The 41,131-nt window shown below is 38.1% G+C and carries 34 protein-coding genes, 1 rRNA gene and 2 pseudogenes (2 of these 37 running past the window's edge); 14 read left to right on the top strand and 23 right to left on the bottom strand.

The genetic code is table 11. The annotated features are described in order from the left end of the window. From FTX43_RS06875 to FTX43_RS06860, 4 genes and pseudogenes are all read right to left on the bottom strand, one after another. Positions 1–1,137, bottom strand: a 16S ribosomal RNA gene (locus FTX43_RS06875); it reaches 424 nt to the left of the window's first position. Positions 1,138–1,809: 672 nt separating this feature from the next. Beyond that, positions 1,810–2,167: pseudogene (locus FTX43_RS06870) on the bottom strand (Spx/MgsR family RNA polymerase-binding regulatory protein). Positions 2,168–2,180: 13 nt separating this feature from the next. After that, positions 2,181–2,591 carry a Spx/MgsR family RNA polymerase-binding regulatory protein gene (locus FTX43_RS06865; RefSeq protein ID WP_002286258.1) on the bottom strand — a complete coding sequence of 137 codons (411 nt, stop codon included), beginning with the start codon at positions 2,589–2,591 and terminating at the stop codon, positions 2,181–2,183. Between the two features lie 349 nt (positions 2,592–2,940). After that, positions 2,941–5,127, bottom strand: coding sequence for an ATP-dependent helicase (locus FTX43_RS06860; protein ID WP_047937776.1), 2,187 nt, complete (start codon positions 5,125–5,127; stop codon positions 2,941–2,943). A 219-nt stretch (positions 5,128–5,346) separates the two neighbouring features. Here FTX43_RS06860 and FTX43_RS06855 point away from each other — a divergent pair, with 219 nt between their 5' ends. After that, positions 5,347–6,030 (top strand): YoaK family protein, encoded by a 684-nt coding sequence (locus FTX43_RS06855; protein ID WP_002293268.1) that lies wholly within the window; start codon positions 5,347–5,349, stop codon positions 6,028–6,030. A gap of 79 nt (positions 6,031–6,109) precedes the next feature. Here the strand turns inward: FTX43_RS06855 and FTX43_RS06845 are convergent. After that, a pseudogene (locus FTX43_RS06845) lies at positions 6,110–6,828 on the bottom strand (deoxynucleoside kinase). Between the two features lie 198 nt (positions 6,829–7,026). Further along, the gene (locus FTX43_RS06840; protein WP_002293266.1) at positions 7,027–7,233 is read right to left on the bottom strand and encodes a hypothetical protein; all 207 of its coding nucleotides are present in this window, start codon (positions 7,231–7,233) and stop codon (positions 7,027–7,029) included. 244 nt (positions 7,234–7,477) lie between these two features. Here FTX43_RS06840 and FTX43_RS06835 point away from each other — a divergent pair, with 244 nt between their 5' ends. From FTX43_RS06835 to FTX43_RS06825, 3 genes are all read left to right on the top strand, one after another. Further along, positions 7,478–8,080, top strand: coding sequence for an accessory gene regulator B family protein (locus tag FTX43_RS06835; protein ID WP_002293263.1), 603 nt, complete (start codon positions 7,478–7,480; stop codon positions 8,078–8,080). A gap of 140 nt (positions 8,081–8,220) precedes the next feature. Next, entirely contained in the window at positions 8,221–9,501 is a 1,281-nt protein-coding gene (locus FTX43_RS06830; protein WP_002336063.1) for an ATP-binding protein, read from the top strand. Positions 9,502–9,513: 12 nt separating this feature from the next. After that, positions 9,514–10,242 (top strand): LytTR family DNA-binding domain-containing protein, encoded by a 729-nt coding sequence (locus FTX43_RS06825; RefSeq protein WP_002293258.1) that lies wholly within the window; start codon positions 9,514–9,516, stop codon positions 10,240–10,242. 67 nt (positions 10,243–10,309) lie between these two features. On the opposite strand, the gene FTX43_RS06820 is transcribed toward FTX43_RS06825, so the two are convergent. Further along, on the bottom strand, positions 10,310–11,833 hold the full coding sequence (locus tag FTX43_RS06820; RefSeq protein ID WP_002293257.1) for a zinc ABC transporter substrate-binding protein AdcA: 1,524 nt from the start codon (positions 11,831–11,833) through the stop codon (positions 10,310–10,312). Between the two features lie 246 nt (positions 11,834–12,079). On the opposite strand from FTX43_RS06820, the gene FTX43_RS06815 reads away from it, so the two are divergent. Continuing rightward, the gene (locus FTX43_RS06815) at positions 12,080–13,261 is read left to right on the top strand and encodes an AI-2E family transporter (RefSeq protein ID WP_002293256.1); all 1,182 of its coding nucleotides are present in this window, start codon (positions 12,080–12,082) and stop codon (positions 13,259–13,261) included. 61 nt (positions 13,262–13,322) lie between these two features. On the opposite strand, the gene treC is transcribed toward FTX43_RS06815, so the two are convergent. The 3 genes from treC to FTX43_RS06795 form a co-directional block, all read right to left on the bottom strand. Next, complete coding sequence (gene treC, locus FTX43_RS06805; protein ID WP_002293254.1) at positions 13,323–14,951, bottom strand: alpha,alpha-phosphotrehalase; 1,629 nt, start codon at positions 14,949–14,951, stop codon at positions 13,323–13,325. Between the two features lie 441 nt (positions 14,952–15,392). Then, on the bottom strand, positions 15,393–18,104 hold the full coding sequence (locus tag FTX43_RS06800; RefSeq protein ID WP_002341007.1) for an ABC transporter permease: 2,712 nt from the start codon (positions 18,102–18,104) through the stop codon (positions 15,393–15,395). 9 nt (positions 18,105–18,113) lie between these two features. Then, positions 18,114–18,815, bottom strand: a complete 702-nt coding sequence (locus FTX43_RS06795; RefSeq protein ID WP_002293249.1) for an ABC transporter ATP-binding protein — start codon at positions 18,813–18,815, stop codon at positions 18,114–18,116. 184 nt (positions 18,816–18,999) lie between these two features. Between FTX43_RS06795 and FTX43_RS06790 the strand changes: the two genes are divergently transcribed. The 6 genes from FTX43_RS06790 to FTX43_RS06765 all read left to right on the top strand — a co-directional run bounded on the left by FTX43_RS06790 (position 19,000) and on the right by FTX43_RS06765 (position 26,036). Beyond that, positions 19,000–19,602, top strand: a complete 603-nt coding sequence (locus FTX43_RS06790) for an isochorismatase family protein (protein ID WP_002293246.1) — start codon at positions 19,000–19,002, stop codon at positions 19,600–19,602. 81 nt (positions 19,603–19,683) lie between these two features. After that, entirely contained in the window at positions 19,684–20,697 is a 1,014-nt protein-coding gene (rbsR, locus tag FTX43_RS06785) for a ribose utilization transcriptional repressor RbsR (RefSeq protein WP_002293245.1), read from the top strand. 109 nt (positions 20,698–20,806) lie between these two features. After that, entirely contained in the window at positions 20,807–21,730 is a 924-nt protein-coding gene (gene rbsK / locus FTX43_RS06780; protein ID WP_002293244.1) for a ribokinase, read from the top strand. Positions 21,731–21,751: 21 nt separating this feature from the next. Then, positions 21,752–22,147 (top strand): D-ribose pyranase, encoded by a 396-nt coding sequence (gene rbsD, locus FTX43_RS06775; RefSeq protein ID WP_002293242.1) that lies wholly within the window; start codon positions 21,752–21,754, stop codon positions 22,145–22,147. Next, positions 22,147–23,520 (top strand): PTS transporter subunit EIIC, encoded by a 1,374-nt coding sequence (locus tag FTX43_RS06770; protein ID WP_002316674.1) that lies wholly within the window; start codon positions 22,147–22,149, stop codon positions 23,518–23,520. Before rbsD ends, FTX43_RS06770 begins: the two co-directional genes overlap by 1 nt. A 359-nt stretch (positions 23,521–23,879) precedes the next feature. After that, positions 23,880–26,036: a glucosaminidase domain-containing protein gene (locus FTX43_RS06765; protein WP_147606922.1), complete on the top strand. Its 2,157-nt coding sequence runs from the start codon at positions 23,880–23,882 to the stop codon at positions 26,034–26,036. A 47-nt stretch (positions 26,037–26,083) separates the two neighbouring features. On the opposite strand, the gene FTX43_RS06760 is transcribed toward FTX43_RS06765, so the two are convergent. The 10 genes from FTX43_RS06760 to FTX43_RS06715 form a co-directional block, all read right to left on the bottom strand. Further along, positions 26,084–27,133, bottom strand: a complete 1,050-nt coding sequence (locus FTX43_RS06760) for an aldose epimerase family protein (protein ID WP_002329595.1) — start codon at positions 27,131–27,133, stop codon at positions 26,084–26,086. A 233-nt stretch (positions 27,134–27,366) separates the two neighbouring features. Further along, the gene (locus tag FTX43_RS06755; protein WP_147606920.1) at positions 27,367–29,169 is read right to left on the bottom strand and encodes an FtsX-like permease family protein; all 1,803 of its coding nucleotides are present in this window, start codon (positions 29,167–29,169) and stop codon (positions 27,367–27,369) included. A gap of 13 nt (positions 29,170–29,182) precedes the next feature. Beyond that, positions 29,183–29,935: an ABC transporter ATP-binding protein gene (locus tag FTX43_RS06750; RefSeq protein ID WP_002312797.1), complete on the bottom strand. Its 753-nt coding sequence runs from the start codon at positions 29,933–29,935 to the stop codon at positions 29,183–29,185. Between the two features lie 8 nt (positions 29,936–29,943). Next, positions 29,944–30,306 (bottom strand): YxeA family protein, encoded by a 363-nt coding sequence (locus tag FTX43_RS06745; RefSeq protein ID WP_002310770.1) that lies wholly within the window; start codon positions 30,304–30,306, stop codon positions 29,944–29,946. A gap of 169 nt (positions 30,307–30,475) precedes the next feature. Continuing rightward, positions 30,476–31,348, bottom strand: coding sequence for an SPFH domain-containing protein (locus tag FTX43_RS06740; protein WP_002293231.1), 873 nt, complete (start codon positions 31,346–31,348; stop codon positions 30,476–30,478). A gap of 25 nt (positions 31,349–31,373) precedes the next feature. After that, positions 31,374–31,883 carry a DUF5348 domain-containing protein gene (locus FTX43_RS06735; RefSeq protein ID WP_147606918.1) on the bottom strand — a complete coding sequence of 170 codons (510 nt, stop codon included), beginning with the start codon at positions 31,881–31,883 and terminating at the stop codon, positions 31,374–31,376. Between the two features lie 137 nt (positions 31,884–32,020). Next, on the bottom strand, positions 32,021–32,851 hold the full coding sequence (locus FTX43_RS06730; RefSeq protein WP_147606916.1) for a DUF4097 family beta strand repeat-containing protein: 831 nt from the start codon (positions 32,849–32,851) through the stop codon (positions 32,021–32,023). A 14-nt stretch (positions 32,852–32,865) separates the two neighbouring features. Next, positions 32,866–33,474, bottom strand: coding sequence for a DUF1700 domain-containing protein (locus FTX43_RS06725; protein ID WP_002293226.1), 609 nt, complete (start codon positions 33,472–33,474; stop codon positions 32,866–32,868). Continuing rightward, entirely contained in the window at positions 33,467–33,784 is a 318-nt protein-coding gene (locus FTX43_RS06720) for a PadR family transcriptional regulator (protein WP_002293224.1), read from the bottom strand. The genes FTX43_RS06725 and FTX43_RS06720 overlap by 8 nt, the downstream gene beginning before the upstream one ends. Positions 33,785–33,939: 155 nt before the next feature. Further along, complete coding sequence (locus tag FTX43_RS06715; protein WP_002293223.1) at positions 33,940–34,668, bottom strand: DUF554 domain-containing protein; 729 nt, start codon at positions 34,666–34,668, stop codon at positions 33,940–33,942. A 161-nt stretch (positions 34,669–34,829) separates the two neighbouring features. On the opposite strand from FTX43_RS06715, the gene FTX43_RS06710 reads away from it, so the two are divergent. Then, a complete protein-coding gene (locus FTX43_RS06710; protein ID WP_002293221.1) occupies positions 34,830–35,711 on the top strand; it encodes a LysR family transcriptional regulator in 882 nt (293 codons plus the stop codon). A gap of 233 nt (positions 35,712–35,944) precedes the next feature. On the opposite strand, the gene FTX43_RS06705 is transcribed toward FTX43_RS06710, so the two are convergent. Then, positions 35,945–36,988 (bottom strand): HAMP domain-containing sensor histidine kinase, encoded by a 1,044-nt coding sequence (locus tag FTX43_RS06705; RefSeq protein WP_147606915.1) that lies wholly within the window; start codon positions 36,986–36,988, stop codon positions 35,945–35,947. Between the two features lie 2 nt (positions 36,989–36,990). Beyond that, on the bottom strand, positions 36,991–37,659 hold the full coding sequence (locus FTX43_RS06700) for a response regulator transcription factor (RefSeq protein WP_002293217.1): 669 nt from the start codon (positions 37,657–37,659) through the stop codon (positions 36,991–36,993). Positions 37,660–37,800: 141 nt separating this feature from the next. Here FTX43_RS06700 and FTX43_RS06695 point away from each other — a divergent pair, with 141 nt between their 5' ends. Beyond that, positions 37,801–40,137 carry an ATP-binding cassette domain-containing protein gene (locus FTX43_RS06695; RefSeq protein ID WP_024635433.1) on the top strand — a complete coding sequence of 779 codons (2,337 nt, stop codon included), beginning with the start codon at positions 37,801–37,803 and terminating at the stop codon, positions 40,135–40,137. Between the two features lie 262 nt (positions 40,138–40,399). On the opposite strand, the gene FTX43_RS06690 is transcribed toward FTX43_RS06695, so the two are convergent. Next, entirely contained in the window at positions 40,400–40,711 is a 312-nt protein-coding gene (locus FTX43_RS06690) for a hypothetical protein (protein ID WP_024635432.1), read from the bottom strand. 180 nt (positions 40,712–40,891) lie between these two features. Here FTX43_RS06690 and FTX43_RS06685 point away from each other — a divergent pair, with 180 nt between their 5' ends. Continuing rightward, positions 40,892–41,131, top strand: the beginning of a protein-coding gene (locus FTX43_RS06685) for a UbiD family decarboxylase (RefSeq protein WP_002329604.1). The gene runs 1,236 nt beyond the window's last position; 240 of the gene's 1,476 nt are visible here — the first part of the coding sequence; it begins with the start codon at positions 40,892–40,894; its stop codon lies beyond the right edge, outside the window.

Here is a 41,131-nt window from a genome sequence, read left to right as displayed (position 1 = left end):
ATAAGGGTTGCGCTCGTTGCGGGACTTAACCCAACATCTCACGACACGAGCTGACGACAACCATGCACCACCTGTCACTTTGCCCCCGAAGGGGAAGCTCTATCTCTAGAGTGGTCAAAGGATGTCAAGACCTGGTAAGGTTCTTCGCGTTGCTTCGAATTAAACCACATGCTCCACCGCTTGTGCGGGCCCCCGTCAATTCCTTTGAGTTTCAACCTTGCGGTCGTACTCCCCAGGCGGAGTGCTTAATGCGTTAGCTGCAGCACTGAAGGGCGGAAACCCTCCAACACTTAGCACTCATCGTTTACGGCGTGGACTACCAGGGTATCTAATCCTGTTTGCTCCCCACGCTTTCGAGCCTCAGCGTCAGTTACAGACCAGAGAGCCGCCTTCGCCACTGGTGTTCCTCCATATATCTACGCATTTCACCGCTACACATGGAATTCCACTCTCCTCTTCTGCACTCAAGTCTCCCAGTTTCCAATGACCCTCCCCGGTTGAGCCGGGGGCTTTCACATCAGACTTAAGAAACCGCCTGCGCTCGCTTTACGCCCAATAAATCCGGACAACGCTTGCCACCTACGTATTACCGCGGCTGCTGGCACGTAGTTAGCCGTGGCTTTCTGGTTAGATACCGTCAAGGGATGAACAGTTACTCTCATCCTTGTTCTTCTCTAACAACAGAGTTTTACGATCCGAAAACCTTCTTCACTCACGCGGCGTTGCTCGGTCAGACTTTCGTCCATTGCCGAAGATTCCCTACTGCTGCCTCCCGTAGGAGTTTGGGCCGTGTCTCAGTCCCAATGTGGCCGATCACCCTCTCAGGTCGGCTATGCATCGTGGCCTTGGTGAGCCGTTACCTCACCAACTAGCTAATGCACCGCGGGTCCATCCATCAGCGACACCCGAAAGCGCCTTTCAAATCAAAACCATGCGGTTTCGATTGTTATACGGTATTAGCACCTGTTTCCAAGTGTTATCCCCTTCTGATGGGCAGGTTACCCACGTGTTACTCACCCGTTCGCCACTCCTCTTTTTCCGGTGGAGCAAGCTCCGGTGGAAAAAGAAGCGTACGACTTGCATGTATTAGGCACGCCGCCAGCGTTCGTCCTGAGCCAGGATCAAACTCTCATAAAAAGTTCGAACAATCTTGCGATTGTTAAGCTCAATTTGTTTGCTAGCATATTGCTTGCTTGTTAAAAATGTTTGTTGTCTTGAATTGAATCAAGACGCCCTACACATTTGGTTTGTCTTACTTTGTTCAGTTTTCAAAGGTCTACTTCATCGGAAGTGTCTCTCCGATTTGTTTCGGCTGCCGCAGCAACTTTTATATCATATCAAAGCGACAAGTGATTGTCAACTCTTTTTAAAAGTTTTTTTCGATTTCGTTTTTCGAAATCTTTCAGCAGCTCATTTATCGTAACTTATCGTTTGTTATTTGTCAAGAACTTTTTTTGAAGTTTTTTTCGATAGAATCAAGCTTCGTAAGCTGTTCTTTTTTAACGACTCAGTTATCTTATCATGTCATCATCAACATGTCAATAACTATTTTTCAAGTTTTTTTAATGCTGCTTTATTTGCGTATTACTTAAAACAACAAAAATGAATATATCATGTAAATTTACACATGTCAATATATTTCTCAGCCTATTTTCCCTCGTACATTTGAATTTTGACCAAATAAATCGAGCATATCTTTTATAGTAGAAAAATAAAGACAAAAAAAAGAACACATAACACACTTGATGTTAAGTGTTCGACTGTTCCAACTGTACGAAGCGCTCAGAAATTGATTAAAATAGGTAAAGACTATTTATTTAGGATAAGTTGCTCCATCAACTGCTCATTGTATCCAATAAATAGAACTTCATCGATAATGATCAACGGACGTCTAAGGAGTTTTGTATGTTGTGTACATAAAGAAATCAGTTGTTTTTTTACCTACAGAGGAAAGGTCTATCGCAATGTTATGGAAAGCCTCAGACCAAGTCGCAAATAGCTGTTCTGCTTGCACTTCTTCAAAACTGCATAATTCTTCTGCTTCTTCTGTACTTAGATCGCGTTCTTCTAAGTCAACAAATTGATAAGGCAATTGATGGTATTCTAACCATTGTTTCGCCTTCAGACTGGTTACACAGTGCGCCGATCCATAGACTTTCACTTCCACGAAGACTCCCTCCCTATGAATTTAAGATGTTATTGTTTTGTAAATAGATTAGGTTTCTAGCAACACACCGAATTTCACGAGGGACAAATGACCGGATTTCATCTTCATTGAATCCGATTAGTATTCTTTTTTCATCAATCAAAATAGGTCGTCTCAATAATGAAGGATATTCTTTGAATAGGACGATCATTTGCTTTAAAGTTAATTCGTTAAAATCTATTCCCAACTTCTCGTAAATTTTCGACCGAGTGGAAATAATATCTTGAACTCCTCCTTCAGTCGCTGCTAAGATCTTTTTGATCTCACTTTCTGTTAACGGTTCGGCAAAAATATTCTTCTCTTCAAATTCAAGTTGATTCGCTTGCAACCATGCTCTTGCTTTTCTACAGGAAGTACAGCTAGGCGAAGTATATACTTTTATCATTTTCTCACTCCTTTTTAATTATAATCCAATTCTACAGCAATTTCTTTTAAAATACCAATTATTAGCTAATAAAAAATAAAAAAAGTCGAAAAAAAATCGATTATTTGCGTTTAAATAATGAGAATTATTCTATTTATTCCCTATTTTAATAATAGTATTCTCATTTTTCAAAAATAAATAAGGGAGGTGTGACAAAAATCTTGTCACACCTCCCTTTTCCGAATAAACGGTGTTCCAGAAGTAGCTTCTTCGAAAATAAGCCGAAATTTTACAAAAATTTGAGAAGCAATTTCCGTAAATTCCTTCTTATTTCTTGAAGCTGACCACTCCTGTCACAACCTCTTTTCCATCACTTTCCTTTTTTCATACGACTACCGGTTTCTTTGACAAATCTCGATACTTTCAATTTTCTTGTATTTTTCATTTGAGGTACACATAGATACAGACGATTTCTTGCTCTAGTCATCGCAACATAAAATAGTCTTCGTTCTTCTTCTATCGTCGTCGCTGGTTCTGCTTTTATTTCATTAGAGTCAATGACTTTCTTTTCTGTTGCTCCGTTATAAGGCAAACTTCCTTCGTTACAGCCAATTAAAAAGACATTTCTGTAACTAAGACCTTTACTTTTATGAATGCTCTGGATACATAGCGCATCAAGTTTTCCTTGTCTGTAAGCAATCAAGCGGGTTTTTAATTCTTTAGCTGTTGCTTGGGTTTCTTGCGATAAGGTTTGGATACTTCTAAAAGTAGCATGTTGCTTTACTTCTTCTCGTATCCATTCTTGATCACTCTGATCGATTTCCTTAGCTATACGTGGCAGATGAAGATAGCTTTGTACAAGCGAATAGATTTCTTGATGCTGGTCTGTTTTACGCAACGCTTCCTCAAACTGGCGGATTTCTGCAGATTTGGATTTTAAATTAGGTCTTACCGACAAAATATAATCCGTAATGGCTGTATTTTGATATTTAGGAGAAAAGTATTGATCACATTCATTTTTTTTCAGATAGCAGTCTACCATCAGCTGCCGCAACAACTGCTGATAGGCCTGATTTTTCTTTTGCGGATTCTGTGCTGTTTGCCAATGAACGATTTTTTGATAGAACTGTTGGAAAAACTTGATGCCAAAGATACCTTCATATGGACTATCTGCTTCCAGTACAAAAGGAATATTCGTTTTCAGCAGAGATTGGACAAGTTGCTGTGTTTGCGAAGCCGATCGGTATAATATGATCGATTCCTTATATTTCCCATTTTTTTGAATAAATGACTGAATTTGACTTATCAGCCACTGGCTTTCTGCTTTTGTATCTGAGAACAAATAAGCCTCCATAATGCCCGCTTCTTTTTGTGCTGGAATCATCGCCTTTGGTATCCGATCATTTTTGTTATAGCTGATCAATCTATTCGCTCCTTGGACAATAGCTGCCCGAGAGCGGTAATTAGTTAATAAGAAAAGAGTTTTAGTAGGATATTCTTTTTCAAAGTTCTTGATATATGCTGGCTCTGATCCTCTGAATCCATAGATACTTTGGTCATCATCTCCAACAACGATTAACTTGATCCCGTTTTCCTTTGTCATCCGCTTCACGATTTCCCATTGAAGTGGATTAGTATCCTGAAATTCATCAATAAATAGATAATCATATTTCTGTCCAATATAGCGCTGAATCTCGTCATTCTCCAAAGCGCTTTTCAAATTTTGGAGTACATCATTGAACTCTAACAATTGCTGCCTTCTTTTTTGTTCTTGGAGTTCTGTGAGCAATCCATACAGTCGTTCTGATATCGGTTGTCTTGTATTCTTATCAATGGAATCATATTTTTCTTTAACTAACTGGATCATTTCTTCTATTGATAGGTTCATATTCTGCCAATAGTCTAAGCGAGAAGCAATCGTTTTTTCTCCATATTGATCAAAAAGATAAAGATTATATTTACGTATCAGCTGTTGCAAAACAGCATTTACTTTTTGCGCAGTATCTTTTGAAAAGTCTCCTTGTATCCCTTGCATTGCCACATCAGGGAATTTTCGACAAATCTCATTGTATATCCTGAAAAAGATACTGTGGAATGTTCCGATATGGACAGCAGTTTTCCTTTGGCTGAAATTATCTACTCGTTTTTTTAGTTCATTTGCAGCATTCCGTGTAAAAGTAATCATCAGTATGCGTTCTTCGTCTACTTGTTTTTGTGTCATCAGGTACACAGCTTTTGCACAGATTGTTTGCGTCTTGCCGCTCCCAGCTCCCGCTATGATTCGAAGATGTTTCTGCATATCGTATGTGATAGCTGCTTTTTGTTCTTGATTGAAGCGATTATAAGAACGTTTCTCCATCATTTTAAAGAAAGAGTTGTTTTCTTTGCTTTCTTTTTCCTGCATTTCTTCCTCAATAAGTCCAGGGGCTTCTCCATAAGCCGCTTCATAGGTAGCAATGATTTCTTCTTGTAGCCGAAAGACTTGTTGAAGCTTTTTATATTTGTTCTCCCAACGATTCAGTTCTTTTTGTAATCGGAGAATTTCTTTTTCATCCAACTGATTGATTTCCTTCCCATCTTTCTTCTTTGAAGTTGCTTCTTCCAATTTGATTATTTAAAATCTCGTTGTCTATTTTTTCTTTATACTAACAGACCTTTCTAAAAATGAAAATGGGGAGCGAGATGATTTTAGTTTTCTGAAAATTTTTCCTTTTTTTCAATCGTTTATGCTAAGATAAGGAAGACAAAATTATATTCATAAAAGGTGATGAAAAAAATGCAGACTTCCTTTCACGAAGGGCGTACAATAGGTCTTTTGCTGACATTTATCGGAGGAGCAATGGACAGTTATACTTATATCCAGTATGGTGCTTTTGCCTCTGCTCAAACTGGCAATATCATCCTATCGATCATCCAAGCTTTTGACGGAGAGTGGCTAAGCGTTGGCAAAAAAGTATTGTCTACCCTTTTCTTTTTCTTAGGGATTCTTCTAACAAAGTATTTGATTGATTATTTTAGAAAAAAAGAAAAACATTTCTGGCGCTTATTTGTTCTATATTATGAAGCGGTGATTTTTTTCTTTGTCAGTTTGACACCTGTCCATGAACATCCCGCATTAGTAACGATTTTAATTGCTTTTACGGCCTCGATCCAGTGGGTGGCTTTTGATAAAATCAACGGGCGTGCCTACACCAATTTATTCACAACAGGAAATTTAAAAGGGGTAGCAACAAATTTATATGATTATTGTATTTCTAAAGAAAAAGCAGATTTTGATCGATTTTTCCACTATTTAACTGTCGTTCTTGCCTTTATCGCAGGGGCTATTGTCCTTGTATTCTGTCATCATTTGTTTGGCGCCTATTCGATTTTGGTCGTTTCTATTTTATTCTTGATCATGGCCCTCACTCAGACATTTCAGTTATGGCAGTTTTATCATACGAACCGTTTCACCTTTTGATTCCCCTGAATCAAAAAAACTAAGCAGGATGCTGTTCACAAAGAAATTTTGTGAGTGAGCAATTTGCTTAGTTTTTTTATTATTTAGTTGTAAAGATACCCTTTGCTTTCGGGTTATTTGTAGTGTAGCGGATCGACTGGCCATCTGCCTCTTCTGTCATTTTCTTTGCCCGCATCTTGATTTCTTGTACGATTTGTTCTCCACATGCTGGATCGGCTACGAAATCGTATTTGTCCCCATCGATTACTATTTTGGGACATATATCAAACTGTTCATACCATTCTTCATAACGTCGATTGAGTTCTTTATAGTAGGAATAGAGTTCAGGATCTTGCTCTAGCTGTTCATATTCCCGACCTCTTTTTTTGATTCTTGCTAACATAGTTTCAAAGGATACACGAATATAAACCAGTAGATCCGGTTTCTTTTGCGGCGAAATTTCTTCTAATTCCTTCAGCATCGTCTCTAAAAGACCCTCATACTGCTTTACTTCTACTTCAGAAACACGCCCTAAATCGGCATTCAGATGAAACAACATACTATCTTCGTAGATGGAGCGGTCTAGTACATTGTCATCATGGCTGAAAGCATCTTTAATCGCCAAAAAACGTTTGTTCAAAAAAATATCTGCAATAAAAAAGTATACTTTTCCGGATTAGAATAAAACAGTGGCAATACTTCATTATCCTCCACGTTCTCATAAAAAGGTTTTGTTTCTAAATCTTGGGCAAGCATTTCAGTCAGTGTGCTTTTCCCTGCACCGATCGTTCCTGCAACAATAATCACAATTATCGGCATCCTTCCTGTAATAAAATCTGTTCTTCATTTTACTACTTCATTTATAGAAATAAAAGCCTTGACTTTATCTGCTCCTTAAAGGCTGCTTCGCCAATAGTAGCTAGAAGTCACGCCTATTCATGAAAATAAAAGAGTAGAAATAAAAGAGTAGAATGGATGAATTTCTACTCTTTTATGCTCTCAACATTTTATCTGTTTTTATTCTTCTATTGTACTTGATTTGCGTACGACTAACTGCCAGTGCAGATTATGAGCGGTATCATTGTCTTCTGCTGCGCAATTCATGACACGTATCATCACGCTATTTTCATAGATTTTTTCTATTTTTCCTTTTATTGGTGATTCAAATAAATCAGATTTAAATGCATATGTTTCGCCGACTTCAAACAATTGTTCATTTTCCATAAGAATCCCTCCATCACCTTTTCTAAGGTCAGTAAATTTTTAACATAAAATACTCGAAAAAACACAAACTTGTCATAAAATGTACTTTTCGTATCAAAACTGTCACCTTTTTTGGAAAGGATTTAAAAAAATGAAGATTTTTTTAAGGAAATCATGACGGTTTTGATGTCAAAACCACTTTTTATGAAACAAAACACGTTTTTTATTTTTTTAGCATAGAATTTGTGGTGGAGGTACGTATGAGATGAAAGATAAAGTTGTGAACAAATTATTAGAAACCTTATTCAGCGGAGACAAATCGGAAGAAGATATGGTGTATGTCCAAGTAAAATTTGCCTTAGAAGTTTTATTGAACAACCTTGGAAAACTAGCGGTCGTTCTAGTGTTTTCTCTGGTGACGGGCTCATGGGCGGAAACAGGAATCACCTTTCTTTCCTATATCTGCATCCGCAGATATGCTTATGGATTGCATTCCGACTCTGAATTCGTTTGTCTGCTGTGGACACTGCTTTATTTATGGGGCGTTCCTTTGGTGATGAAACATCTGCAATTGACTATCTCCTTCCCAATGATGGTCTTTTTGTTAATCAGCTGCTTTTTGTTACTGCTTCGCTATGGATCAAGAGGTACAGCCATCAATCCCATTGAACCCGAGAAACGTCCACCATTATTAAAGAAGGCGATCAGCATGTTTCTAATTTTTTCTCTCATCACTTTATTTTTCTCAGCTTCTTACTTTTCTACCTATTTGCTACTTGGGATTGTTTTAGAAATAGCTACGTTGCTTCCTATTACAAACTACTTGATGAATTTTGGAGGAATCTTTCATGAAAAAAACAATCATTAAACAATTAACTAACTTATCTGACTTTTTTGTATCTGGCTGCTGCTTTGGTATGAGTTCTGAATTCAAAATCCCTGAAAAATTAAAAAAATAATACGCTAATTGTGCTATAATTTGGTAAAAATCAATGGGAGCTGTACTTTATGTTTTTATGGTCCATAGCGTTGCAATATTTGATTTACACAATTTGTATCTTATTGATTGACCATCATATCCGATACAATTATCTGTTTGCAGGAGTCACTCTGATTTCTTGCATTTTGATTGGATGGGTCTACTCAGTTTTAGGGATTTTTACTGCTCTAATTGCTATAGGAATGCTGATGCTTACTTTTTTCTTCTTTTCGACTTCGCGTCAACAATTAGTTTACGCGCTTCCTTTTGGATTATTGACGTCGCTTTTAGGAGATCATTTAACAAGCATCGGCGATTTTTTTGTTTTGAAATCTGCGGTTGTTGAACCAGGAGATTCCTTGCAGTATTTTCACATTGCCTTATCCGCTCTTTTATCTGCTTTATTAGCTTTTTGTTTTAAAAAATCGTTAGAGACTTGGTTTCACACAGTGGACCGCCGTATGATCGGTACGATTGGGACGTTGATATTATTTACATACTATATCATTATTTTTTATACCCGTTTTTCTGGTGAAACACCTGATGTCTTAGCTTTGAATACTAGTTTTTTTATTCTCTATCTGTGTGTCGGCTTGATCATCTTGGTTTATTATTGGAAAATCTCTAATAAGAAGTTAGCTGATCAGTTGTTAGAGCAACAAGTCAGGATGCAGCAGGATTATATCAAAGATCTGGAAAAAAACTATCAAGACTTGAGAGAATTCAAACATGATTACCAAAATCTGCTCTTTTCTCTTCACAGCTATATTGCAGAAGGCGACTTGGAAGGATTACGGTCGTACTACGATCAAACGATATTGCCTACACGCCAGATGATGAACCTTTTCCCGGCCAATCTAAGTATGTTGGATAATATGAAAGTTCCTGAAATACGCAGTTTGCTGTCATTAAAACTTATGATGGCACAGGAAAAAGGATTGATCGTCCAGCTTCATTTTCCTAAGCCAATCGAGTTGGATACGAAACATACGGTAAACCTTGTACGTATGCTTGGTATTATCTTGGACAATGCGATTGAAGGAGCTAGTGCTGCAAAGAAGAAAAAGATCGAATTGACAATCATCAAGAAAAATCATTCCGTGATGATTCGTGTAATCAATACAACAACCAATACATTACCGTTAAACCAGTTGAAACAAAAAGGTTTCTCAACAAAAACAAATCCAAAAAACGAAGGACTTGGCTTGTTTATCTTGGATGAATTGACAAAGACAAACCCTTATCTTTTCCTTGAAACATCAATTGAAAACCAACGTTTTTCTCAAACGATTTATATACAAATAAAATAAAGGAGTAATGATATGATTCCCATTTATATTTGTGAAGACGATCCAAAACAATTGGAAGTTTTATCAACGGTGATCAAAAACAGGATCATGATTGAAAACTTAGACAGTTATGTTCATATTTCTACCTCTGATCCGGAAGAACTTCTCAATGCGGCCAAGATCAGAACTTCTTCTTTTGGTATTTACTTTTTAGATATTGAATTAGAAGACAGTGAAATGGATGGCGTAGCGATTGGTAAATTGATCCGTGAATTAGATCCTTTAGGAAAAATCATCTACGTGACTTCTCATACGGAAATGTCGATGAAAATCTTAAAAAGCAACATTGAGCCGACTGACTATATTGTGAAAGAAGACCTTTATGATTTAAAAGAAAATGTCGAGCAGATCCTGAGCAAAATTTTTGAAGATTTTCAAATGTCCCAGATCCAAAAAGATATCTTCAAAATAGAGTTCAATGATGAGATCAAATTTTTACCGATCAAAGAAATCCAATATTTTTCTACTTCGTTAGGCGCACCACATAAATTGGAAGTTCATTTGACTCATGCTCAATTGCAATTCTACGAGAAGATCAAAGAAATCGAGAAAATGCATCGGAATTTTATTCGTTGCCATAAATCTTATGTTATCAACACACAAAACGTGCGGTCGATTAATAAAAAAACCAGAGAAGTCACGTTGGCAAACGGTGAGACTATCCCTGTCTCTATCCGTGGATTAAAAAAGTTAATTTCATAAAAAGAACCGAATAGTTTGGACCGACTAAATAATCAGCCGATCCAAACCCTTCGGTTCTTTTTGTCTCTCAGTGCAAAAGCATTTCCTGTGCAATTTCACGGCCATCCATTGTGTCTGGATAAAATGTTGGCCAATTTTCCATTTCTTTTAGCAATGCTTCTTGACTTTCATTTCCTGCATATAAATGAAAATGTTCGGAGTCAGCCGGTGCAATCGTGTGATCACTGAATTGAATATATCTAAACGCGCCACTTTCCTTATCTTCTGCTTCGAATAGATACCTTACACCACGGTTTCCTGCCTCGTAGGTCAAGATTTCTTTCCCTACATAACGATAATTTGAACGTTTCGTTGTTCCATCCTTAAACGTAAATGCCATCTCTTTCTCACCGATCTTGATTGAAGCAATATCTGTTTGATAGCCCTTCGTATAGTATTCTTTATATTCTTGTGCTGTTTTATCCTGATTCAATTTTTCTTTATATTCAAAAACAGGATCAAATGTCCCATCTTCTACATACGTATCTACTGTCTGCCAAGTTCCTGACCAATCTGAAAGAGAGCGATCTTGTACATCCTCGTCTTCGAAATAACCGTTATAGACGCTCTTTTCTTTTTTGGGGGTCAAAGTATCTTCTAACGGGTTTTCTGTCTCTGTCGTTTTTTTCAACGCTTCGAGGTTTGCTTCCATGATAGAAAGATAGTTTTCTCCATTTTCTATTTGTTCATTCGTCAACCCCTCCAAAGGATTCAATACTTCTAAAGATACACCTGCTTCGTTTGCTAACGTTCTAGCAATACTATCTTTGGCGTTTTCTTCAAAATAAATATAGTTGATCCCATGTTCTTTAACAAAGTGTTTCAGTTCAGCGATTCTCGCCGCAGAGGGTTCTTCACTAGAATAAAGACCAGCAATAGATACTTGATTCAATCCATATTCTAATGCCAGATAGTTGAATGCAGCATGTTGCGTGACAAAAGATCTTTGTTTTGCTTGCTTAAATGTTTCTTGATAAAGCTGATGGAGTGCTTGAAGTTTCTCGGTATAGGCTGCTGCATTTTTTGTCCATACTTCCTGTTTTTCTGGGTAGGCTTCAATCAGCTGATCACGTATGCTTGCTACCTGCTTGATTGCTAAACTTGGTGCTAACCATACATGCGGGTCTAACTCATGTGTATGACCTTCTTCCCCGTGTTCATGGTCATGATCATGTCCTTCTTCACTTCCCGGAAGTAAAAGCATACCTTCTGTCGCCTTTATCGTATGGACGTTGCCTTCTTGTAATGTTTTTTGGATTGCGGGGACCCATGTTTCCATGTTTTCATCATTATAAACAAAGATATCTGTATCTTGGATCTTTGCCATGTCTTTAGCAGAAGGTTCATAATCGTGGGAATCAGTCCCTGCTGGAATCAATAATTCTACTTCTCCTTCATCCCCGACGATTGCTTTTGTAAAATCATACATAGGATAAAAGGTCGTCATCACGCTCAATTTTTCTTTACTGTCCCCTGCTTCTCCACTTGCCCCGCAACCAGCTAACATACCTGTTAAAACCAGTGTAGCCAATATACCTATCAGTCGTTTCATTTATAACACTCCTTCTCATCTTCTTTCATAATGTTCCGATTCGCCTCTAGCAAATCGTAATAGTTACGTTTTAGCAACAGAATTTAATTTATCATAGGGTTAAAAGAGCTGTCAAGCGTTTTCTTATTTTAATTGAGGAGAACTTTTGTATGGATGATTCACGATATTTTTTCAATCAACCTCTATCATTTTCCTTTTATCCCTTCTTTTGTCTATAATAAAGTTATAGACAAAGGAGGAAAATGAGTGAAAAAAGAAACAGATACAACGAATCGTTTGATCCGCTTTTTGGGAGGCAAAACCTCTTACTATGTTTTAGGTATGGTGATCCTGCTGGCACTGATCATTTATTTTTTCCATCAGATTTCATTTATATTCAAGCCTGTTGGGATTATTATCGCTACTATCTTGCCCCCATTATTGTTTGCGCTGATCTTATATTATCTTTTGGAACCAGTCATCAAGCGTTTAAGCAAGCACCTTTCGAGGAACCTGTCAGTCATTATTGTTTATGTGATTATTTTATTTTTATTGGGGCTTGGAAGCGTATGGCTTGTTCCTTTTCTTGAAGAACAGACAAAAACATTGATTAGCAGTTTGCCAGATTTATTTCAAGATTTCCAAGAGAGTCTCCGTCAATTTTTGGAGAAAACACCTTTTGCCGATTCATTTAATCAATTTTTTACTTCTATTGATGACGTGACGTCTGATATAGCTGGCTTTATTGGAAATTATTGGGAAAGCGGCGCACAACGGATCAGCAATATTTTTTCAACTGTTACAGCTATTTTCATTACTTTATTTACTGGGCCCATTGTCACTTTTTTCCTTTTGAGAAATCCTCAAAAATTTTATCAGTCAGTTTTAGCCATTGTCCCACCAGCCTTTCGTACAGACTTTAAAAATTTGACAAAGATTGCTAATCAACAATTGGGTTCATTTTTAAAGGGGCAGATCATTGCTTCATTTATCCTTGGAGCAGTCTACTGGGTTTGTTTCTTACTGATCGGATTAGAATTTGCCAGTGTTTTAGCTATTTCTGCTGGGTTATTATGTATTATTCCATATATTGGACCGTTTATCGCTTTTTTCCCGGGTTTGATCATTGCATTCCAAGACTCTACTTTTATGGCTGTCAAATTTGTCATTGTCTGGTTTGCCGTACAACTTCTCCATGGTGACTTGGTAATTCCTCGAGTAATGGGTGATCGTTTGCAGATCCATCCGATTACGATCTTGATCGTTTTGCTTGTCATGGGTGATCTAATGGGAATTGTGGGCGTTATTTTCGGTATTCCTATCTATACGCTAGTCAAATTACTCGTTACTTTTATTTTCCGTAAATTCAAACAACGCTACAATAAATTTTATGGCGACAAAGGAGAGTATGAACACTCTTCATTTTCTGAAGAAGATTATTTTAAATAAAACACAAAACGTCGATCTCACGAGAATAGCTCGTAGGATCGGCGTTTTATACTTTTTTATTTTAGTTTTTCAGTAAAGCAATTGCCTGATATGGTTTTAGCTCCAGGTTTTGATGGAGAACAGTATCGGAATAATTATCGATAAGAATATCGGCTTCTGTGAATCCTTCTGGAATGGTGATCCTTGTATCTTTATCATAGAAATTTGTTAATACAAGTAGCTGCTGCCCTTCAAATTGGCGAAGATAGCCATAAACTTGCGGATGATCTGCTCCATAAGCATGATAATCGCCTTGTGCAACGATTGGATATGTTTTTCTCAACCGAATCAATTTCTTATAATAGGACAAAATAGAATCCTCAGAAGATCGTTCTTTCTCTACATTGATCTCTTCTAACTTACCTGCAACTTTTAACCAAGGTTTTCCTGTAGTAAAACCTGCTTGTTCTGCATCGGACCATTGCATGGGTGTTCGAGAGTTATCACGAGATTTTGCTTTGATTCGACGGAACGCCTCTTTTTCTGTACATCCTTGTGCAAGGAGCAACTTGTAAGCATTCAAACTTTCTACGTCAATATAGTCGGAAATCGAGGAATAGTCTGGATCGACCATGCCGATTTCCTCTCCCATATAAATGTATGGTGTTCCACGATTTAAATGGATCATGGTTGCTAGCATCTCTGCTCCTTGTTTTCGATACTGATCGATAGCTACAAACCGATTGAGCGCACGTGGCTGATCATGGTTATTAAAAAATAAAGCATTCCAGCCATTACCATCACTCATCTTTTCTCCCCAAGTATGGAACAGTCGCTTTAATTCTGCAAAATCAAATGGAGGAGTTGACCATTTATTGCCATTTTCATAGTCGACTTTCAAGTGATGAAAATTAAAGACCATTGATAATTCTTCTCTACTAGGTTCTGTATACAAGATACAATTTTCGATCGTCGTAGAGCTCATTTCACCGACTGTGATGATAGTGGAATCCGTCCCAAACGTTGCTTGGTTCAATTCTTTTAGATACGTATGGGTGATTGGTTTGTCTGTATATTCAGGTTTACCATCATTTTCTTTATTATTTTTCAATTGCTCGTCTTTACCGATAACATTGATAACATCGAAACGGAATCCTTTTACCCCTTTTTCCATCCAAAAACGAACTACTTTGAATAATTCCTCTCTTACTGCTTGGTTCCGCCAGTTCAAGTCAGCTTGTGTCTGATCATATAAGTGCAGATAATATTTCCCTGTATCTCCAAAGGGCGACCAAGCACTCCCACCAAATTTTGATACCCAGTCCGTTGGTTCTTCTCTTAAAATGAAGAAGTCCTGATAATACTGATCCCCTGCTAGTGCTTTTTTGAACCACTCATGTTCTGTCGAAACATGATTCAATACCATATCAAGCATGACTTCTATTTGGTATTCTTTTGCTTTAGCTATTAGTTGCTCGAATTCTTCCATCGTACCAAAGATAGGATCGATGGCTGTGTAATCAGAGATATCATAACCGTTGTCTTTTTGAGGACTTGGATAAATAGGATTTAGCCAGATCATATCGATCCCTAGATCATTCAAATATGGCAGTTTTTCTTTAATTCCTTTTAAATCTCCAATTCCATCACCATTACTGTCTTTGTAAGATTTGGGATAGATTTGATAAATGACTTTGTCTTTAAATGTCATGGATATTTGCCTCCATTCAACTGATTTCTTACTTATCACAACTTATATATACAAGTTATCATTTATTATTATAACTGAACCGAAAGCGTTTGTAAAATTTATCTTTATACTTCCTAAGAGGGTGTTGTCCAATAAAAAACAAGAGAACAGACATGTATTTGTCTAGTCTCTTGTTTAAAGTTCTTGTTTCTTCTATAAATGTTGTTCAGAAGCTTACATCTACGACAATAAGTCCTTTCAAATGAAAAATATGAGGAGCTGTTTTCGTAAATTCCTTCTTATTTCTTGAAGCTGACCACTTCTGTCACAACCTCTTTCTTAAACGGTGTTCAATCAGCTGGCCTTCGGTATTAGCTCAAAAAACGGCAAAATATGAGGAACTATTTTGCCGTTTGTTTCTCTAATACTCAGGTCAAACCGCTGATTTCACAACCTCTATTTTTATTCATTCGATTTCAACGCATCAATCATATCGATATGCTTTAATTTGAAATGGGTAACAATCATCACAATAACCGTGAATACGATGGTTAATCCTGCTGATAAAACATAAGCCCACCATGTAATCACTAATGGAAAGATGACATTCTCCATAGATGCTTGTTGTAAGATAAAGTCAGTCAATACATATCCTACACCAAATCCTCCAATGATCCCTAAGAGAGTAAAGATGATATTTTCTCGAACAATATACATCGTGACTTCTTTATCAAAAAATCCAAGGACTTTTATCGTAGATAATTCGCGTACACGTTCAGAAATATTGATATTAGTTAGATTATACAAGACGATAAAAGCCAGCAATCCTGACAATACGACAAAGATTAATACAACTGAGTCTAAGTTCGCCATTGATTCTTCTTGCGTTTCGATTTGTTTGGACATGAAAGACGTATTTGTCACAGCGTCTGTAGCCAGGAGTTTCTCGGAAAGCATTTCTTCTTCTTTCGTTGTCATCTTATCTGTACGCAGCAAAAATGCATTATCCGACATCGATTGATCAGTCACTGAAGCATAATATTCAGGGGACAGATAAATAAAGCTGCCTAGATAGTTTTTCACGATTTCTTTTACTTCGACTTTCCATTCTTTTTGATTTTCATCATAAAGCGATATATGATCTCCTGTAGATAAGTCAAATAGTTCTGCTGCTTTTTGCGTAATAGCGATTCCTGCTTTAGGTAAGGAACGTGGGTTCTCTTCAAGATCTGTTAAATGGATAAAACGATCAAAATCAGCTGTTTTACTCGGTACAATCACTGTCAGACTTTGTGAAGCATGCCCTTTTTTTCTCAATTCTACGGTTTGAGTATGAATAGCTAGGATCTCATTTACTTTTTCTTGCTGCTGCAACATATCCGCTGCTTTTTGATGATTCTCTTCCGTGGATGAATCTAATGTAACAATTGCTTGATAGTCAATGATCGGTCCAAATTGTTTGGCTGAGACAGAACTTAGAGAATCTTTCAATCCCACGCCCGCAACCATCAGACCGGCACATCCAGCAATTCCGATAATCGCCATAAGCATTCTTGACTTGTATCGGAAGAGATTTCGATAACTGATTTTTTGATTAAAGCTAAGGCGTGACCACAGCGGAGTGATGTATTCAAGAAAAATACGTTTCCCTGGCTTCGGTGCTTTCGGCTGAAGCAGTGCAGCAGGCCGTTCTCTTAAATCTTTGAACAAAACAATCATTGCAGCGCCAAATGCGGCAATGAAGAATGCGGCAGCTGCTTGTAAAATAGGTGGCCAGTCATAAAAAACAAGGGCACTCCCAATGTCATATCGCTCGTTAGATAGTTCAAAAATGATCCTTGGTAAAAGATTCGTTCCTAATATCGTTCCTAAAACAATGCCTATTCCTGAGGCTAGACTTGCATAGATTGCATATTTTTTTGCGATTTCAACTTTCGTATAACCTAACGCCTTCAATGTTCCGATTTCCCTGCGGTTTTCTTCTACCATACGCGTCATTGTCGTAAAGGTGATCAATGCAGCAATAAAGAAAAAGAAAACAGGAAAAACATTGGCGATTGCTGCGATACGTTCAGCCAGATCACCAAATTCTTGAAACCCGACATTTTCTGAACGTTCATTGTATAGGTATGATGGTTTAGTTAAATTTTCAATTTTTTCTGCATTTTTGTTCCATTCTTCCTCTGCAGAAGCTAGTTCTCGTTCTTTCTCAACTAACTGCCTTTCTTGTTCAGCGAGTTGAGTTTCTTGTTGAGACAAAGTTTGTACAGCGATTGTCCGTTGCGCTTCAGGAAGCTGCTGGATAGCTGCTGACTGCTGCGCTAACTGTTTTTTAGCATCTTCTAACTGTGTTCTTCCCTGTGCTATTTGTGCTTTGCCTTCTGTTATTTTTTGCTGTGCTGGTTCTAATTCTTCGTTTGCCGATTTTTTCAGCTCTTCTAAGCGTTCTTCGGGTCGATCTTGTAAATACTTTTCTGCCTTTTCTTGATTTTGCTCCATTTTATCTTTGTAAGCTTTGCTGTACGTATTCAAATTCTTTACGTTCGTAAAATCCAGATATAAGACAGAATAAATATCCGTCTTGAAATTGGATTCAGGCAAATAGACAAAATAATCCACGCTACCATTTCCGACATTCGCGTATCCTCTCTCCAAATTGTTGATGAACAATGGAGAACGGACAAAGCCAGTGATGGTATACTCTTTTTCTTTCAATTCATCTGAATCAATCTGATAGACATCACCGATTTTATACCCTTCATTCTCCGCTTTTTCATCTAATAAAAGTTGGTTGGATTTTTCCGGGCATTTTCCATCAATTAATTGTAGCTTGTTCTGCCTGCTATTTTTGTTATAAGAAAAGATTTGAATCACTTCATTTTTGCCAGTATTGGAATAATAGAACTGTTTTCCTGTTTCTACTTTTGCATCTGGAATCTTTTCTGCTTGAGCGATATCTTTTTGTGTCAAACCACCAGTAGAAACGATTTGCAAATCAGAAAGTCCTGCTGTATCAACATAGTGATCCATCGTTTTTTGCATGACAGGTCCAGCAGTTTTGACACCTACGAATAAAAGTGTTCCTAGCATGACAATAAGGATGATTGCAATGAACCGCCCTTTAGATTGCCGGATTTCGCGAAAACCTGCTTTAAGATATGTTTTTGTTTTCATAAAATCCTCCTACCATACAATCTCATCAATGGATGAAGGATGCTCATTCAATTCAACTGTCCTTACTTTCGCATCATTGATGTGGATAACTCTGTCAGCGATGGGCGCTAAAGCAGAATTATGTGTAATGATCAAAACAGTATTACCGTGTTGTCTGCTAGCATTTTGCAATAATTTCAATACTTGCTTTCCTGTTTCAAAATCCAGTGCACCTGTCGGCTCATCACATAAAAGCAGTTTAGGGTTTTTGGCTAATGCTCGAGCAATGGAAACCCTCTGCTGTTCGCCTCCTGATAATTGGGACGGAAAGTTATTCAATCGATGAGCTAGGCCCACTTGCGTCAATACTTCGACAGGATCAAGCGCATCAGGGGAAACTTCCGTTGCCAATTCCACATTTTCTTTTGCTGTTAGATTAGGAACGAGATTGTAGAATTGGAAGACGAACCCTACATCTGTTCGTCGGTAAGCAGTAAGCTGCTTGTCTGAAAATTGTGCAATATCTGTGTTATCAATAATGATCTGCCCTTCATCAGGTGTGTCCATCCCACCTAAAATATTAAGAATCGTTGACTTTCCCGCTCCACTAGGGCCAAGTATAATCACTAATTCGCCTTTTTCAATTGAAAAAGAAATATCGTCATTTGCTGTAATGGTCGTTTCTCCCATCTTGTATCGTTTGTATTCATTTTTTACTTCGACATACTTCACTCTGATTCCTCCATTTTCACGATATTTCTCGCTATATCTATGCATCGAATGCGTTTTCTCACACTTATTCATTTTACCATTGAATTTCTCTAGACTAAAGAAAGGAATTCTTTATTTAGTTGACAAATAAACGATTTATGATTTACTTACATAAAAAACATTGTTATTTGAAAGAAGGAACATCATGAATGATTTAAAGAAAAATATGATTTTTGATTTATCAAAAACTGCTTTTGTCGCGATCGACATGCAAAAAGGGATCGTAAATAACGGTACACTCTCTCCACACACTGCAGCATCTATTCTGACAAACAATGATTCGTTAGCAAAAACATTGAAACGTACCGCTGCCTTGAAAGTTTTAGTGAATGTAGACATCTCCACTTTCCCTTATTTGAGTCAACAAACTGATATGGGTGGAATGACTGCTGCTTCTGTACCTCCAGAATTCACTGATTTACTTTTGAAGGATTCTTTGAAAGATACAGACAATATGTTGACTATCACAAAATACAATCCAAGTGCTTTTTTTGGTACTTCTCTTGATCTTCAACTTCGCCGTCGTGGAATCGAAACCATCATTTTAAGCGGTGTAGCGACAACAAACGGTGTATATGCTACTGCATTAGATGCCTTTCAACACGGGTACCATGTCGTGCTTGCTGAAGATGCTTGTAGTGATCGCGACAAAGAATCGCATCAATTGTTCATAAAAAAGATATTTCCGAAAACTGCACGAGTACGTTCAACGAAACAAATAATCGAAGCAATCCAACAAAGTAAATAGGGTACTAGCGTATGTGATTTTCATTTACTTCTTTTTGATTTCATGGGAAAATAACCACAGGATTTAGATAGGAGTATGAACATGGTGAAAAAAAAGATCACAATCAAAGAAGTCGCTAAACTTTCCGGTGTTTCAATCACAACTGTCTCCTTGATATTAAATGGAAATACGGAGAAATTCAGTCCGAAAACCGTTCAGAAAGTTTTAGCTGCTAAAGAAGAATTAGGCTATCAACCTGATTATTTTGCTAGACAAATGATTACCAAGGAAACGAAAACGATTGGCGTACTCGTTCCTGATATCACGAATCCATTCTTCAGTACATTGATGCGAGGAATTGAAGATATCTTGTACAATCAGAACTTCGTCACGATATTATGTAATGCTGATTCTGATCATCAAAAAGAAATCGAGTACCTAGCCGAGCTCACACGTCGAGGTGTGGATGGATTCATTATTGCGACTTCTGCTGTCTCTACGAATGCAATCAACGAAAATTTGAAAAAACAAGGCCGGCCCTTCATTGTTTTGGATCAAAAAAAATCTGAAGGATTTAGTGATGCCGTACGAACAGACGATTTTCGCGGTGGTTATCTGGCAGGTATGCACCTACTTAGTCTAGGACATCAAACGATCGCCCTTGTCTATCCTGAAAATCTGCCAGAAAATGTCCACGCTCGGATTGATGGGTTTAAATCTGCTCTTGATGTTTACCAAATCCCTCATGACCGACTGATCCTCTTGCCTACACAGTTCTCAAAACAAGGCGGCTACCAAATCACAGCCAAACTTCTTGATTCTGCTGCAACTGGTGTGTTTGCTTTAAATGATGAATTAGCTTTTGGATTATATCGCGGATTAGAGGAAGCTGGAAAAAGCATCCCAGAAGACTATAGCATTATTGGCTATGATAATATAGATATGTGCGAATATATCAAGCCAAAACTGACGACAATCGCACAACCAATCTTCGAATTGGGGCAAACATCTGCCCAATTATTGTTAGATCGAATCCAATTCCCAGAAAAAGAGTGGGAAGAAAAACGGCTACCTGTACGACTAGAAAAAAGATTTTCGACTGCACCCTTGAAATAGCTTTCAAGGTGTGCTATATTTTTATCGAACTATTAAAACGTTTTACTAAAACGTTTTAAAAAAATAATTCTTCCCATCAAAATAAATGAGATAGTTGGAGGTTTGTGAAATGAACACGGTTACAGTAATTGGAAGTATTAATATGGACACTACCCTTCGTTTAACCAAAATGCCAAAACCAGGAGAAACGATGCATGCACATGAGATTTTTCACGCTGGCGGAGGCAAAGGCGCCAACCAAGCAGTGGCAGCCAAACGTTCAGGCGCACGAACATCTTTTATTGGAGGTGTTGGAACTGACAGTGAAGGACAGCAATTGTTGGATCTACTGACGAAAGAAAACATCGATACATCTGGAATTGCTGAAATTGAGGGCGCCGCAACCGGACAAGCAATGATTATGGTGGATGCCGCAGGAGAAAACAGTATCTTGATTCATGCAGGCGCAAATAATGCTTTCCATGAACAAGAAGTTCGAAAGAACAAAGAATTGATTACAAACAGTGACTTTATTATTGCTCAATTCGAAAGTAGTTTAGATGCGACGATCCTAGCTTTTTCTATTGCAAAAGACGCAGGAAAAACAACGATCCTGAATCCTGCACCAGCTAGAGAAACCATTCCTACTGAACTACTCGAAAAGACAGATATCATTATACCAAATGAGACAGAAACAGAAATTATTACAGGAATCAGAGTTACAGACCATGACAGTTTGGTCGCAGCAGCTGAAAAAATGCATGAATTAGGCATTGGAACAGTAATCATTACATTGGGCAGTGCCGGTGCTTTCTACCACACAGAAAAAGAACACGGTATCGTCCCTGCTTTTAAAGTAGATGCTGTCGATACGACAGCCGCAGGTGATACATTTATTGGGGCATTGAGCAGCACACTTCTGCCAGACCTTGGTAACTTGAAAGAAGCGATCCTTTATGGAAATCTAGCCTCTTCTATTGCCGTACAGTCTTATGGTGCGCAACCTTCTATCCCTTACCGTGAAGCTTTAGAACAATCAGCAGTCATAAATTAACAACGAGAGGAAGAAACAAACATGAAAAAAGGAAAAGTCATCAATTCAGATATTTCGCGAGTAATCGCACAAATGGGACACTTTGACAAATTAAGTATCGGGGACGCAGGCATGCCTGTTCCCTTTGGTACTGAAAAAATAGATTTAGCTGTTTCAAACGGACTTCCAAGTTTTTTATCTGTTTTAGAAAACGTTTTAGAAGAACTTGAAGTACAATCCATTGAATTGGCGGAAGAAATAAAGACAATGAATCCGGAAATATTGGAAAAAATCAAATTACTGTTACCAGATACACCGATTAGCTTTATCCCACATGAAGAAATGAAAAAAGATTTGAATAACTGCCATGCATTTATTCGTACAGGCGAGATGACACCTTATGCCAATATTATCTTAGTGAGTGGAGTGGTCTTCTAATGGAAACGACAATGAATCCTGAACAGATGGTACTGTCCGAACAGATTCATCTGCTGATTGATCAGTTAGGGGGAAAAGACAATATTGATTCTGTCCTCCCATGTGCGACTCGGCTTCGTATCAAATTACAAAAACAGCCAGCAGCAAATGTAGAAAAATTAAAGCAGCAAATCCCTTCCATCAAATATTTCATTTTACTCGATAGATATGCAGAAGTAATTATGGATCAGGGATTGGCCCCTGCTTATAAGGAATTGACACGTCAAATCGATCATTCAGCTCCGAAAGAAAAGCTAAATCCGATCGAAAAACTATTTGGTTTGATATCGGAAATCTTTACGCCAATCATTCCCCTATTTGCCGGTTCTGGTATATTAAAAGGTCTGGTTGTTTTAGCGACTACGATTGGCTGGCTTAGTGAAACGAGCGGGACTTATCATATTTTGTCTGCTGCGTCGAATGCTGTCTTTTATTTTCTGCCAATCTTTCTCGCTTTTTCTGCCGCCAAAACGTTTAAAGTGAATGGATATATCGCGGCTGTCATTGCTGCAGCGCTGATTGAGCCAAATTTGACCTCTTTACTTTCAGATAGTGGTAAAGCAGCTACTGATTTTCTGGGGATTCCTGTAGTGCTGATGCAGTACACGTCTACTGTCATGCCGGCGATTTTAGGTATTTTCTTTTATTCTTTTGTCGAAAGATTCCTTAAAAAATATATTCGTGAAAACATGCAATTAGTATTTGTACCTTTACTTTCATTAGTCATCACGGTTCCTTTGACATTAATGGTCTTCGGACCTGCCGGTGTTTATCTTGGTGAAGGTTTAGCTGCAGCAATTACTTGGATGATGGATATTAACGGACCGATCAGTGGAGCAATCATCGCTGGAGGCTGGAACATTTTGGTGATATTTGGTATCCAATGGGCTGTAAATCCTGTCATGATCAGCAATATCTCAGCTTATGGGTTCGACCGTATCGTTCCGTTGACAGGAGCAGCTAATTTTGGAATGGCTGGTGCAGCTTTAGGGGTATTCCTCCGAAGTAAACGTTCAAAAACACGTTCGATTTCTGGTTCTGCTTTCGCTTCGATTTTACTTGCGGGAGTGACCGAGCCTACTGTTTACGGAATCGCGATTCCATTGAAAAAACCATTTGTTGCTGCTTGCATCGGTGCAGCTGCTGGTGGAGCTGTCATGGGATTTGCTCAAGTGAAAGCGATCGCTTTTGTATTTGGTAGTCTGACCACATTGCCAGCCTTTATTTCCGGTACTTTTTTCTGGTACTTAGCAGGATTGGCTGTTAGTCTAGTCGTAGCAATGATCACCACCCTTGTTAGCGGGTTTGATGAAGACCTAATGTCTTACGAATAATGAACGAAAAAAGACTGAAGTATGAGATGCTTATCACATATTTCAGTTTTTTTCTTTTTTAGGATCGTTATTTTTATAAATTTTTTGTGATACTCTCCAATCTTTGGTATAATTTACATATGCATGACCATTTTTATCCCCACTTGTTTATCCCCAAACAAAGATGGTTTATGCAATAAAATGAACGACAAACCACAACGAATGACTGCTCGTTGCTTTTTTACAACTTGTTTTATTTAGAATACACAAGCAGATTCATGGAAAGAAAAAGCTTTTCGACACGATTATCTGTTCAATCGAATAACTTATGAATGCTGAATAAAACAGAAAATCAATGAAAGGAAAAGGACTAGTTTATTATGAAAAACAAAAAAACGATGCGTTTGCTAGCTGCTACTTGGCTGATTGCTCCTACTGTTTTGTCGACTAATGCCGTATTTGCTGTAGATAATCAAACAACCGATCAAACAGTCTCAACAGGTACGTCTACTTCCAGCTCATCTACTAGCGAAACTACGGATTCTTCTACAGAAGGCACAACCGGAACAACTGACTCATCAACAGAATCGTCCGAACCAACTGATCCGGCTGATCCATCAGAAAATGAAAAACCAGCCGAGACATATACCCTTACGATTGCTCCTTCTTTGATAGGGAAGATCCAACTAACTGCTTCGTCAGAGGATACCGCTGAACAGCAACCTTTGAATATCACAGAAAGCGGAACGGTAGAAGGTTTATCAGCAGGAACAAAGGTGACTTACACTATTACGCCAGCTGAAGGTGAACAAATTGCTTCCGTCGCTGTGAATGGTGCTAAAGAAGTGAACTATGAGGCAAAGACTTTTACAGTAGGTACGAACAATTTATCTATTACTGCAGAATTTGAACCTGTACCGGATACTTCAACAGAGGAACCAACTGATCCTAGTGAAGAAGTCCCTAGTACACCAGATCCGGAAACGCCAAATAAACCAGATGAGGGTAATAACAACAATAGCAACAATAGCAACAATAATAATGGTTCAAATAATTCAAATAATAATAACAATAATTCGAACAGCGGGAATTCTTCGAATCAAACAAACCCATCTGGATCGAATAACAATGGAAATACTCAGAGAGAACCAAATCATCCAAACAATGGTTCATCGAATGGCGGAACGAACAATGCTTCGTCTCGTCCAAATACAGCAAATCAAAGCGGTATAGAGAATCCATCTTCTGCTTCTTCTGATTTTGTTGTAAAATCACCAATTGATGCTGTATTGCCTACAAATGCAACAAATGTCCAACAAGCAATCGTTCGAGAAGCATTCAAGCATCTTGGAAAACCATACGTATGGGGAGCAAAAGGTCCAAATACTTTTGACTGTTCTGGTTTGACTTATTACGTATATATGAAAGCAACCGGTCATTATATCGGTGGCTGGACAGGCGAACAGCAATATGCAGGTACGCAGATTCCAGTAAGTCAGGCCCAACCTGGCGATCTCGTCTTCTGGGGACCTTCTTCCGGTGTTACTCACCATGTAGGTATCTATATTGGGAACGGACAATTTATCCATGCGCCCCAACCAGGAGATAAAGTTCGAGTAACTTCTATTTCAGATTTCACGCCTGATTTTGCTGTCCGAGTAAACTTAGCAGGTTTACCTGCTGCTTCAGGTTCGCTGACAGGCGGCTCATCTATTTTAGATGGATTAGATGGCTCGTTCCATTTCAGTCAAAACCAAACAACTGATCAGTTCCTGAAAAAGATTGCAGATGATGCACAGGAAATCGGCCAAAAAGAAGGAATCTACGCATCAGTCATGATGGCTCAAGCCATCCTGGAAAGTGGATCTGGAAACAGCTTATTATCAAGCGAACCAAATCATAACCTTTTTGGTATCAAAGGATCGTATAAAGGAAGCAGCGTGACCTTCAATACACTTGAACAAGATAGTTCGGGACAAAGCTACCAAATCCGCGCCCAATTCCGTAAGTATCCTTCTTACAAGGAAAGTTTGGGAGACTATGCCGACTTGATCAAAAATGGACTGACTGGCAATCCTGACTTCTACAAACCAACTTGGAAGTCGGAAACAAAAGACTACAAAGAAGCAACCAAATATTTGGAAGGACGTTATGCTACAGATCGCCAATATTCACAAAAATTGAACGCGATCATCGAAGCGTACGACCTGACAAAATATGATGAACCGAAAAAAGAAGCAACAACAACTGAAGAAGCAAATACTGAAATTCTCCATATGTCTAAGCGATTCGATGTGCCAATCAAATGGACAACAGATGGCGTGCCAATCACAGGATTAGAATTTTCAACGATAAAACGCGTCAACAATGCTTCTTCCATCTTCCGTGTCGCTTCAATCTGGGATTTGTGGAACACGTTCACGGCAAGACAGATACCAGAAACAACTACTCGTACAGTTAAAGCTGCAACTGTTCCTGTACTAACTTTGTTAAGTTTAGACAAATCATTCTGGCTTGATCTGCCTTTAAAGAAATAGAATAAATAAAAAAGGGCGTGTGACAGTGTCACATTCCCTTTTTTAATTTATTCTATTTCTTTATATTTATTTATTTTGTATTCCGTTACAAATTCGCGTACTTGGTTAGGTTCCAGAGTGACATCTCCAAAACTTTCAAGTCGCTCTGCTCCTGGTAGTTCTTGAGTCTCAAATGTGATACCGCCATGATCTACTAATTTTTTTCCACGCATTTCTGGCCCATCTTCTCCAAAATTTGCGGTAAAAATCACAATTCCTGAAGCATCCGTTTTTACTTGGATTGATACTTTTTCATCAGGGCTCGTCAATTCCGCTGCATTTAGCAGATCAGCCTGTTTTTTTAATAAAAATGGATGATCGATACCGCCTACCATCGTTGATTGGCGAAAATCACTGGCGAATACCTCACCTAATTTTTTAGGATGTTGAAAGTCAAATGCTGTACCGCTTACTGAAACCACTTCTCCTGTAGGCGTCGTATCTTTATTGAGCGTAGCAAATAATCGGCTGTTCAACCAAAGCGTATGTTCGTCGATTGGCTGTGTTGGATCACCAGTTAAATTGAAATAAACATGATTCGTCGGATTGAATACTGTTTTCTGGTCACTGATCCCTTGGACTGTCACTCGCCATGTATCATCATTCGTCAGTGTATACCGTACTTCTACGTCTAAAGTGCCAGGAAATCCATTTTCCATGTCTGGACTAGTCTGATAGAAAATGACTGAGGCTTCGTTCTCACCATTAATAACTGTATAATGCCACTGCTTGGCTTCAAAGCTAGGTGCACCGCCATGTAAACAATGGCCAGTATCTGGATCTGTTTTTACTTTGAATGTTTCATCATCTAATTTGAATGTGCCATCCGTGATCCGTCCAGCCATACGTCCGATTGAAGCTCCGATATAAGGATCTTTTTCCAGATATTCTTTTGCTTCATCAAAGCCTAGAACCAACTCTCGTTTTTCATTATCGATCATTGTTTGAAAATGGACGACTCGTGCACCTAGATCACTGACAGACAAAGATGTCCCATTTTGATTCGTGATCGTGATCAAGTGATAGTTTCCGCCAAAATTTTGTTCATTGATTTCCATGTTCCTTGCACCCTCTTTTCTTTCATTTGTACTGATTCCAGTATACATGGAAACCGTTTTCTTAACAGCTTATTCCGTGAGTAACGAGAAAAAATTTACTATATTCTAATAAAAGATCACGAAAGAGGGACTGTGACAAAAATCTTGTCACAGTCCCTCTTTCTGAACAAACGGTGTTCCAGAAGTAGCTTCTTCGGAGATAAGCCGAAATTTCTTGAAGCTGATCACTTCTGTCACAACCTCTTTTTCAATACGATTCCAGTATACAACCATGTCGTCAGTACATAGTAGATGAAATACAATACGAAGAAGATCGTAAATGGCACCCAAATATCTTTATATGGATTTTGCATGAATAGACCAAACATTTGTAATCCGAATAAGACATGGACTACACCTAAGATTCCTGGTGCTAAGAATAACACACCTACTTCTCTACGGATCGATTGTTTAAGCAATCCGCGTCGTGTTCCTATCTTTTCAAGCATTTCATAACGAGCGATGTCACTCTTGCTTCCTGACAAGATCTTGAACATCAAACAGCTAGCAAGCATAGTCAAGAAAGCTAAACCTAAGAAGAATCCCATAAATTCAAAACCAGAGAATAGACTATTATATCCTTCATACATTTCATACTTCTGGTTACTGTACTCTACTTTTTGCAAAGATGGATTGTTCGTTTTATTTTGTGTAGCAAGTGCTTTGATTGGTTCCAAGTTTGCTTGGAAGTCTTTGACCTGAACTAGCTGTAAAGTGGATTGTGGCAAACTCAGTTGATCAAATTCCGATTGACTGACTACCTTGATTTCTTTTTCTTGCTGTTCAGGCAATTCATAGCCACGAAGCTCATCTTGTACAGTCAGTTCATTCATTTTTTCAGCAGGAACTTTTTCTTTCGTGATTTTCGGCGGTGTCCCATCTTCATATTTTATCATGACCAATGGTTGAGCCGCAAATTCACTTGCATTATAGTAAATCGTTCCCGCATCTTCTTTTTGAGTATAAGAAGCAGAAAGTGTTGGTGATAGTTCTTTGATTTTTTGCTGATCTTCTGCCCGAGGATTATTCATCACTAGGTCATAACCAGCAGCATTTTCCGTCATTTCCGAAATTTCATTTCTAAATCCTAGACCTACTGTCAAAGCACCAAGTGCTAAAGCAAACAGCATAGCAACCATGGAGAGCATTTGTGTATATTCACGAATACGAAAACTTAACTGTGACAATGTGAAATTGTTCAATTTTTTCAATGAAATCTGTTCTGATTTCTTTAATAATGATAAGAAGAAAATGATCACAGAGTGGAAAATGAAATAAGTTCCTAATACGATCGTGACTAGAGCTACTCCCATACCAAAAACTTGATAGGTCCCCACATGTTTCATCATATAATAACCGCAGCCTAGAAAAGCAATCCCTAGTACTACTTCAAGGAAGAACAAGAATTTATGCTGCTTGATTCTTGTTGATGTCTGATCCGCACGAATCAATGCTAAAATCGGTTTTTTGACAATCGAAAAAGCATTGACAATAGCTGCTAATAAAAACAAAATAGCAAAAAACAAAACGGTGATCAACAACCCATGAATGCTAAAAGGTGTAAAATGCGAAATATTGATATCTAACTGATCCACTAATAATCGGTGGACGATACTTGTCAATCCTACACCGACAGCTGAACCTACTAAAGTAGCCGCGATCCCTACTACGAATGTTTCAGAAAAAATCATCTGTGCGATTTTTCTGCCTTTTGCTCCTAGCATCATAAACATGGCATAGTCTTTTTGTCGCATCGTCATCAAAAAGGAATTCGCGTATAAAATATAAACGAATGTGATGATCCCTAGTAAAACAGAACCTAGTCGGAAAATGATAACTGTAGCAGCAACGACCGTATTGCTTTTCAAAAAGGCTTCGTTGCTCGCCATTGATTCAAACATATAAAAAATAGCAGATGCCATAACTAATCCTGAGAATAATACCAAGTAATCTCTTAAACGGCTCTTGATTCCAGTAAGTGATAATTTCCAAAGCATAGTCAATCTCCCCCTACTGTTCCAAGTTTCCAAGAATAGATAGTATTTCCCGATAGAAGGAATCCCGGCTTTGATCTCCACGTTTCACTTCTTGATGGATACCGCCATCCTTGATAAATAAAATACGTTGGCAATAACTTGCAGAAAACGGATCATGTGTCACTAGAAGAATCGATACATGATCTTTTGTATTCAATTCGTCCATCGTATCTAAAAGATCACGGGCACTTTTAGAATCCAGCGCACCTGTAGGCTCATCCCCTAATAAAATCGTTGGTTGTGTGATCAACGCACGTGCGGCAGCGACCCGTTGTTTTTGTCCACCGGAAATCTCAGAAGGATAGCTTTCCAAAATATGAGCAATCGATAAACGTTCTGCAATTTTTTGGACACGTTGCTTGATTTCTTTTGGTCTGACACCTTGTAAAGAAAGAGGAACAGCGATATTTTCTTGTGCTGTCAAACTTTCTAATAAATTGAAATCTTGGAAAATAAAGCCGATTTCATTCGCACGAAAATCTGCTAGTTGATTTCCTTTTAATGTCGTCACATCTTTTTGATTGATTCGGATATGTCCATCTGTTGGTTTGTCTAATGTGGATAAAATATTCAAAAGCGTTGATTTACCTGAACCGGAAGCCCCCATGATGCCAATAAATTCACCTTTTTCTACATCGAAGCTGATGCCGCTTAATGCTTGCGTCTTTTTCTCATTGTTTTTCCCGTATACTTTTGTTACATTCTGTACTTCGACTATTTTGTTCATTTCTTTCCCTACCCTTTAATTAGTTTTTCTAGTGCTGTTTTCGGCACATCTTTTTTTTCGACTTCTTCATATGAAGTGACACCTTTCTTTTTGTTCCAGGTGATTTTCAAATATGCTCCTTTACGAAGCGGTCGAGTCAATTGCCCATTGAAATCTAGTTCTTTTTCCTTACCCTCTTTCGTATAACCAGGCAGGATATATCTATAGTTGACTGTTTCTTGTCCAGAGTCTGCTTTGGATACTGTTTTTGCACCATCTGTCGTAATCTGTACATAGTATTCTTCTCCGCCCATCACTACGTAATCTGCGATTTTCACCCCTGCAAGTGCCACAACGATGAAAACAAGTAGTCCGATCAGAAGTTTTTTCACTTTTTCCCCTTCTCTCTTACTTTATATATTGATTATAGAAAAAAACGAACAATTATGCCTTCGAATCATCTATCATTCTTCTTTCAATTTTGTCATTTTCATTGAACAACTAAAAAAGAGTTTAAGACAATCGTCCTAAACTCCTTCTTCCTATCTTACAAAAACTATATCACTTACGGTCTTTCATATCGCCTGTATTGATAACGGGTTGCGTTCCTTTGTCTGTAATGATTGAGACAAGTAAATTATTGATTAATTGGACTTTTCGATCATCGGTGAAATTGATTTCTTGTCCTTCTTCGATTTGTTCCAAAGCCATTTGAGTGATCGTGACAGCTCCTTCAACAATGGTTTGTCGAGCAGACAAAATAGCTCTTGCTTGTTGACGTTGCAGCATGGCACTGGCGATTTCTGTTGCATAGGCTAAATGATTCAATCGTGTTTCGATTACTTCGACACCTGCTACTGCTAAACGCTCTTGCAACTCCTTTTTCAACTCGTCAGACACTGCCGTAGTGTTTCCTCGAAGCGTCAAATCATCATCATTGAAGGTATCATACGGATATTGGCTAGCGATATGCCGGATGGCTGTCTCACTTTGGATTTCTACAAAATCTTGATAATACGCTACATCGAATAATGCCTTTGCTGTATCAATGACTTTAAACACGACTACCGCTGAGATTTCGATGGGATTTCCGTCTAAATCATTGACTTTTAAAACAGAACTGTTGAAATTCCGAACTTTCAACGAAACAGTCATTTTTTGTGCCAAAGGAATCGTAAGGAAAAAGCCATTTTCCCGGATCGTACCTAAATATTGTCCAAAAAACAAAATCACTTTTGCTTGATTAGGGCTGACTACAGTTGCCGAACTTAGCAACAGTAACGCTATCAGCCAAAGAAAAATACTTAAAAATAGTGCCCAAACTTTCGCTTGCCACATGCCTAAATAGAAGAAAAATAAACCAACTAAAGCTAATACGACCAAACCGACGATTCCTGCATAACCATTGATATAAATTGCTCTTTTTTCTCTCATTCTACTTTCTGCGCTCCTTTATCCTTCAATAAATATAGTGTTGCTTTTTAATCCTTTTTCGAATTCGCGCCATTGCACCTTCTAGTTCCAAATCTTTGTCTTCAGTGATGTACCAACCGCTTGCTTGTGTTCCTCCGGCTGCTTGCGGCAAATAATCCAATCTTGTTCGAACCCAGTGTTTTTCTTCTGTAAAATAGTCTTCTACCAAGATTTCTAGATCCATTCCTGCTGAAAGAGGCAAGTCTTCCCGAACAGATTTAAAGATAAATCGTTCCTTCTCCCCATCATACTTCAATATTCCTGTATCGATAATCGGTAAAGAATAATAGTCCAGTTCTTTCTTCACCGTCAATAAATGTTTGAAAACTTCATGGTACACTTGCTCTAATTGACGACCTTCTGAATTGTTCGGATAGTTGACCATCACTTTTTCTTTATCTGGATCATAAAAGGTTTGACTTAGTTGAGTGATATAAGTATGTAATCTTTCCATTTCTGTTTTTAACTTTTCTCTTTGACCTTCTTCTGCCTTCATATACTTTTTCACCCTGTTTTCTTTATAGATATGTTCTTACTTATTTTACTATAGTTATGTGTGTTAAGCGATGAAAAACAGCAAAGATCCTTCCGATCTTTGCTGTTTTTTCTTAAACTATCCAGTTGTTTGCTAGATCAATCTGTTTCATCGTCTTCTTGATCTGTCGTGATATTGATCGAAGTGTCTTTGGCAGTGATCTTCAGCCGTTTCTGTCCTTGCTCTAACAACGTATTTGTTATTGGCTGGTAGTCTTTTTCAATATGAGATTCACCAGATATTTGGAGAGTATAGCCACTGTTTTCCATCTCATGCAAAGATAAATTACTATTGTTTAGAGTGACGTTTCCTTCTTTGCTGACCAAACTGTCTTCTAGATGTAAATTACTGCTTTCTCCTATGACGGTCAAGTTATCCACCTTGACTTCATCTAAACGAAGAGAACCTAATTCATCTTTCACCGTTATTGTTCCTCCCGTAAATTCATTGAATGATACCCAACCATCGTGTGTCATAGTATTTACTTTTTTGATCGATACTTCGTTGATGTCGATTGCACTATTATTCCCTTCGATTGTCAATTCAGATAATTCCTGATCTGTAGGGACAACAATAGTGATTTGTGCACTGGTGTCTTCCAAACTAATAATCGCACCTTCTGATTTTTTGACTGCATTCACGGTCAATACACCATTTTTCTCCTTTATTTCTGGCTTTTCTGTCTTATCGTAGGTCGTTTTTATCTCAAAATCCAACCCGCGTATGACTGACACTGTTTGATGTTCTGCATGGATGACGATTTTGTTTGCCTCTTTGATTTTTTTCGTCTCCGTCACCATATCGATCAATCGAGGGCCATCATCCCAAGTCAGACTCTTTTGAGCGCCTAATGTATAAGTTGCACCTGCTAGGAGTCCGCCAGTAACCATCAGGATAATACCGGTAATCAAAAAATGTTTCAATCTCATTTATCTGTCCTCCTTCAAGCGCCCGCTGAATGCAGATCTCTTTTTGTAATAAAACGCCGTCCCATCCATTTAACAAAGTTCATCATGACATAAAAAAGCCATTTTGTTCCTTTCAGCAACAGTGGCGAAATAAATACTGCGCTTCCCGTGGCGAACAGACCAACACCGATAAAGAATAACCCACTCAGAATCGATTGACCAAACACACTGATTCCTGAGATGATCATGAATAAGCCAATACCTAAGATACTGATACATAGAACATAGATACTAAAAATGAGCGCCAGCAAAGCAATCAATAGTCCCCCAATAACCAATATAAACCCCAATGCTAGTGGAATGAGGACAGGAGAAGCAAATAAACCGATAATGATTAACCAAATCAGACGCATTTGTCTTTTTGGACTCCTCACTAACTCGTCTTCTGCTTGTTCTTCTTCTGAAAAGTAACTGATTTTTAATTTTAAAGCAAACTGCTTTGGTGTACCATATTCATCAATGACCTGATCTAATGTTTTTCCGGAATCTAAAAAATATTCCTCATAATATTGGATCAAATCAAAACGATCGTCTTCAGGAATTTCTTGAAGATGATCCACAACTTCATTCAAATAATCATTCATTTGTGCTCTCCTCCAATAACCGGTCTAAAGAATCTCGAAAAACAATCCATTCATCAATAATTTCTTCTAAATGACGACTTCCTATTGGTGTCAACGAGTAATATCGACGGTTCCTACCTTCAAAAGGTTCATCATAGGTCTCAAGATACCCTTCTTTTTTCAATCTTCTCAAAACCGGATAAAGTGTAGATTCACTGACTGAGAGACTTTCTTGTACGATTTTTGTTAAGGCATAACCATACATATCTTCTTTGCTTAATGCTGCTAACACAGTGCCATCAAGAAGAACAGTTGGAATCTGGATGTGCATTACGTCACCTTCTATTCTCAAGTGTAATATTTTATTACAATCTATATTATACATCATATAATATAGTTTCAAAATCAGTTTGTCAAATACAAAAAAACTGACTAAAAGGTTTGATCCCTTTTAGTCAGCAAAAAATGGCTTCTCTTTGATTATTATTATAACAGTGGCATGATCCAATTCGTCCACATCCAACTTAGTGGCATGATAACGATCATCGCTGGTATCATGTCAGCTACTGGGAACATTTTCACGTTGATCATTCTAAAACCGGTAGCAACCATCAAGAATCCACCGCAAGCTTTAAAGTCTAAGATCATATCTGGTGTAGTCAATGGATAAATAAATTTTGCCAATAAGAACAAGATATAAAAAATAATGAATTGGGGAATCGCTACTACGGAAACGACATATCCTAAATTACATGCAAAAATTGCTGCTGTGAAAAAATCAAGGACAGATTTAGAAATCAAAATCGTACTATCTCCAGTCATCCCAGAATCTAAGCTTCCATAAATCCCCGTACCACTTGCACAAAATAAAACAATGACCGTTACTAATGTGCTGATAAATTCATCGTGGGTCATACCAAGCTTTTCACTAGGAAAGATTTTAGAAATAGGCACTTGCATCAACGCAGCGCCCTTGTTAATCCCATTACCTAAATGAACAATCAGTCCAATCGCTGTTCCTATCACCAAAGCAAAAATAACAGCTGGCATATTTTTCATTGGCGCAATGGAATAGATACCCATCCCCATTGAACACACACCAAAAACCATCGTCAGCTGCGCTTTAAAGTGTTCGCTTAATTTATTTCCTACTAATCCGCCAATTAGTCCGCCAAGCAAAACGGAACCTACATTGATCAAAACTCCAGTTGGCATCAAAAAAACTCCTCTCTTTCTCTATAAAGCGAAAATTATTACAGAAAATTTTCTGCAATCACTGCTTTCACTGCAAGAAAGATTGTACCAGACAGAGTAGGTTACACCAATTCATTTTTTGTGTTAAAGTATTCTTTATTGGAATAAGTAGGAGGAATATGATGGATATCCATAAATTTGAAGTTTTTCTTGATTTAGCCGAAACGATGAATTTTACCAAAACTGCTGAACGACAATTCACCACCCAAGGAAACATTTCTAAACAGATTCTTTCGTTAGAAACAGAATTAGACGTCAAATTATTCGAACGTGCCCATAGAAAAATCGAGTTGACCGAAGCTGGAAGCTTGTTGCTCCCTTATGTAAAAAATGTCGTAGAACAATACCATGCCATGCAAGAAGTGCTTGAAACCTATACGCAAGAAAACAATCTTTCATTAAATATCTTAACGATACCAACCATGATCAATTACCAAGGCTTTTCCAAGATTACCGAATTTTTGAAACGTCATCCTGAATTTACGGTCCAGTTGAAAGAAGTGGAAAGTATCGAACTGACTTATGACGATACAAATGAACATAGTGATACGATCCACTTTGCCAGAAGCTTCCAGGCCCCACCAAGTTCGATTGAGTGGCTACCTACTGAAACAGACGATTTTGTAGCAGTTCTGCCTAAAACCCATCCTTTAGCTGCTAAAAAGAAATTGGATCTAAGTGAACTGAAAAAGGAGAATTTTTTGGTTCTTGGCCCTACTACGAACTTGTATCAACCTGTGCTAGACTTGTGTCGCGAAGCTGGATTTGAACCGAGAATCTCTTATAAAGGATCTAGGACCGACTTGATCATCAATATGATTGCAAATGACATGGGGATTGCTATTGTTATGGAAAAAACAGTCAAAAATCTGTTAAAAGAAAATACTGTGATCCTCCCCATCTCTCCAACAAAAGAAAGTTATCTCGCATTTACGCGTAAAATCGGTGAACATTCTTTGGCTTCAGACACATTTTGGGAGTATTTGAAACAAGAAGAGAACTAGGCCCTTCATTTTCTGTCTATCAATCCATCCAAAAAAGAGAGCGACTCATGACTTTCGCTCTCTTTTTTGCATCATATCCTTGTTTCAATGACACATCTATCATTTCTCGTAGTTCAATAAGAAAGCAGCGATTTTATGTCGAAAGAACCGTAAGAACATTTCCCTAATCACAAAAAAAACGACTCCCCCCTAAAAACCTTCAATCGAATTTTTAGGGGGTTTTATTCTTTTTCCTATTGTTTACTTAACCGTATCATTGCTGTCGTTCCTACTCCTTCGATACTGCTATAATCAATACGACCATCATGCAGTTCTAGAATTTTTTTGACCAGTGAAAGTCCTAGCCCATTCCCAGAAATTTGACGGCTTGTATCTCCTTGATAAAATTTTTCAAACATTCGATCTCTGGTCTCTTCATTCATTCCTACACCTGAATCGGTCACTTCCAGTACAATCTCTGTGGCTGTCTCAAATAGTTTGATATGAATCTGTCCATTGACTTGATTGTACTTTATGGCGTTATCCATGATATTCAACCACACTTGGTACAAAAACTCTTCATTGCCTGTGTAATTTACTGCAGCCAGTTCGATATCCAATTCTAGCTGTTCTTTCTCCCATTTAGGCTGCAAAAAAACGATTACTTCTCGAATTTGTTCATCTAATCGGCACTCTTTTTTTTCCAGTTGGATACGCTGGTTTTCCAGTTTGTTCAATTTTAAGATATTCTCTGTTAATTGTGAAAGCTGCGTGATACTTTCGATAATCCGATATAAAAATATTTGGCATTCTTCGTCAGAGAGATTTGGGGCTTGTAACAATTGTACATATCCTTGGATCGTTGCTAATGGTGTTTTGAATTCATGGGATACACTGGACACAAAATCATTCCTCAATGTTTCGATACTATTGAGTTCTTGGACCATAACATTGAAATCTTTATACAGTTGCTGTACTTCTGCTACTTTCTGCTGCTCATCCATTCGAATCGAAAAATCTCCCGTTGCTACCAGACTCATATTTGTCCCTAGTGCACTGATTGGATGCAGAATACGCCGCCCAACAAAAATCGATATTCCTGTACCCACGATCATACTGAACCCTGCAAAGACGAATAACGGGTATAGCGTTGGTTTTCCAGCCGATTCAGCAGGTGAGATAGAATGCCGAGACAATAAGAAAATAAAACCGAGAAAACACAGCAGTGTCACTAAGATCGAAATGAAGACAATACTGGCAAAATAGATCCATAATTGTGAAAATAGCTTTTTTTTCATCTTTAAATAACCGCCTTATAGCCTAGTCCCCGTACTGTCATGATTTGAAAATCTTCCGTCTTTTCAAAACGGGTCCTTAAACGTTTGATATGTACATCGATCGTTCGTTCTTCTGTATTCGTATCTAATCCCCAAATGTCATCCATCAACTGTTGGCGAGTGAAGATCTTGTTGGGATAAGACAGTAATTTATACAGAAGCAGAAATTCTTTTTGAGGCAGAATCAACGAATGCTGATCTTGTAGCACTGTATAAGTATCCAGCTCTAATTTTGTTTGTCCAATCATCAAGCTACTGCTGTAATTGATTTTTGAACGTCGAAGCAATGCTTCCACACGTAGGATCATCTCATTGACATCGATGGGTTTTGTCATATAATCATCTGCTCCTAGTTTGAACCCGCGTTTCTTATCCTCAAAATCGGCCTTTGCCGTAATCATCAGAACAGGTGTGTCAAATCTGGTGCTACGTAATGAGTCTAGCAAGTCATAGCCATCCATTTTCGGCATCATGATATCTGTAATGATCAATTCTATACGTGTCGTTTCTAGTTTTTTCAGCGCATCCTCTCCATTCAGTGCAGTGATGACTGAAAAGCCCGCTCGTTCCAACACAGAACGGTAAAGCAACTGTAATTGCGGATCATCTTCTACTATTAAAATACGATTCATTGTTCTCCCTCTGTTTTTTGAAAAATTTCTAGATTTTTTCTTGCAGTTCATCTTCAGTTAACATTTATTTTGTATACTACAATCATTGTTCTGATATACTTATTAGTATACCGAATATTTCAATACGGGAGAAGGGTGATTATGCTTCAATTAAAAGATATAAAAAAATATTATAAAGTCGGCGAAACCACCACTAAAGCATTGGATGGTGTATCTGTCGCTTTCAGACAAAAAGAATTCGTAGCGATTTTAGGTCCTAGTGGTTCTGGTAAAACGACTATGCTGAATGTGATTGGTGGACTAGATAATTATGATTCCGGTGATATGGTGATCAACGGAAAGTCTACTAAAGACTTCAAAGACAACGACTGGGATGCCTACCGAAACAATTCTATCGGGTTCATTTTCCAAAGTTATAACTTGATTGGTCATTTAGGCATTATTGAAAATGTTGAACTTGGGATGACATTAAGTGGTGTTTCTAAAGACGAAAAACGAAAACGGGCAGAAGATGCCTTGCATCGGGTCGGCTTGACAGATCATATGCACAAAAAGCCAAATCAGCTATCTGGTGGACAAATGCAGCGGGTAGCAATCGCTCGAGCGCTAGCCAATGATCCAGATATCCTTTTGTGTGATGAGCCAACCGGAGCTTTAGATACAGAAACAAGTATCCAGATCATGGAACTGATCCAAGAGTTATCGAAAGAAAAATTAGTGATCATGGTCACACATAATCCTGAACTGGCCAATCAATATGCAGACCGGATCATTGAATTTTCTGATGGTAAGATCTTAACGGATTCCCATCCTCACATCGAACGACCAAAAGATGATCAATTTAACCTACGCAGAACGAAGATGAGTTTTTGGACAGCGTTGAAGCTTTCTTTCAACAATATCCGAACAAAAAAAGGACGTACTTTCTTGACTTCCTTTGCTTCCAGTATCGGGATCATCGGAATCGCGATCGTCCTTTCCCTTTCTTCTGGTTTCCAAAAGCAAATCGATAACACGCAAGCTGAAACGATGGCGAAATTTCCGATCACTATTTCTAAGGTAACGACTAACCAGACCCGTGACGATGCTGGATTAGGTGCAAGCAAAGCAGAGTATCCAGACAGCAAAACGATCACAGCAAAAGTCAGCGAAGAAGACAAAGCACAGCATACGAATAAAATCGATCAAACCTACGTCGATTATGTAACAGGCATCGATCCTAATTTAAGTAATAATATTGGGTTTACTCGTACAACAGGAATCAATCTTTTACGTGATGTAAATGGCAAAGTACAGCCTGTCAGCTTCTCGAATCAAAACCCTGATGCGGAATCTCTTTCCTTGTCTAGTACGATGTCAGCAATGACAGGTGTGGGAGTGTCAAGTTTCCCTACACAGCTTGACACTAGCAAAGAAAACTTTTTAAAAGACAATTATTCTTTACTTGCCGGAAGTTATCCAGCCTCAGCAACAGATGTCGTGCTGATCGTAGACGGCAACAATAATACTAATATCAATGCATTGAAAAATCTTGGATTTGATGTGAAGGAAGACGAAAAACTTGATTTCGATGAGATCGTCGGTACAACATTCAAGTTAGTAAACAACAATACTTACTATACAAAACTTCCAACTGGGAATTTCATTCCTAATACAGATTATGATTCGATGTACCAGAATTCTTCAGATGAATTGAAGATTTCAGGAATCCTACGCGTGAAGTCTTCTTCTACAATGAATCTCTTATCGCCAGGAATCGCTTATAGTGATCAATTAACGACTCAAATCGTCAATGAGAACAAAGAATCAGAAATCGTCAAAGCCCAAAAAGACAGTGATGTAAATGTCTTAACTACTGAAAAAGTTGACGAAAATGCCAAACAAACATTGCTCAGTTATTTAGGCGGAGACAGCTTGCCTTCAAGTATCATGATTTATCCGAACAATTTTGAAGACAAAGAAAAAATCTTGGATTATTTAGATGATTACAATAAAGGCAAATCAGATGAAGATAAAATCATTTATACTGATTTAGCTGGAACGATGACTGAACTGACTGGCGGATTGATGGATGCTATCACTTATGTCCTCATTGCTTTTGCAGGGATCTCTTTAGTAACAAGTATGATCATGATCAGTATCATTACTTATACATCTGTGATTGAACGGACAAAAGAAATCGGTGTACTAAAAGCTTTAGGTGCACGGAAAAAAGACATCACTCGCGTATTTGACGCAGAAACGTGTATTTTAGGTATTTCTTCTGGGATACTAGGTGTGTTTATTGCCTGGCTAACGACATTCCCTATCAATAGCATCTTGTACAGCATGACGGATCTAAAAAATGTTGCGCAACTAAATCCTGTCCATGCGATCATTCTAGTGATTGTCTCTACTGTATTGACGATGCTTGGCGGTCATCTTCCTGCACGAATGGCAGCGAAAAAAGACGCTGCTATCGCTTTGCGTGCAGAATAAAGCTATTCGTTTTTTCCAATTACTACAAAGGGTGGTGACAAAATTGTTGTCACCACCCTTTTTTTGAATAAACAGCTTTTCATAACCTCTCGATAAACGGCGTTCTCCTTCCAACTCCTCGGTCACAACCTCTGATTCACGGTGTTCCTGAAGTAGCTTCTTCGGAAATAAGCCGAAATGTCACAAAAATTTGAGAAGCAATTTTCGTACATTCCTTCTTATTTCTTGAAGCTGACCACTTCTGTCACAACCTCTTGCCTATTTATAATTCTGGAATATGGTTTTCCCCCTCGAGCCACAGTTCTTGCGGTGTATATTTGTCTTTTCCATTTATGAATACTGTTCCATCTGCTTCAATCGTTACTTCAGTCCCAATCCACATATTAGTAGACAAAGCGAGAAGATTTTTTCTTTTTCCTCTTCCTTTTTTTCCAAATTGCAAGGCATCGGTTATCTCTTCTGTCCAATGAGATTTCACGTATTTTACTTCCCCGTTTTCAAATGTAACTTTCAAAATATTCGCTATATTTTCTACTTTTACTGCTTTAGGAAATGACTCCTCCATTTTTTTCACTTTCCTTCCATTAGCATTTAGTATGCGCTTTCTTATTGTTGTAAGTATATCATAATTTATTCTATTATCAAAAAACCGTATCCATTCCATTAAGGAATATTTTATCAAACAAGTTGAATTGTTTTCCTCCTTTGTACCTTTTACTATAGATAGGTAAAGACAACTAAGGAGGAATTTTTCATGACAGATCAACCGTATGATTTAAGAAAAGTCATCGAAGAACTAAAAACACTTCCAGGTCAATATCACGAAACAGATATTGAAATCGATCCTGAAGCAGAATTATCTGGTGTTTACCGTTATATCGGTGCTGGCGGTACAGTAAAACGTCCGACTCAAGAAGGACCAGCTATGACTTTCAACAATATCAAAGGTTTCCCCGGCACACGTGTGAACATCGGGACAATGGCTAGTCGTAAA

This window comes from Enterococcus sp. DA9 (assembly GCF_008000875.1).
GTDB classification, from domain to species: domain Bacteria; phylum Bacillota; class Bacilli; order Lactobacillales; family Enterococcaceae; genus Enterococcus_B; species Enterococcus_B lactis.
This window is presented reverse-complemented; position numbering and strand designations above follow the sequence as displayed.

What these genes read in the sequence shown, in the direction of transcription:
- FTX43_RS06865 (WP_002286258.1), bottom strand. Translation starts at nt 2,591, where the DNA reads ATGATAAAAGTATATACTTCGCCTAGCTGTACTTCCTGTAGAAAAGCA.
- FTX43_RS06855 (WP_002293268.1), top strand. Translation starts at nt 5,347, where the DNA reads ATGCAGACTTCCTTTCACGAAGGGCGTACAATAGGTCTTTTGCTGACA.
- FTX43_RS06840 (WP_002293266.1), bottom strand. Translation starts at nt 7,233, where the DNA reads ATGGAAAATGAACAATTGTTTGAAGTCGGCGAAACATATGCATTTAAA.
- FTX43_RS06835 (WP_002293263.1), top strand. Translation starts at nt 7,478, where the DNA reads ATGAAAGATAAAGTTGTGAACAAATTATTAGAAACCTTATTCAGCGGA.
- FTX43_RS06830 (WP_002336063.1), top strand. Translation starts at nt 8,221, where the DNA reads ATGTTTTTATGGTCCATAGCGTTGCAATATTTGATTTACACAATTTGT.
- FTX43_RS06825 (WP_002293258.1), top strand. Translation starts at nt 9,514, where the DNA reads ATGATTCCCATTTATATTTGTGAAGACGATCCAAAACAATTGGAAGTT.
- FTX43_RS06820 (WP_002293257.1), bottom strand. Translation starts at nt 11,833, where the DNA reads ATGAAACGACTGATAGGTATATTGGCTACACTGGTTTTAACAGGTATG.
- treC (WP_002293254.1), bottom strand. Translation starts at nt 14,951, where the DNA reads ATGACATTTAAAGACAAAGTCATTTATCAAATCTATCCCAAATCTTAC.
- FTX43_RS06800 (WP_002341007.1), bottom strand. Translation starts at nt 18,104, where the DNA reads ATGAAAACAAAAACATATCTTAAAGCAGGTTTTCGCGAAATCCGGCAA.
- FTX43_RS06790 (WP_002293246.1), top strand. Translation starts at nt 19,000, where the DNA reads ATGAATGATTTAAAGAAAAATATGATTTTTGATTTATCAAAAACTGCT.
- rbsR (WP_002293245.1), top strand. Translation starts at nt 19,684, where the DNA reads ATGGTGAAAAAAAAGATCACAATCAAAGAAGTCGCTAAACTTTCCGGT.
- rbsK (WP_002293244.1), top strand. Translation starts at nt 20,807, where the DNA reads ATGAACACGGTTACAGTAATTGGAAGTATTAATATGGACACTACCCTT.
- rbsD (WP_002293242.1), top strand. Translation starts at nt 21,752, where the DNA reads ATGAAAAAAGGAAAAGTCATCAATTCAGATATTTCGCGAGTAATCGCA.
- FTX43_RS06770 (WP_002316674.1), top strand. Translation starts at nt 22,147, where the DNA reads ATGGAAACGACAATGAATCCTGAACAGATGGTACTGTCCGAACAGATT.
- FTX43_RS06765 (WP_147606922.1), top strand. Translation starts at nt 23,880, where the DNA reads ATGAAAAACAAAAAAACGATGCGTTTGCTAGCTGCTACTTGGCTGATT.
- FTX43_RS06760 (WP_002329595.1), bottom strand. Translation starts at nt 27,133, where the DNA reads ATGGAAATCAATGAACAAAATTTTGGCGGAAACTATCACTTGATCACG.
- FTX43_RS06755 (WP_147606920.1), bottom strand. Translation starts at nt 29,169, where the DNA reads ATGCTTTGGAAATTATCACTTACTGGAATCAAGAGCCGTTTAAGAGAT.
- FTX43_RS06750 (WP_002312797.1), bottom strand. Translation starts at nt 29,935, where the DNA reads ATGAACAAAATAGTCGAAGTACAGAATGTAACAAAAGTATACGGGAAA.
- FTX43_RS06740 (WP_002293231.1), bottom strand. Translation starts at nt 31,348, where the DNA reads ATGAGAGAAAAAAGAGCAATTTATATCAATGGTTATGCAGGAATCGTC.
- FTX43_RS06735 (WP_147606918.1), bottom strand. Translation starts at nt 31,883, where the DNA reads ATGAAGGCAGAAGAAGGTCAAAGAGAAAAGTTAAAAACAGAAATGGAA.
- FTX43_RS06730 (WP_147606916.1), bottom strand. Translation starts at nt 32,851, where the DNA reads ATGAGATTGAAACATTTTTTGATTACCGGTATTATCCTGATGGTTACT.
- FTX43_RS06725 (WP_002293226.1), bottom strand. Translation starts at nt 33,474, where the DNA reads ATGAATGATTATTTGAATGAAGTTGTGGATCATCTTCAAGAAATTCCT.
- FTX43_RS06720 (WP_002293224.1), bottom strand. Translation starts at nt 33,784, where the DNA reads ATGCACATCCAGATTCCAACTGTTCTTCTTGATGGCACTGTGTTAGCA.
- FTX43_RS06715 (WP_002293223.1), bottom strand. Translation starts at nt 34,668, where the DNA reads ATGCCAACTGGAGTTTTGATCAATGTAGGTTCCGTTTTGCTTGGCGGA.
- FTX43_RS06710 (WP_002293221.1), top strand. Translation starts at nt 34,830, where the DNA reads ATGGATATCCATAAATTTGAAGTTTTTCTTGATTTAGCCGAAACGATG.
- FTX43_RS06705 (WP_147606915.1), bottom strand. Translation starts at nt 36,988, where the DNA reads ATGAAAAAAAAGCTATTTTCACAATTATGGATCTATTTTGCCAGTATT.
- FTX43_RS06700 (WP_002293217.1), bottom strand. Translation starts at nt 37,659, where the DNA reads ATGAATCGTATTTTAATAGTAGAAGATGATCCGCAATTACAGTTGCTT.
- FTX43_RS06695 (WP_024635433.1), top strand. Translation starts at nt 37,801, where the DNA reads ATGCTTCAATTAAAAGATATAAAAAAATATTATAAAGTCGGCGAAACC.